The organism is Methanomassiliicoccus luminyensis B10, assembly GCF_000308215.1.
In the GTDB taxonomy this organism is placed as follows: domain Archaea; phylum Thermoplasmatota; class Thermoplasmata; order Methanomassiliicoccales; family Methanomassiliicoccaceae; genus Methanomassiliicoccus; species Methanomassiliicoccus luminyensis.
The window spans coordinates 1-57515 of record NZ_CAJE01000011.1 but is presented as its reverse complement, the minus strand read 5'-3'; the positions used below and the strand labels follow the sequence as shown (position 1 = coordinate 57515).

Here is a 57515-nt window from a genome sequence, read left to right as displayed (position 1 = left end):
AGCCATTGAGTCCTTGATAAAGAGAGAACGTATTAATTTTGATTTGATTCACGCCCACTTTACCTGGCCATCTGGAGCTGTTGCTGTCGAATTAAAAAGGATCATGGGAATACCAACCATAATAACAGAACATACTCATCAGACATTGTATAAAGCCATTCGTCAGAAGAACCGGCATTTCATAAATACTTGGAGAGATTGTGATGCACTAATAAGGGTAAATAAAAAGGATATTTCACAAATCTGTAGTTGTGGGATTAATCCATCTAAGGTACATTATATTGCCAATGGCTACGATCCAAAAAAATATCATCCAATCAGCATGGATAGGGCTCGCCAGCTGTTGGGACTACCAACAGATTCGAAGATTATATTGAACATTGGTAGACTATATGAGGAGAAGGGGCAGAAATTCCTGATTTCTGCAATTGGTGAGATTATTGGAGAAAGAGATGATTTTATCTGCTACATCGGGGGGTCAGGACCACTGCGTCACAATCTCGAACAGCAGATTGTGTCATTGGGCCTCGAGAAATATATCAAATTGGTGGGATTCATTCCCGACGAACAAATGTACCTATGGATGAATGCCTGTGATATCTTTGTTATGCCTAGCCTTGCAGAGAGTTTTGGGATAGTTCAACTCGAGGCTCTGGCCTGCGGCAAACCTATTCTGGCCACACGAAATGGTGGAAGTGAAGAGATCATTATATCTGACAGATACGGTATACTGGCGGAGCCAGGCGATTCCGACGACTTAGCGGAGAAGATTCATATGGCACTGGATCGAGAATGGGATCGGGAGGCGATTAAACAGTATGCAGAACGGTATACATGGGAGAATATATCTAAAGAGATATTATGCATCTATGATGAATTCATTTGATAAATTACGAGTAGGATGTGTGTGTCGCCTTATCTGAATGAGTGATGTTGTTATAGAATTTTCGACTATCCGGGTGCAACTAATGGCCGTGAAGAATAACCGAGTGTTAAAAATCATCGGAATATTATTTTTTACACTATTCTCAATATTATTAATTTTGGACGTCTTAAATGAGGTTGATTTTCAAAGATTCCCCAACATATTTGCGGCATATCTCAATACGGTACAAAATGGATATACTTCCCCTCAATACAAAACATTTCCATTATTTGATTCAAGTTTCACTGCGGATTCAACGTTATCACCGATAGCACAGCGCATATCGGAAACGGAGTCATTTTTCCCCAATATCGTCATCATCCACCTAATAATGGTGCATATTACCGGAATCACTCCTGAGATGTCCATAATCTTTCCCTTTGGGCTTGTTCTCGTTCCGATAGCATATCTTGGCTTACTCAATTCATTACTTGATCGAAAAAAATATCCGCTGGCATTCCTGCTTCTATCCATATACGGAATCATGTTCCTGTTTACAACCAAATCCACTTCATCTTTTTATGCAGCCACCCCTGGCTACACATTATTGTTTATTGGCATAATGTGCATATGGAGATATGTCACATCTCATGACATCAGATACTATTTTATTATAATCATATTATTGGTCAGCCTTGCGCACTACTGGCATACATTGTTAATGACAGTAATGATCTTGCTACTATGCGTCTGGCTAGTTCTTTACATGATTAAGGCAGTAAGCAGGGTAAACCCCAATCTATTTCAAACCACTTCTCCACATGAATTGGATGAAAATCATCTGGGTAAAAAATACTTGCAAAATATTGGCACATTGGCGGCCATTTCCATGGTTATTGCAATCACATTTACCCATCTTTGGCAGTCCAGCTATATAGATGAATTTTCTCAGAATGCAAATATTATCAATTTTATTCAGGAAGCGTTTAAGAAACTAACAGGAAATTTGACATTTGAAGTACCATACCAGTATAATTATAAGGATTCCACGATTGGTATGATATACTTCTTATCCTACTTATCCATACTTGCATTATCAATCATAATGGCAGTATATACTCTTTGCTTATCGGCCGTAAAAGATAAACGCCACATGACTCAGCATATAAAGATTAATACTCACGAGTCAGTTGTGTTGCTATCGGCCTTAATGCTTGCTCAACTAATTTTGGTATTCCTGTACTATTTAAGTGGCTCATTTAATCTTTTTTATGTGCCTCTTTTGTTTCCAATGGTGGCCATATATGTATATGTGAATATGGATAAAAATAAAAAAAGAATTGTTGGACATTCAATTACTGCCTCCCTGGCCATTTTAATCATATTGAGCGCTATCTGCCTATTCTCAATCTATAGCACCGACCAGGCAGGAGAGACGTCAGTAACAAAATACACCGATGGGGAGAACAGCTTCTATTGGACGTATTCTCATATTGATGGGAAATCTCAAAAGATATATGCCGACTTTAATATCTTAGGCAAACATCTGCAATACGAGTCAAAAATAAACAAACCTAGTTTTAATTATGAGTACATAACCTCGCATGAGTATGCAGCTTTAGTGGGAGATGAACCAGTGTCGAATGCAATGAAGGGACAGTTCATAATAATAGATCACGCAACTATGAACTCAGGCCTCCCAATTCAGATCCTAGATTCAAGGGCGGCCCTCATACCGATGTTGATGGAAATCAATTACTCAAGTAGTGCTGGAAAAATATATCAAGATTCGCATATCTCAATCTACAGATATGGTGATACTGGACTGGACTAATTTTTAACTACTTTTGGCGCGTTAAGACTACAACTGGCGTTAGAGCATAACTAGAAAGACGGAAGACCATACATCCTAACTTTGACACCTGACCCTCAAGTTTTCACTGGGTTCTAGAATTTGACACATCGTTTTGAGATGCTCGAAACCGCCCCGGGGCACCGTTCCCAGGGCGGCAACGGTCAGTTTCCGCCAGGAAACCTGCCAATATTGCTCGATTGAGAGCGTCGAAGTTGGAATAGTGCCGTTGTTTCCGACCGCCCTCGCTCCGAACGACCGTTAGTGTCAAATTTTGTAACGAGTTCGAGATGAATTTCGTTGACACGCTCTTGACTGGAGCGACGAAGAAGCGTGTCAAACTTATCATCAGTTGAGCGATGAATCCTAGAAGAAGAACACCGTACACGGCGTCATCCGACCACACTCTCAGCGGCCTCACCTCGATCTCGCTCTTCAGCGAATGGAACAGCTTCTCCACGGCGTCCTTGGAGCGGTAGATGCGAAGCGCTTCCTCGGCATCCATATCCCTCGACGAGGTCAGGCAGAAGCAGCCTTCCCGTCCGTCGATCACTTGGTCCAGCAGGAGGCGGAGCGCCTCCTGTTCGTCCATCGATGCCAGCTTGGTCTGGTAGTCGTAGCGGACATCGACCAGGGGATCGTTGATGCGGAACCGCTTCGGCAGCCGCTTCCCGTCGTCCAGACTGTCCTGTATCATCCGCGCCTCCGCCAGGAGGCGCTCCGCCTTGCGCCGCCTCGAAGCAAGATGCTCGTCCTTGAGCTTCTCGGAGAAGAAGTAGTAGTTGACGCGGGACGGGAACATGCGCTTGAGAGCATAGACGCCCTCGTCTATGCTCTCCCAGTCGTTCCGGTCGAACGACCGGAACACCTTGTCGTCGGCGATGTTGAGCTTCTTCGAGGTGAGGTAGTCGTTGCGGTCGAGGACGCTGCTCTCCAGGTTCCTCTTGTCGTTCGCTCCCTTGTCGAAGACGATCAATGAGCTGTCGTCCAGAACGTTCCTCACCTGATTGTAAGTGCTACGGAAGTGCTCCTCGTCGTTCATGTTGCCAGCCTCGACGGTCATGGCCATGGGAACGTTCACCGGCGGAGCGAGCTGCGCCACCCCCAGCGTCACCTGCTTCTTGTCCGGCCGATGGTCTCGTGAATAGCCGTACTTCGCCAGGGAGGCCATATCGCCGTAGTAAACGATGGACGTCCAGTCCATGAGGATGTCCGTTGTCTCGAGGTCCAACAGCTTCAGGACGCGGTCCTGAAGCTCGCGGACGATGCGTTCGCGGTTGCGACCGAGCGTCTCCACCGCCCGATACAGCGTCTTCACGTTGAATGGAGGCAGTTCGTAATGCTCTCCCACTTCCGTTCTGTTCATCCATTCGCCCGCTTGAAGAACGCTGAAGTTATCGCCCAGCTTGTAGGCGAACATTCCTCATACGGGAGGATTGATAGGAATGCCCTTGTCCTTGAGGGAGCCGATGATAGCATCCAAATCAAGTTGCTCGTACCGATCGTCGACCAGCAGCACGGTGCCGACGGAAAACGATTTATTCTCGTTCAGCGTGATATGACGTTCGTCCTTAGTTTTATTTGTTTTTGCAGAACTCAGACGAAGCTGAGGAACTCTGAATTCCTATCAGGACCAGCAATTATACGAGTCCGAAACAAGCTGCCCCCGTGTTAACTGTCAAGGTCCAGCAGAATCACTTTTACATTCATTTTTTGAACCCCTGCTAAGGTAGTTTTTAACAATAGATACAGTTATGATAAAATTGGCAATCATAGTACCTGCGGTTGATAAAGCGGCACCGACTATACCAAGGATGGGAATGAGCATGATGTTTAAGAGTATGTTGAATAGCGCGCACATGGCATGGATACGAAAGGAAACCTTTACCATGCCAATGCTTGCCAGTGTGGCACCTACTGCCCCATAAGATGCACTAATGGCATAACCCACCAAAAGAATCAGTAAGGGTACGTATGATGTGGAATATACATCGGTGAATACTAATGTAATGATGTATGGGCTAGCCACTGCCAATATGCTGGCGCTGACCGCGGACATAATTAAGCTCTTTTTCAATGTTGAAAAAAAGAGTCGCCTAACTCCTTTGACATCCCCCTTCCCATACAATGTTGCGGTCATCGGCGCCGTGACATACTGAATCGCGGTCGGAATCAGTGTCATTGTCTGAGCCAGCAAAACGGCAACGGCATATATCCCAACCTCCGATGGATCCAAGTAATAGCCTATAAAGAGATTGTCCATCTGAGTATTGAGAAATCCAATAGAATTTCCCAGAACGATGTAGAACCCGAATACAGTCGTTGCACGTAGAGCAGGGCCGTTCCACAGGGAAGCGAATGCGATGTGATTACGAATCAGGATGGGGCTCAGAAGACCAACAATCATCGTTGGCACCACGAGCCCTATGATTGCACCCATCACGCTCATGTCGAAGGATAGTACAAGAACCGCCGAGATAAGAACGACGGAAACATTCTGTACGATATTTAGGAACGCAAGGCGGCGCATTTTTCGGAAGCCATTTAATGTCCCGAGAACTGCTTTCTGGATTGCGATGAATGGGAAACAGATGGAGATGAGCTTAATCATGCCCTCCATTTCAGGGGTGTGAAAAATAGAGTTCGCAAGATGTGGCGCAAGCAGGAAAAGAACGAGCCCCATGGCTGTTCCAGTGATTATCGAACTGGTTAACCCAGAAGAGATATATTTATCGATTGTCAGTCGATCTTCTAAAAACTCTGCAACATACTTTGTAAGCGCCGAACCAATCCCGAAAGCGGCAAATTGCATCCCCAATAAATATATGGTGAATGCAAGAGTGTAAACTCCAAGTCCATCGGAACCCAGCTCTCTACCGATAATAGTCCTGAGAATAAAATGAACGAGCGATGCCATTGCGGTGCTGATGAAAGCCCATTTAATATCGCTCATGGTCTTGCCCTTAAGGCGCCTCAAGATGCCCCACATCCATGTTTTGACAGGAAATGCCAGAATGTGGCGTCGTGTTGGTAGTGATGCATCATTCTCAACCAGTGGCTCACCGACCTAATTCATCTCGGCTGTGGACAAACGTTATCCAGTTAATATAATTGGCCCTATTGAAATTCAATAGGTGGATATTGCCAGACCATATGGAGTTACTCAAAAAATTTTTGATGTCGACGTTTTAACTCCATCGACAGGTGTCGGTTTCATTCACCTCGCGGACTTTTTCTGGCGAGAATGTTAGGAATCGCCTTCGTATCTCTGGATATTTGTCAACACTAAGTAAAAGATGATTCATAGATGGCTTGTCCATGAAATAGGAGAAAGATATTCACTGGAGGTTCTAGAAGTGATAGCATGCCCAAGATTGGGCAACTAGAAGTCAATACAAGCGATATAATCTCTGTCGGAACACAGATACTCAAGTGTGGCATATTGAATGGCCGATGGTGAATCATAAATCAGTCATAATTAGCGGCATAGAAGATCAATGAATTCAACCGAATGCACCTGATAAAAACTGTCGACCACATCCTCACTTCGTTGAGATGCCATCTGATTGTAGAGAAGATATGAGAAATGAAGGAATGAAAAATGGAGAGCGAGATACATGTCTCCACATAATTAAGATACGCGTGCCACAGACGTGTACAATATCAGAGCCCGGGGGGAGACAATATGTCATGACCTCACTGAATGGCACAGTGCAACCTAGTAGCAAAAGGTTATCTAAAGATAAATAATGAAAAAAAATCCCGTTTTCGCCCGGCTTAGAACGCCACTACATATGCCACATTGAGAGTGAACACTGCCAGCAGTGGGACGATAGCCAGATTCATTGCTTTCCTCACCTTGGGCGAGTTTAGCTTGGATGAGGATATGAGTTCCTTCGAGGAGAGCAGAGTGATCAGCAGAATAGCTACTAGCACACCCCCTACGCCCAGCCCGATACCGGCTTCGATAGATATTGCACTAGATGCAAGGGTCGCAGTTATAGACATCGATAAGGTATAGAATGATCCCGATATATAATATTTATTCTAGAGATTTATGATTCAGAATAAGATCAAGTAGCCGAACGGGAGCAGCGAGAACAGGAAGAAGTTCAAGCAACCATGGATGAGCGTAACCAATGCCAGGCTCTTGGTGTGATGATATAAAACCCCCAAGATCAGCGAAATGCAGAACACATATACTATGTAAATATAAGACTCATAACCTGCGTGCATCACAGCAAAGGCTAAGGATGTTATCAGTATCGCACCGATTACACCAACGGACCCTTCCAGTCTCGTCTGAAGAATATAACGGAAGACCAGTTCTTCCCCGAGACCCACGAAGAACACCATCACGATGAAGAGAAGCGCCAAGCTGCCTGCGCTCAGGTCCGGCACCAGCCGAAGGTCGGACATATTCATGCTCAGGATCTCGAACTCGATGTTTGCGAGGACCAGGGCGAGAATTATCCCTGCCGGAAAATAGAGAGCTTTCCAACCAGAGAGCTTTGAGAGGGTGAACGACTGCTTGAAATTGCGCAAGCGGTCCCGAAACTTCATTGTATCGTCACGGACGAGCAGATAGCCGACAATGATTAGAGGAACATATGTCATCAGCATCCAATACAACGTCATCTCCGTGAACCGAGGCATTGCCAGGCTGAGGACCCTGAGCATCGACAACAGCATGAAAGCCTGCCAGACGAGGGAGTTCCTCTTAAGCAAAATCGGCACCATGATGCATATCAATATATTCAGGACATGCACGACGAGGCAATCTTCCCGATTCCCAACAAAAAGAAGCGCTTCTCCGACGATTATCAAGGCCATGGGCAGGACTATCGGAGCTACCACAGGAACTGTGGCGTTGAACTTGGAGAAGCCTATGGCCATAGCGGGCCACATCTGGATTAAAATATTAAGAATTTGCCCCGTGGTTCCTTTGGTTGCTTTCCAGGTTGCTTCGGGGGGCGACCAAAAAAGACACAATGGCTCACGAGTAAGGAATTAAATACTAATTAGCATGTCCTGAAGCATCTTGAAGGACGAGCTTAAGACCGAACTGAGGCGCTCCTGGGACCTAGCCGCAATAATCGGCATGTCCCTTCTGTTAGCCCTGTTCATCTACCTTATCCCAGACAATCCCGGTAGAATAGTTCTCGGTCTGCCGTTCATCTTGTTCTTCCCTGGCTATGCCCTGATCGCGACGCTGTTCCCGGAGAAGAAGTCGCTGGACCTCATCGAGCGCATCGCGCTATCTTTCGGGCTGAGCATCGCGGTGGCCCCGCTCATCGGCTTCGGCCTCAACTACACGCCCTTCGGCATAAGGCTCGAGCCTATACTGTGGTCCCTCATTGCGTTCAACATCGCCCTCTCTGCCCTGGGCATGTGGAGGAGATCGACCTCCAGCGAACCATTCCTGCCGTTCGTGCCAAAGGACCTTTGGGCCAAGGTCGGCAAGGAGTTCCACGGGGAGTCCAAGCTGGACAAGGCGCTGACCGTAATCCTCGTCATTGCCATCCTATCTTCGGTGATCTCCCTGGCATATGTCGTGGCGATGCCGAAGCAGGGGGAACAGTTCACCGAGTTCTATATACTAAACCGTGAGGGCAAGACGGTGAACTACCCCAACAACCTGACCGTGGGCGAGCCGGGCGAAGTGATCATCGGGATCGCCAATCACGAGGAAAGGTCCGTCAACTACACTATAGAAGTGTGGCTGGTCAATGCGACCTATGCGAACAACATCACCACAATCAACGAGCTTTACTTTGTGGAGAACATCTCCGTCGGTGTCCTGGAGCACATGCCGGCGAACACCGAAGGCAACTGGACGAAACAATGGGAACAGGACTACAACTTCACGGTCCCCTCCCCCGGCCAGTACAAAATCTGGTTTGTCCTGTTGAAAGATGGGCAACCATATGGCGGGAACAGCATGACGGATCTCGCCGGAGATGCAGCCGCGGTAGAGGCCTTCCTGAGCAGGATTTCGTCAAAGGACTACTTGACCCTGAACCTCAACCTGCGCGTGACCTGAGCCGCGACAGGCATTATTCTAATGGCGCAGAGCATGCCTCGACCTTTTAATATGGCCATGAACAATATCATCAGTCCATAGAGGAGTGGATTTCTTGCAGGGAGACATCAACGTCGTTACCGCCAAACCAGAGGACGTCAAGCTCATCAGGAAGCTATCCAAGATCAAGCACACAATAGTGGTGATGTCCGGAAAGGGCGGGGTGGGCAAGAGCACCGTCACCGTGAACCTGGCGGTCGGACTGGCCATGAGGGGCTTCGAGGTAGGCATACTGGACGCCGATATCCATGGCCCCAACATCCCCAAGATGCTGAAGATCGAGGACGCCCAGCTCGTCGCCGACGATGAGGGCATCTATCCGGCCATCGTCCCGCCGCACCTCAAGGTCATGTCCATGGCCTTCCTCTCGCCGAACCGGGACCAGCCCATCATCTGGCGCGGACCCATGAAGATGGGCGCCATCAGGAAGTTTATCGAGGATGTTTATTGGGGCGAGCTCGACTATCTCATCGTCGACCTGCCCCCCGGCACCGGGGACGAACCGCTCACCATCGCCCAGCTGATCCCCAGCGCCGACGGGTCCATCATCGTCACCACGCCTCAGGACGTGGCCCTCCTGGATTCCAGGAAGTCCGTGGTGTTCTCCGCGGACCTGAAGCTCCCGGTCATCGGGATCGTGGAGAACATGGCCGGGCTGGTGTGCCCTCACTGCAACAAGGAGATCGACCTCTTCAAGATAGGGGGCGGGGAAAAGGCCGCCAAGGAGCTGGACGTCCCATTCCTAGGCAGAGTGCCAATTGACCCCGATGTCGTCAACACCGGCGATGAGGGGCTGCCCATCGTTGCGGCGAACCCCGACTCCCCGGCCGCCAAGGCGTTCAACGGCATCATCGACAAGGTGGTTGAGTCCATCGAAGGCAACGGTGGAAAGAAGAAGGACTAAAGAAAACAGAGGGAGGGGTCGATGCCCCTCTTCCCATTTTTATTTCTTCCCCCAATCAGGTGAACAGCGCAAAGGGGAAGAGCAGCAAGAGGAACACGACCGCGTACATTGCCACGTCCCCCGTCTTTTTATTGGACCTTATTCTGGAGAACATCGTTGCAGGGACCGCCAGCCCCAGGAACGCCAGTGCCAGCCCGAACAGCAGCATGGTCCTCTCCGGCAGAGCGCCGATCCCTTGGATGGCCATCTCCGCGCCGTAGCTGACTATCGCCAGGCCCCCTATCGATACGACCGCTCCTATCGCCAGGATGCCCAGGGTCGATAATGAGAAGCCAAAGACCTCTTTCAGAAGGAATCTCCGGTCCCCTAGGTACAAGAGGAGCAGCATGGCCACAGATGCCGCCAGCAGCATCGCGCCGCCGATGGACATCGTGCTCTCCGTAAGGCCACCGAAGTCCGCGATAGAGGTACGGGCGGCTATCCCGATGACGAAGACGCCTATCGCACCAATGGCAAGAGCAACGACAGTGATGATGGTGAGGCCGAGGTTCTCCTTACCCACGAGGACCCTCGTGGAGAGGAGCCCCGCACCGATGAAGAACAGCTGCGCTGCAACACCGGCCATCCCAAAGCTTCTGACATGGCCGACATCAACGATGGTTATAGAAGTCGAGTAGTACGCGACGACCAGCGCCTCGAGGATGATCGCAAGCGCGACCAACATGGGAACCAGGTTTATGAATGTGGATACCAGTTTCTTGCCCTCGTAAAGCCGGGCCGGCAGGACCAGGAAGATGAGCGCGATCGAGCCGAGAACGAGGAGCTGGACGCCCGCCAGCATGATGTAGAACTCTCTTATGCCCCCTATCCCCTCCAGCTTCACGCTGTGCGCGTTGACGGCCAGGAAGGCGCCTTCTATTACTATGACCAAGGACAGGATCTTGGCAAGCAGGCCATAATCAAACTTCATCTTGATGCTAGGAAGCTGGGTCACGGCAGCGGCAATTATCCTTAGTGATATATATATCCTTAGACCCAAGAATTAAAGTCCCGCACTAAGGAATGCTGGCCGCTACGCGCCCCATAGATGGTCAGCCGGTTATGGAGCATTTGATCCATTGCTCACATCGCGGATGGCCGCGAAGCCTCGCCCGAAGCCACCCCCATAGCGTCTACGGCGGGAGCCTCGAACGATGCTTCCAGCACGTCGAGCATGCGTTCCGACGCATTCCCGTCCCCGAAGGGGTTCTTCCATCCCCGGGACGCCTTCAGCATCACGGTCGCCCCTCCCCGGATCCGTGACGGAGATGTACCCACCAGCACGTTGGAGCCGACCTCCAGCGTCTCCGGCCGCTCGGTGTTCTCCCGGAGCGTGACGCACGGCACACCAAGTATGCAGGTCTCCTCCTGCACCCCGCCGGAATCGGTCAGCACCAGCCGGGCGTTCGACTCCAGCTGCAGGAAGTCCAGGAACCCCCGCGGCTCGATGACCCTGATGGCGTCGGACCGCAGGCCGAACTCCTTCATCCGTCCCTGCGTTCGGGGGTGCATGGGGAACACCACCGGCAGGCCGGTGTCCCCGGACACCATTTCCATGCCCCGCAGCATACCCGATAGCCGGTCCTTGGAGTCCACGTTCTCGGCACGGTGCGCCGTCGCCAGAAGATACCCGTCCTTCTTGAGCCCCAGCTCCTCTAAGGCCTTCGCCTTCCGCCGGGCGATCTCTCTTGATTGGAACACCGAGTCGACGATGGTGTTCCCGGTGACATGGACACCTTTGACGATCCCCTCCTCCCGGAGGTAGTCCAGGGCCTGCACGGTCGGGGCGAACAGATAGTCGGAGATGTGGTCCGCGATCACCCTGTTGACCTCCTCGGGCATGGTGCGGTCGAAGGAGCGCAGGCCCGCCTCGACATGGCCGATCCTGATGCCCATCTTCGAGGCGGCCAGGGCGGACGCCATCACCGTGTTGGTATCGCCCTGCACCAGCACCACGTCCGGCCTCTCCTGCTGGAACACCTTCTCGGCACCGGCGAGAATCTTTCCGGTCTGAACGGCGTGAGAGCCGGAGCCGACCTCCAGGTTGTGCTTCGCCCCCGGGAGCTCAAGCTCCTCGAAGAACACTTTGTCCATCGAGTAGGAGTAGTGCTGCCCGGTGTGCAGAACGAAGAACTCCAGGCCCCTCTTCTGGCATTCCCGGACCACCGGGGCCATCTTGATGATCTCTGGCCTGGTGCCGAGGACGATCGCGACCTTCATCGGGCGGGGATGCCGGTACCCCTTTTTCTATCTTTTGAAATAATGGCTTTTCCGATAGGACGGCCAAAGATGAGACTCAGAGAGCCTCATATCGCTTATGCCAGCGTATCTCTCAAATCTTCCCAAAAGTGATAATACTAATTGGTGCCAATCGAACCAGAGTGAAGGCCTGGCACATACTCATGATATGCGCGCTGGTGGCGGCGGCCGTATTGGTCCCCCAGCCCGCGTCCGGAGCGTACAGCTACGAAGGCACGGTGGTGACGATCGGGGACTCCAACACCCGACCGAACAACCTGCAGCCCGATGATATGTGGCCGGGCATACTGTCCGGGAAGTTCGGCACCGACGTGATCAACAAGGGCATCCCGGCCCAGCCGACCGGCGACATGCTGGAGCGTTTCGATGAGGACGTCATCGACAACAGCGCGGCCATGGTCGTCATCATGGGGGGAACGAACGACATCGGCCGCGAGTACAACGCCCAGAACGTCAATGTCACCGGCATCGAGCACAATCTCCGCGAGATGTACGACGAGGCCCTGGACAACGGCATGGTGGTAATAGCGTGCACCATCCTGCCGAACGACACCTTCATGCCCTGGCAGCAGGCGATGGTCCGGGAGGTCAACGAATGGATCAAGGCCCAGGCCTCCGGACGGATTATCATCGCCGACGTCAACGCGGCCGTCAGGGACCCCTCCTCGCCGGACAACTTCGACCCGGCCTATGTCATCGGAGACGGGGTGCACCTGAGCAAGACGGGGCACCAGGTCGTGGCCAACACCGTCTACGCCGTCGCCCCCACCCACCTGGAGGAGAACAACATTCAGAAGCTGCCGGACTGGGTCCCCGGCGCCGACGACGTGGTCTCGGTGCTCGCCCCGGGCGGCAACTTCCTGCCGCTGCTGTTCGGCGGCATCGGCTTCGCGCTGATCGGGTTCCTGGCGGTGGAGGTCGTAAGGAACAACAGGCGGAAGCAATAGGGCCGGCGAGCGGGGGGCCGAGCTCGATGGCCCCATTGAAAAACGACGGAAAAAGAAGAGCGCAGCGGCCGGGGGGCGCACAGCCTCCGCGGCCGCGTCTGTCGGGACCGGTCCGCCTCACATCTGAGGCTGCTGCGCCTGGGGTGCCTGAGAGGCCTGATTGACCTTGAGGTCCTCCTTCATGGCCAGGTACTGCTCCCGCGTGATCTCGCCCCGCGCGTACCGCAGGTCCAGGACGTCCGACGTGCCGGCCGGCTCCGCTGCCTTCTTGGACTTTCCGTGGGGGATTATGCCGGACAGGCCCCCTTTCTTAAGCGTGGGGGCCGTCGCTTTGGGCGGGATGCCCGCGGGATTCCCGGTGATGAACAGGTACATCGCCAGCATGATCAGCATCATCATGATCGGCAGCATGTACATGGCGATGGTGGTCCACCATACCGCCTGCCGGAGGGATTCCAGCGTGCTCTTTAGCTCGGGGTTCGTGATGGTGTCCGGAACCCCCGTATCCGGCTTTATCACCGCGGCGAGGAGCACGAACACGACGAACAGAGCAACTATCAACGTCGTTACGATCCAAAATGCAGTCTTGCGGTCGGAGAGCATGTGACCAATCCGCCCCCTGATACAGTTATGGTATATTTCTTTTTTATCAGGCCAGAAATAATATCCAGAACATCCTAGGGCTCTCTGGCCACACCGGGGACGGCGCGCCATCCCGCGGCCCCTCAGCATCTCGCGAGGACAACATAATTATCATATCCCCGCGCCTATTCAGAACCGAGGAAGACGACATGAAGCTCTTAGTGACCGCGGAGGAGCCGGACCTGTACGCCCTGGTGGACGAGGAGTTCGGCCACAGTTCGTTCTTCGTGATATTCGATACGAACACCGGCAATTGGGAGGCGTTCCCCAACCAGGCGCCGCAGGCCGGGGTCGGCGCCGGCATCTTCGCCGCCGAGCAGGCCATCAAGCTGGGGCCCGAGGTGGTCCTGACCGGATACATCGGACCACATGGCCAGAAGAAGCTGGAGTCCGCGGGCATCAAGATCATCCAGGACGAGGAGGGCACCGTGGCCTCGGCGATAGAGAAGTGGATGAAGAAGAACCCTTCTCAGTGCAAGGCCTCGGCCGCCCCGGCCAGGACGGCCCCGCCGGAGTGATCACTTCAGATTTATCTCCAGCGGGATCCTGTTGCGCAGGGTGTCCACCACCGGAGATACTTTCTGGGCGTAGCGGAGCAGCTCCTCCGCCTGGGCCCGGGAGGCGTCGCTCTTCAGGTCCACCTCTACCCGCACGTCCTGGAAGCCCGGACGGACCTCCTGGGACAGCCCGAGGAAGCCGTGGAGATCCACGTCCCCCTCCATGGAAATGGACAGCTTCTCGATGTTTATCCCCCTTGTAGCCGCGTGGTACACTATCGACACCGAGAGCGATGACGCCAGGGCGTGCATCAGCATGGTGACGGCGTTGGGGGCCTCGTCGCTGCCCATCAGCACGCTGGGCTGATCGGAGGGCACCACGAACGGCTCGTCCCGCACCATGACCTCGGACCCTCCCACGGTCCTCTCGATGACGGTCCGGTTACGGGCCCCGCCCACCCACTCGTTCACCGCGTGGAAGGTGAACTCCGCGAGGTCGGGGTTTTTGTTGATCGCCTCGACGGTCGCCTCGAGCTTCTGAACGTCCACGCCATTCACCAGCTTAGCTTTCTCTTCCTGGATAGTGTCCATGTCGCACCCCTTCTCCCAGACCCATTCGTATTAAATTCGACTTTATTGTTATCTCCATCGATATTTAACTTTAACTTAATCGAACGGGCTCCTCCGGAGCAGTGGCTCAACGTGCAGGACGTTCAGGCACGCCGGTGGCCTCGGCCACGAACCAATAATGTGGTAGCGGTGATTCCTGCCGTAATCAGAAGGGGGCGCCCGGATGGTACGGCAATCATCGTGAACGAAAAAGCTCGCATCGACAGTATTTTCCGCGTCTAGAACTGTCAGAACAGTACAGCCAGTACAATAAGGATTTCGAAGCCACCGAAGGCCCCTCCACGACAAATGCCGTAAACCGGGAACGACGAATGAACAGATATGTCCCTTAACACCCTGACAAATGACTATTGTGCAATTATTTCCGAGAATCGAACTTGAATCGCTGAAAATCGACAATAATCGTAGCGCAATTGCTATGTTTTAATATAACCTGTTTGCAATGCATCCGGCATGCGGGGTATGTCCGCTAGAGATGAATGGAAGAATGCCCGGGGGGAGTCCTGCAACGGCCCCGCGAATTTTCCGGGACGACATTCCGACACAGTGCATGATGAAAGGAACGAGGGGGTGAGCGGGTGAGCAACGGCAACGGGAAGAACGGCAAGAGCAGGACCATCCTGCTGTCCACCGACGGATCGGTGCCCGCGCTGGCCGCCACGGTCAGGGCTGTGCAGATCGCCAAGGAGCGCAGCGCCACCCTGGTGATCGTGAACGTCCAGGAGACCACCCCTCGGGTGAACATAGAGGAGATGTCGGAGGATACCGCCCTGGGACGGCCGTACCCCGGCAACGGGGTCGACTACGCCGTGGACCTGGCGGCCGCCAGCAGCGTGCCCACCAGGACCGTGGTCCGCGAGGGCCCTGTCACCGGCGTCATCCTCCGCGTGGCGGAGGAGGTCGGGGCGGAACTCATCGTCCTGGGCACCTCGTCGCTCAAGGGCATGAACCGGTTCTACCTCGGCAGCGTGGCCAAGTCGGTGGTCGCCCAGGCCCCGGTGTCGGTGGAAGTGGTCAAGCCGACCCCCCAGGAGGTGCAGTACGCCGTCAGCCTGGTGAAGCAGATCCAGGAGGAGGAGCCGACCCAGAAGGCCCTGAACGTCATCCTCAAGAAGAGGCAGTTCAGGGTCGGCGTGTACCTGTTCTCCATCTACATCGTGGGGTACGCTATCTTCACCATCCTGGGCTCGTACTTCCGGCCCTTCTTCGGCTCGCTCATAGGAGGGATAAATGTCGGAACGGCCATGGGGATCGTGCTGATCATCGTCACCATAGTCATGGCCGTCGCGTTCAACTGGTACGCTAACCGCGCCGAGAGCAGGGAGGCCTGAGCATGGCGGAGCTACATCCTCTCTCCCTGGCGATCTTCGTGATAATCACCGTGGTGACGATCGCGATATCGATATACGCGTCCCGCAGGGTCCGCACTGCCGGGCACTACTACGTGGCCGGGGGCGGGGTCAAGTACCTCGTCAACGGCGTCGCCATCGCCGGCGACTACCTGTCAGCGGCATCGTTCCTGGGCGTCGCGGGCATGATCGCGTTCTCCGGCTATGACGGCTTCGTCTACGCCATCGGCTTCCTGGCCGGCTGGGTGGTGGCGCTGTTCCTGGTCGCCGAACCGCTGAGGGCCATAGGCAAGTACACCTTAGCCGACGCGCTCACCAGCAAGTTCAAGAGCAAGAAGATCCGCCTGGTCGCGGCCATATCCACCCTGGTGGTCTCGATATTCTACCTGATCCCCCAGATGGTCGGCTCCGGCTCCATCGTCGGGCCCCTCATCGGTCTGGACTACGAGCTCGGCGTTGTCATCATCGGCGGGCTGGTGGTGTTCATCGTCGCCACCGCGGGCATGGTCAGCACGACCTGGGTGCAGTTCATCAAGGGAGCCCTGCTGATGATCGCCGTCATCGGCCTCACCATCGGCGTCCTGGTGGTCTCCGGCATGGGGCCCCTCGAGCTGATCAGCCACGTCACCCAGAGCGACGCGCTCACCCTGCCTGGCGGCAATGTCGTCACCGGAGATGTGTTCATGTCACCCGGGCTGAAGTACCTTGATCCGCTGGACTTCGTGTCGCTGTGCATGGCGCTCATCCTGGGGACGGCCGCTCTGCCGCACATCCTGATCAGGTACTTCACCGTCCCGAAGCCTTCGGACGCCAGGAAGTCGACGGTGGTCTCGATGGTGGTCATCGGCACGTTCTACATGCTGATCCTGTTCCTGGGCCTGGGAGCGATATACTTCTTCCAGACCGGGGCGCCCACCATCAACCCCGCGGACGCCAACCTGTCGGCGCCGCTGCTGGCCAGGCACATCGGGGGAGAGGCGTTCTACGCCATCATCTCCTCGATAGCGTTCGCCACCATCCTGGGCACCGTCGCCGGCCTCATCATGGCCTCGGCGGGCGCGATCGCGCACGATATCTACAGTGAAGTGCTGGGCCGGAACCCGGACGAGAAGAAGAAGCTGTACATCTCGAAGATCACTGCCATATCGGTCGGCATCATAGCCATCATCCTGGGCATCCTGAGCAAGGGCCAGAACGTGGCGTTCCTGGTCGGTCTGGCGTTCGCCATAGCGGCGTCCGCCAACCTTCCGGCGCTGCTGTGCGTCCTGTTCTGGAAGAAGACCTCCGAGAAGGGCATCGTGTACGGCATGCTGTCCGGGCTGATAGCGGCGGTCCTGCTGATCGTCCTGTCCCCTACCATAATGGGGGGCGACGCGATCTTCCCCCTGAACAACCCGGGCATCGTGTCGATCCCCCTGGGGTTCGCGGTGACGATAGGGGTGTCGCTCCTGGAGAACAGGGCCACCGCCAAGCACGTCGTCGCCGAGGAGCAGGCCGGCTGACCGGGCCTCCCACCCGACAAAACCTTTTCCACCTTTCTTTTTCTGTTCTTCGCAAGCGAGCGTTCTCGGGAATCGCGGGATCATCCAGGCGCTATCGGTAAATCATAGTTTACTGATACTTAAATACTATAGGTAAACTACAATTAACCTAAAATTTAAATATGCTCGGTAAACTACAGTTTACCTATATGGAGAACAAGGATGCTTTGGTTCAGGCATTCATCCGGAAGAGCATATTGCATGCCCCGGACCGCTTCAAAAGCTACATCTACAACGAAGCCGGGAAGCCATACCACCGGAGGTTCGCCTACGATCGCTACGATAAGTATGCCAACGACTTCCGGGAAGGGTCCTCCGCCAACAGGTTCATCATCGCCCCGGGGTTGCGCGGTACCGGAAAAACGACCATCGTGGGGCAGCTATACAACGATCTCCTGCGCAAGGGGGTTGATGAGGAGCGCATGCTGTATGTCTCCATGGACGAGGCGATGGGGACCCTTGGGTGCACCATTACGGACATCGTTCGGGGCTACGAGCAGTTCCTCTCCATGAACATTGAGATGCTGGTGGAGAGAAATGAGCGCATCTACCTGTTCATCGACGAGGCGCATCACGATCCGGACTGGTCCCTGAGATTGAAGGTCGTGTACGACCGGTCCAGGAACGTGTTCATCTTTGTGACCGGCTCCTCGGCGATAGCTCTGACATTCAATGCGGACGTGGCCAGAAGGGCGACGGTGGTGGATCTCCTCCCCATGAGCTACCCAGAATACAACCTGCTGAAAGATTATGTCCAGCCACCGTCCGGCATGAGCGAGAGACTGGCAAGCGCGCTCTATGCGTCCTCGAGCGCCAGGGAGGCATACGACAGGCTTGCTGAGGCTAAGCCTCCGGTAAATGAATATCTCATAAAGGTCGGGCTGATGCAACTGAATGAGTATCTGAAGCTCGGCTCCTTGCCCTTTGCCATCCCTATGAAGGAAGAACGGGAGGTCTACGACAGCGTATCATCGATGATAGAGAAAGTGATCTACAAAGACCTCGGGACCATAGGGAAGTTCGACCGTGGCACTCAGCTAAAGATCATGAACCTCCTGACCCTGCTGGCCATCAACGACAGGACCAACCTCAATAAGCTGACATCGGACCTGGGGCTGTCGAGGCCGACGCTCATAGAATGCATCGATGCATTGGAGAAGGCAGGCCTCATCCTCAGAGTATGGCCACACGGCTCGAGCTCGGCGCATATAAGGAAGACCCCGAAGTACAAGTTCGCCGCCCCGGTGATCAGAGCGACGATGCTATGGAGAGTTGGAGAGCTGAGCACCCACGAGATGTACGGAGCCCTCCTCGAGGATGTCGTGGCCATGTACCTTCACCGGGCCGTGGCGTCCGATCAGATACGCGGCTTCGAGTTCGATCCAGATGACAACAGCGCGGACTTCATCGTGACGGCCAGGGACGGCTCGCAAATTGTCATAGAGGCCGGGTACGGCCATAAGGACACCGAGCAGGTCCGCAACAGCATGGCCCACTGCAACGCCAAATACTGCATAGTGATCTCGAATGACCTGCTGGAGCTAAGGGACGAAAAGATACTGGTGGTGTCAAGGGAGCTGTTCCTGCTGTCCTGATCTCACCGCACGTCGGAGGTCTGCTCCCTCATGTCCCTCTTCCGCCTGTCGATCTCCTTCTTCAGGTCCTCGATGGCCCTCTCCACCTCGACCTTCTCATCCTCCAGACCCTCCAGCTCGTCCTCAAGGTCGGCGACCTCGTCCTCGGGCTTCCTTGCCATCGGCGGGTAAAAGGGGTCCCAGGGAGCGTACCCGGGGTAGAACACCTCGGGGCCGGGCCATCGCCGGGGGTCGTTCCACGGTCCCCACCATGGGGCGCCCATCGGTCCTCCGTACCTGCTGCGCCTTCTCCGCCTGTCATCAGGTGCCATCGTTCTCGCCTCGTACCGACTTGGGAACGGGGGGCAGAAATAAACATCGATTCGCGGGACTTCAAGAACGACGAGCTCGGCAGATACGGGCAAGCTCGGTACCGCTCGGTCCCCCCCCCCGGCACATCGCGGTGCATCGTTCGAAGGGAGCGCCGATGTTCGGCCTGGAAACCAAAGAGAGGACCGTCCAGTTCCGCGAGGGCCTAAGGTCAAGGCCGTGAAACACCACGGGAATACATGGCACGGATACGGCACGGGGTCGAGCGCCCGCAGCACTCGCCAGGCGAAAATGAATTAACCTCTACTTCATTTCGGTACCATGGACCGGAGCGATAAGTCCCTCGTTCTGCTGGCGGTGGCCATTGCCTTCGCCATCCCCTTGATAATCGTATTGTACCTGTGGACCGCCGGGGAGGATCCCACGGACGTCCTGCTGCAGGCCGTGTTCCTGTTCATCATGGTGCCGATCATCGTGATGGGGGGATACATGTGGGCCACCGGGAAGGGGGCGATGCTCCTGGCCGGCTACAACACCTCGCCCAAGGCGGTCCGCGACCTGTACGACTCCAAGGGTTTGTCCCGGTTCATCGGCATGGTGATGACGGTGTCCATGATCTTCATGCTGCTGGGCCTGGAGGCCATGCTCCTGCTGAACGAGATGCTGCCGTTCTGGGTGCTGTTCATCATCAGCCTGGTGGTCCTGTTCGCCGGCCTCGTCTACGCCAACACCGGCGGCCGGTTCCTGAAGGAGGGCGTGGCGCCCCAGGACGTGCGGGCAACGGCGGCGGAGGAGGCCAAGAGGACCAAGGGCAGGTCGATGAAGCTCACCGTCCTGGGCATTGCGGTCACCGCGGTCATCCTCATCGGGGTGTTCCTGCTGGCGGGCGCCGGGAGCGTGACCGCGGCGCTGACGGACGACAGTCTCAGGGTGGAAGCGCCCATGGTGGACGAAACGATCCAGCTGGACGGCGTCAGCGTGGAGTGGCGGAGCAGCTTCGACGCGGGGCGCCGGGTCGGGGGCTTCGGCGGGAATGAGGTGTCCAGCGGCAACTTCCAGAACGATGAGTTCGGGCGGTACACCCTGGCGGCCTACAACTCCGTCTCCGGGCACATCGTGGTGCACTACTCCGGCGGGGTGCTGGTGTTCAACCTGGACAGCCAGAAAAAGACCGAGCAGATGTACGACGATCTCCGGGAGATGCTGGCGAACCTGAACGATTGAGCGGCGCTCCAAGGGGCGGTCAGATAAGTTCGTACTTCATGTCGGCCAGCTCAGGGAACCGGGGCTCCTTGCGATAGTCCATGGCAAAGGCGAACATCTGCTTTACGTTGTTCGGGACGTTGATCTCGGAAAAGATCTTGGCAGACCTGCCCCTTCTCACCTGGTATTCATGAGCGAAACCGCGGGATATCGTTGTTACGCCGCTGAAGTCCACGATGATCCGGGGCTCCTCGCGAAGTTCAAGGGCATCGATGAAGTCTGAAGCGAACTCGCGGAATGCCAGATTGACGGAAATAACATCGGCGATCTTTACCTCATAAGCATCCTTGGACATCTTGCTCACAGCCTGGCAGGGAGCCTGATGCTTATCAGGGTCCCGTGCAGTTTCATTGATTCTCTCATAATAAAACCTTTGGGCCCATGTTGGTCAAAATGCATGATGGCCTGCCCAGACACCAGCAGAACGTTCGCGTTGAAATCTCCAATCAGCGTTGAAATGCTTCCGCTTAGACCGAAACCTCTTCCAGCTTCTTTTCTTGAAGATAGTCCGTTGACCGCTGCGTTCAGAGCGCTCCCGTCCTCCAGCATCATGCCGGCATTTCTTAAACTGCCCCCTATCGTAATGCCATCGTCAATTATGCCAAGCTCTATATTTCTCGAGGGGGAGAGATGCTGAGCCATTACCATGGCGTTATCGAACCGTGAGTGCAAATAGATGTTATTGGTAAGCTCGTCGACCATAACACGGAATTTTTCCATATTGCCGTATGTGCCGCACATATCGCAGATCCGCTGAAAGAAGGGATTGAAGTGCGAGCTACTTCTTGGCAGGACCACAAAGGGAGCCTGCGGTTCATAGTTCACACATCCTGCGGAAGAGCCCAATGTCAACTGCACGATCTTCGATAGTTGGGCCTCCAGTGGCCCTATCAATTTCATTGGGGGAACATTACTCTTCACGAAGACGAGCAATGGCAATAAGCAAGTCGGTCGGAGATGCGCTGCATTTTCCAGGTCGATCTTTTGTGCAGACTGGCACTTCTCGACAATAGCGTTGTACATCATATACTGGCCGAGCAGGTCCGGCAGGTTGTCTTGTTGCATGCGCTCGGATTGATGCCCTCATCATTCTGAGCACCCGTTACATTTAGCATACGAAAGAGAGATCCCACAAAGAGATAGGGTGGCTCAGGACCATCATAAAATGAATTTTACCGGAACGGCGGGCCCAGGACGGCCACCACGTCGGCCACGCGGTCCACCGTCTCCACGAAGCTGAGCGGCTCGTCGTCCTCGGCCCAGTCGATGGACACCCTGGACGGGTCGAAGCCCAGCCTCTGCACCTGCTCCTTGAGCCGGGCCTCCCCGAAGCTCACTTCCTTGGAGTAGGGGCAGGAGCCGCAGTGCCCGCCGAGAACGAGCACGCTGTCGGCGCCTCGGTCCAGGGCCATGGCCACCCAATCGGGATTGACCAGCCCGGAGCAGGGCACCGGGATAACCCTGTAGTCGTCGACCCGATCGGCCAGCTTCTTCAGCCCTTCAAGGTCGCGGCCGTAGTAGTTCCGCCAGGAGCAGGCCATCACCAGGACCCTCTGCTCCCCGGTCAGCTCGTCGACCGCGCTCTGTATCCGGCCCTTGATCTCGGTGACCTCTTTGCCGTCGAACTCCTTGCCGCATCCGGTCTTGCATCCGGGCAACTTGATCATCGATTGGTGCACCATCTCGTCTTGCCTCCTGCCCGGTAGGCGCGGGCACAACCACCCGGGAGCCCATGATATAAAGTATTAGCGCAAGGACAGGAGGGAGAAGCAGGGGCGCCATTCCAGATGGCATGGCCAGCCGTCCTTTCGGCATATTTTGGACGAAGGGGAGCGGCTTTCGGAACGGTGAACCGTAAGCCTGTCTTTGTATGTTCTGCCCCAATTTTTATCCGGTTACTCTGGATCAAAATCCAGAGGACGATCCGTCCAGAGTCCCTTAAGTCTAGATGTAGCGGAAAGTCACATGTGCACGATGCGCTCACAGGAAGCTTGGGTGGAACGTTATCGACAATCATGAATATGGCGATCATCCGCATGATCCATTCCTGATTCTCTTGGATGAAAGCGGGGACCTTGGGAGTTCCCCCAACAGCTCGCGGCATTTTGTCGTCGCTGCTATGGCCGTCCCGGGATCGATCAACTTTGACCGTTTGACCAAGAACGCTCGCAAGAAGTTGGGTAAAAAAGAGGGCATGGGGGAGCTGAAGTTCAACAGATCGCTTGATCTGACCAAGAGATTCATACTGGAAGGCGTAGCACAGTCGGATTGTCAAATCGCTTGGGCATCATATGAAAAGAGCAGATTGCCTTCAGCATTGCTGACGGACAAACATAAAATGTACATGATGGCCTGCGAAAGCGTGTTTCCTGAATTATTCAGGCGAGTGCTGGCTCGAAGAGTGCATATCGTCATGGACAGATACTTCTCGAAGAGATGGGAGTGCGATATATTGAATGAGCACGTCGGCTCCTTGCTCAATGAATACCATACGGGGAACTTCATCCCGAAATTTCAGGTGAGCCAGCTCAATTCCGAATCCAGGAAGGAACTGCAGGTGCATGATTTCGTTGTCGGAGCGATATTTCAACATGTCGAGAGAGGCGTGGACAAGTATATCGACATCATAAAGAACAACATCGTTTACAGTCGATCATTATAATAAAAATAGCAGCCCCCAGGGGGAGTCTTGCAGCGACCACCATACGGTAATCTGTACCCCCCGGGACTTACCTGCTAGAAACCACTACACATTTGGAAATATTAAATGTTTCCACTAATGTGATGATATCCTCACTCCGACCACTTGGAGGCCAGCTCGTCCCTGCCGTGGTACAGCGCGGAGGTCATGCGCTCCTCTTCCTCCGGCGCCCGCAGGGGGTTGGGCCCGAGGTCCTCCACCTTGCGAGCGAAGTCATCCACCACGGCGCGGAAGCGGTATGGCTCGTCGGGGTCGACCCACTCCACCTGGAACCTCTCGGTGTCGAAGCCCAGCTGCTCCAGCACGCGGGTGAGCAGGGCCATCCGGTTCCTGGTGCGGACGTTCCCTCCCTGATAGTGGCAGGAGCGCTCCTTCCCGCCCAGCACCATGACCCCGTCGACACCGCGGGACAGCGCCCTGAGCACCCATTCCGGGTCCACCCTGGCGGAGCAGGGGGTCCTGATAAGCCGGAAGGAAGCACCGACCTGCAGGCGTTTCAGCCCGGCCAGGTCGGCGGCGGGGTAGGAGCACCAGTGGCAGGCGAACACGATGATGGCGGGGAACCTCTCTTTAGTCTCCAGGAGCCCCTTGGCATACTCGTCGATCTGGGCGATGATCTCCTCGTTGGAGAACCCCTCCATGTTCATGGCGCCGGAGGGGCAGGCGGCCACGCACGCGCCGCAGGCCTTGCATTCGGCCCGGTCCACCACCGCCACCCGGTGGTTCGGGGAGGGGGTGTCTTCCTTGAACGATATGGCCCCCTGGCGGCAGGTGGAGGCGCAGATGCCGCACCCGGAGCACAGCTCCTCCCTGACCGCGGCGGTGGAGCCCTGGGCGGACGGCCGCATCATCCTGGAGCGGGCGACCGACATGGCCAGCATGTCCTTGGCCTTGGCGGTGGCATCCCTCTTGTCAGCGGAGTGGATCCACGCCACCTGCTCCCGGAGATTGGCCATCTCCACCATGTACGGGTTGATGCCGGCCTCCTCGGCCACCAGCCTGAACTCGTCAAGGTACAGCCGGGGAGAGCAGGCCGCCACCACGATGCGGTCCAAGTGCTTCTCGCTGATGGCCTTGGCGATCCTCTTGGAGGCGCCGGGGGAGCAGGCCAGCTTGTCCAGCTCCACATGCGCCACGCCCTCCAGTCCCTTGGCGTACTCTCTGACGCTCTCGAAACTGATGAGGCCGCTGATGGTCTCGCCGCAGTCGCACAGGAACACACCGATCCGGGGGGCTTTCTCGTCCGCCATGTTGGTACCGCCTTGTCGCTCTGAATGTCCAGATAACGCCGGTCAATTAAAACATATTCCCGAAAGGGACTGGGAGGACGAAAGAAAATGGAGACGGGCTGCGAATTCCGGGGAAGGGGCGACGATGTCGACATGCTGAGCCGACGGGGCGCGCCTCACTTGAGCCTGAAGGTCCTCGGGGCGTACCGATGCACCAGGAACAGCGCTATGGCCATGTACGCCACCGTCAGGGCGATGACCACCAGGGTGAAGTACGACGGGGGGCTGTCGATCTGGAGGCTGAGGAAGCAGGCCATGTACACCACGACGTTGATGGCCTGGAAGAAGGGGTTCCTCATCCCCAGGTCGGCGGTGTACGGCTGGAACACGTAGTACAGGAAGAGGTAGTGGACCGAGAAGAACATCGCGAGCGACAGTATGGCCAGCGCGAACGAGGCTATGCCCAGCAGGGGCCACTCCCACCCGAACAGGAACTGCGTGGCCACCACCGCGGCGACGATGGCAGCGGCAATGACCAGGTTCAGCCTGGTGATCATCCTCAGCCGCACCGTGAAGTTCGACAGGACGGCGTCCTTCTGGCGATAGAAGGGGTAGCGGAGCAGCGCCAGGTCGCAATTGTAGAACATCGCCCGGGTGGCCCGCTCCCCGATGGAGGCCATGTACATGACGAACACGAACGCCGGCAGGATCTGGCGGGGCTCCACCACGATGCGGGCCTCGTCCGCCGGCATCAGCAAGTACACGACCACGGCAACGGCGAAGAACGCCCCCACCACGGCCAGGCGGAGGAGCACCGGGTTGGTGAGCTGGCGCTTGTGGCGGTCATAGAAGATGGCGTTGAGGAAGGCGTAGCCGTGCAGCTTGTCGTACCGGTGGGACTTCAGCGATTCGCTGGAGAAATCGGTCTCCTTCAGCTTTACGTTGGCAAAGCGGGCCTCGCCCATCACCTTGTCCGGGTCGACGGTGAAGTCCATCCCCTTGATGGTGTCGATGGCGATCTCCGGGTATTTCTGATACCTCAGTATGTACCGTCCAGCCAGCACCCCGCCGATGGCGAAGGGGATGATGGCCAGAGGGTTGGTGAGCACCTCGCCGAGCGGGAGGGGCGACCCCAGGAACAGCGGCAGGTAGGCAGCGGCCAGGGCAAGCACCCCGAGCGCGCTGACCAGCTTCAGGTTCTTGCTCAGGATGAAGCCGGTCCGGGAGTACACGTACATGTTGAACGCCTCGCCCATCAGGCGGGCGCCGGCGATGAGGACGGCCAGCACGGCGCCCCCTGACAGGGTCCCGCCCAGCAGGGCCGCGGAGACCGGCAGCAGGACGATGAAGCACAGGAAGTCGGAGAGGCACTTGAACAGCGCCACCGACGAAAGGTATTGCTTGGGGTCCATGTGCATGAGCTGGACCAGCATGAACTTCTCCCGCTTCGGCTCGAACACCGCCGGGGAGATCAGGGGGCTAGCCACGATGCTGAGGACCAGAACGATGTGGACGAACGCGTCCATCACCGGCATGCCGGCGGCCTCGGGGTCGACGAAGGTGATGGGGAGAGCGACGGCGAAGAGGATGTAGCCGCCGGCGACCATGAACTTGACGAGGCCTTTGTATATGCCCATGAGGGCGGCCACGAACTTCTTCAGCCCGTCCCGGGCGTAGACGCTGTCGGGCACCAGCGACCTGATGCCAGGTATCTTCTGCAAGTAATATAGGAAGTGGTTGGCGGAGACGTACGCCATGATGGTGAACGCCGTTATGGGAGCGCGGAGGTTCATGGCGAACTCTCTTCCTTGAGCATCTCGATGATGCCTTCCTCGAAGCCGGGGCGGCCGATCATGGAATGGTCGGTCTGCTCCAGCCAGCCGTGGTTCAGCAGCACGATCTCGTCGCACAGGTCCACGGCGAGCTGGAGGATGTGCGTGGAGAAGATCAAGATATGGTCCTGGCGCATGCCCCTCAGCATCTTCTTCATCTCCAGCTGGACCACCACGTCCAGGGAGGTGAGCGGCTCGTCCAGCAGGATGACGGGCGGCTTGGAGATCATGAAGCACAGCATCTGCAGCTTGTTCTTCATGCCGTGGGAGTACCCTTTGATGAGGCGGTCGCGGTCGTCGGGGGCCAGCTGTATCTGGTCGAAGTAGTCGTCCAGGGAGCGGTTGGTGTGGATGCGCTCCTTGTTGATGTCCATGTAGAACTTCAGGAACTCGCGGCCGGTGAGGAACTCCGGGAGAATCGGCTGGGTGAACACGTACCCGATGTCCTCGGGCTTGACCTTGTCGCACCTTCCCTCCGTGACGAGGAAGGCTTCCCCGCCGTCCGGGCGGACCTCCCCGCTCAGGCAGTTGAACAGGGTGGTCTTGCCGGCGCCGTTGCGGCCCAGCAGGCCGTAGATCTTGCCCTGCTCGAAGGTGAAGTCGATGCCCCCAAGGACGTGCTTATCGCCGAACGATTTGGTGAGGCCGCGGAGCTGCAATTGCATGGTTTTCGGGCAACAAAGCGTTCTTTGCTATTTATATCAATCCAACGGGGCCCACGCGGCGACCTCGGCCGGGGCGCTTGACGCGGGTTGTCGCAAAAAGAAAATGAGAGCGGAGCTCTCGTTCAGGCCTTCCACAGCTCGTGGATGTTGCACAGCTCTCTGACCGTCCTCACGTCCCCGGCCTTCACCGGGAACTCCGCCTGCGGCGCCATGCCCGGCTTGAGCTGAGCCTTGTAGATCTTGTCATCAGTGAAGACCTCGATCCACTCGATGTAGTGCTTCTCCTCCATGGGGTGGGGCACGCTCCCGATCTTCACCAGGATGCCGTTGGCGGTGCTCTCCACGACAGGCACGTGCTTCTCCTTGGAAGCGTCCACGGTGTTCTCCGCCAGCTTCCGCATGGGCTGCCCGTGGCATACCAGCTCCGCGTCCTTGGAGTCCACTACCTCCACGCTGCTCCCGCACACCTTGCACTTGTACACTTCATACAGTTCGGACATGTACTTTCCTTCCTCCCTCAATGCTCTTCTGCCTTTTCATGGAAATAAGACTTCGGACGATGGAGCGATCATTCCTCGCCCAGCTCTTCGACCTCTTCTCGGCCGTGCTCGAACTCCTCCTTCTGCTCGGGGTCCAGGCGCTTCAGCAGCTCGGTGAGCTCGCCCACGTGGGTCTTCTCCTCGCCGGCAATGTCGAGCAAGACCTTCTTCACGAGAGGGTCCTTGGACTGGGCGGCCAGCTGTTCATAGAGATCTATCGCGTCGAACTCTCCGATGATGGCCGCGCGGATGGCCTCACGTTCGAGGACCGCCTGTTCCAGGCTCTCGATGTCCCCCGGGATCTTTGACAGCATTTTCTTTCCTCGCCTGCACATAGTTGAGGAGAGATAAAAGAAATGTCCCTAACAGGATCGCGTCAACGAGGCATCAGAGGACCTCCACCTGCACCCCGGGCCCGACAGGCTGGTGAAGCCTGATGCGGACGGTCAGGACGGAATCCCTGAGCTCGGCGAAGGCAGTGCTCGGGTCCACGGGGTACGGCAGGGCGTAGCAGCGTGACATGGGGCCGGAGCCCTCGGCCTTGAAGTTGAGGAACAACGAAGTGTCCAGCGCTTCCACCCGGAGATCCTCCTTCCTCACCATCGGCAGGTGCTGCTCGAAGATAAGCTCGGTCCGATCCTCGGACAGCCGGGTGCGGTGTTCCGGAACAAGGTAATATGTCGAGGGTGTGGCCATCGGTCAGCTCCCATAAGGTGGATGGATTAAATAGGGCATCACTCGATATTTATATGTTCGGCGAGGTCCTCATTAAATGAATGCCGAATACATCCTCGTTACTGACTCGGATGCGGCAAGGTGCATGAAATCGCCTTACGTTCAGAGAAAATATCTTTTTCGAAGTGGAGCCATGGGGCAGTTCGACAGTTGATCTGGGGACCATGCCGGTCCGTTCCATGGCCCTGGTCAGCATTCAGGGGGCGACAGGGGCCCGATCAGATCTCAATAGCTGAGGTCATGTTCGTTTACATTCCTTAATCACCTAATCTGCAAGTATATCATCACGGTCGCAACATTTGATCAAAGCTTCTGAGCTTAGTTCAGATCCATAGCTCACAATTTCTGAAGATTGTTTGAACTCAGACCTGATGTGCTGGAGATATGATCTCCAGAAAGCCCAAACAGTGCTCACCCTTTAATCAGATTTTGACGTTAGTTACTCACCGCAGGTGCTTTTCGAATATACTCGGTACTGTCGATCTGTTCCAACATGAACCAAGCCAAATCAGCACGTGACAGTTTTGAACCGAGAGCGTCTTTGCCAAGATATCCAGCGCGAACATGCTTTGACAGCGGCTTATTTGTCAAGAGTGACGCTATCCTCACGAGAGTCCAGTCGCTGTTTGAATCACGAACCAACTGACTATACTTGACTATTTGTTCGTAAGTCGTTGGCCTGCCCCGTTTAATCATGTCCCTCCTCATCTTAAAACGGAAGCCATCTCGGTCAAGCAGATCTTGAGCACTTGTCGTGGATAGAACAATGAATCGTTTAACTCCACACTCCTCCATCGCAGACAAGATATTGGCAATACCATCGCTCAATTCCTCATCACTGGGACTACCTGTAGGCCCCAGTGCACTGAGTACACAATCACTTTCCTGTATGGCAGTTTTAATTGTTTCTCGATCGCTTAGCTCACCTTGAACTACCGATAAGCGAGAGTTCTCAATATCAACCTTCTGGGGATCGCGGACAAACGCAACAACATTGTATTCACGGTCGAGCGCAAGTTTAACAATCTCTCGTCCTGTCCTTCCAGTTGCGCCAAAAACAGTTATTTTCATATGATATCTTCCCTCAATTCTGTAAATTTAGAAACATTCTGTGTATGCATAATTCAATTTATATCTCTTAGTACAAACCGGTCATATTTTGGTCTTAAATGACAATAGTTGCCTCAATTTAGATTTCTTTGGCATTGCTACATGGGGGAAATTGGGGCCAGCTGGAGTTGTTTTCAAGTCTTTCATCGTACGATCCAACTCATCAATCCGTTCCATTTGTTTCTTGCACCTCTGTCTGAATACATCTTGCAACATTCGTTCCATTTGCTTTCGCTGTTAGATTTTTCCTTTGTCACAAATTCGTATTCTAGCATCAGGCGTTTTCTATCTTCTCCAGTTAAGCTTCAGATTAACTGACAGGTTTTATCCGAAGAAATTAGAGGTCATGTGGCAGGCCAGAGAAACATGTTCTTCGTCATCCCGGTGTCGCCAGGTCCACCGCGCCCTTGCCGGGCTCGTGCTCCTTCATATCTTTGAGCCCCTCCGCGAACGGAAGCATGTCCACGCCGATCTCCGCCTCAGCCTTCTGATTGTCCAGGCAGGTGTACTTACCCCGCCGCACCATCTGCTCGATGTCGGCGGAAGTGATGCTCGTTATCAGCCGAGGGTCCAGCCCGAACACCTCGCATATCCTGAGCCCCATCTCGTAGCGGCTCAGGCAGTCGGGCCCGGAAGTGTGGTAGATGCCCGCGGAACCCCTCTCCGCCATGGTCAGGAGCACCTTGGCGCAGTGCGGCGCGTACGTCGGCGAGACATAGTTGTCGCCCAGCAGGTTGATCTTCCTGCCCTTCCGCAGCTCGTCCAAGGCCCACGTCACGAAGTTGAATTTGGGGGCGGCCCGGTTCCAGCCGTACATTACCGCCACGCGGCACACGCAGTTCAGGCTGCTGGCGTCCATGGTTAAGCGCTCACCCTCCAGCTTGGTCTGGGCATATTGGCTGATCGGGTCCGGCGTATCGAAGTCATGGTACTTGCTGCCCTTCTCCCCGTTGAACACCGCGTCGGTGGACACGTAGAACAGAGGGGCCTTGATCTTCTTGGCCGCCGCGGCGACGTTCATCGTTCCTTCGGCGTTCACCGCCCAGGCGTCCTGGGGGTGCCGCTCGCAGAACTCCACGTTGGTGGTCGCCGACGCAAGGAACACATGGTCCGGGCCGTAGCTCTCCAGGACCTCCCCGACCTCCTTCTCGTCGGTGATGTCCAGGTGCGTCAGCGGCGCGAACCTCGCCCACGGGTTCGATCTGTGATAGGTGCCCAGGACCTCCAGTCCTCGGGCCGACGCTTCCCTGCACAGATACTGGCCGAGCAGCCCGCCCGCTCCGATGACCACCACGCGCTTCATCGGACCAAGTTATTGCGGGCGCCTATGAAATACTTTCATCTGCGGAGGACCAAACGATGCGGGCAAAGAGGAACGTTCATGCGGAAGCCTTTGGTATCGGAGGCCTGCATATTATCAGCTGGCCCTGGCCAGTGGGCCTCAGACCACTGGCAATGCGGCATGGCCTCGGTCCCCACGCCAGCTAAATAGACAAGGTTTATAACCGCTCCCGGCGGTGAGGAGGCCGATGTCGGAAAAGGTTACCTTGAGGGCCTGCCCCCACTGCGGGAGCATGGACACGCATCCTGCCCTGCTGTTCGGCGGCCCCCTGCCCTGGGTGGACCACAATGATGGGGGCTACATCTGCCGCAACTGCGGGAGGACCGCGGTCCCCCTGGACTTCAACGACCTGGAGGAGCTGAAGGCCTTCCAGCGCAGTCTTGCCGAAAAGCTCGCCGATGTCCTGAGCGGTTTCATCCATATCCCCATAATGCCCATCGACACCAAGTCCCTGCTGAGGATCCCTGTGATCGACCTGCCGGTGGCGCAGATCACCGATGTGGTGGAGGTGGAGTGGGACGGCAGCTACGTCATCAAGGGCCAGCGGACCAGGTTCAGCCGCTATTGGAAGGCGGTGCAGGGCCCCCGGTACTCGGCCAAGGAAGTGGTGGTGCTGGACCTCGCCGGCATCAACGACGGCAGGCCGAACTTCGATGTCCTCAAGGCGCTCATCAGGTCCAAGCACCAGGTGTGGCTGGACCTCGGCATGAGGGACGTGCAGGACCTCTTCGACTCGTTCACCATGGACGTCTCCAGGGCGCTGGTCGGCACCATGACCGCGCCGGACATGGGCATCTTCGAGGAGGTGTTCGAGCTGTCCGACCGGGCCGTTCCCTGCGTGCACCTCGCCGGGGACGTGGTATGGCGCTCCCGGAAGGGAGGGCCGAGGGCGCTGGAGGACGCCATTGCCGAGCTCGCGGACATAGGCTACGAGGAGATCGGGGTCATCGACCTGCCCCGCCTGGGGCGCCGGACCGGGGCGGACCAGAGGCTGGTGGACCGTCTGTCCCGCCTGGACGCCGGCATCATCTTGGGCGGAGGGGTGGTGGAGAAGGACCTCGAGGGGCTGCGCGCCGCCGGACTTAAGGGCGCTTTCATGGACCCCTTCACTTCCATGATCAGCGAGCTCATCGCCGAGGAGGGCAGGGCGCTGCCGTCAGAGAGCGAGGCCTCTGCCACGACGTACGCGAGCAAGAATGCCTTACGCTCTCCCGACGGCTCGCCCCTCTCGTATTAATCGGTTCTTTTTTTAAAGAAAGGGAAAGATTCATGAAGTAGTAAAGTGATAGTAAATCTGCGGGTCGCCCCATGGCGACCCATGGAGGGACTGTGGCCCCTAGGCCACTCAACTCCATATTTTATGGAAAGAATTTTAGGCCATGTCCAAGGAACTGCCCATGCTTATCTTTCAAGAATTTATCCTCTATCAATCTATTAAACCGATCGTATATCTCCTGTTCATCAGGTCTAGGAGGGGTCCGATATTTCCTCCTAATACAATATGCAGCACAATCCACTAGTTGTGACAAATGCCTGTATTTTGATTCGACAAATAACGGGTCTTCGATCAGGTATTTGTTGCTCTTATAATAGGTGCCATTTCTAAATAGGCACAAAATCTTGTCTCTAATCTTAGCATCATATTTCTTAGTAATCGAATCGATAAGCAATATGCCATACTCGACGGGTTTCCCGCTACTTACAGTGGGCTTGTTCTTATCCTCCAGGGCCAGCACAGCCTTTCAAAGAGTAGCCGCAAAGCCCAAGTGTCGACATCCAAATCCGGCTTCCATATTTTTTGTTTATAGATTACGACAGCTGTCAGAGTGCAATCGATATCTGAGATTATCGTGAGCATATACTCGACAAGCCTCAGCCTGGCTTCCAGTGGTATCTTTTTATACATACCCTCATGGTTCATAATGTCCGAGGTGTGGAGTTCAAATGAATCTGGATTCAGCGTTGGAAAGTGTTTAATCTTTAATAATTTCACCTTGTTATCGACGGCTTGCCAATCCTTTTCATTAATCGTGAGCGCTGCCAGGACAAACTCATTCTCAGAATGATTTCTATCTGGCTTGCCTGGCTCATCGATGTATGAGGGGTACATTCAAAAGGAAATCATATTACCCAAGATAAAAGCAGACCCATCGACTCACATGTTGCACGATCCCTCAGCACATTATACCGCAGCGGAGACGATCGAAGTTTTCCAGAAGTTCCGCGCTGCGAACATATTATGAACTTCTAAGTTCATTAATTAAAACCCGTAAATCATGGTCAGCGTAGCGGAGATCCTGTTCATCACGATCGTGGCCTTCGTCCCGGCGATACTCTATGCATTGTGGATAAGGTCGACGGAGATCTACCAGAGGGAGCCGGTCCTGGCCATGCTGGGCGTATTCATCTACGGCGCCATCGTGTCGGTCGGCCTGGCCGTCTTCTTGGAGAGCATCGTCATCGACCTCTTCTCCGTGGTGCTGTCGGCGGGGGCCCTCTCGCTGTTCGCGGCGATCGTCGTGGCCCCCATCGTCGAGGAGCTTACCAAAGCGACCGGCGTGTTCGCCGCCCGGGGCCGCCTGGACGAGATCGAGAACGGCCTGGTGTACGGCGCCGCGGTCGGCCTCGGCTTCGCCGCCTCCGAGAACGTGCTGTACTTCATGGACGCCCTGAACGCGGGAGGGGACATCTTCGTGTTCACCGTCATCGCCAGGACGCTCACCTCCACCATGCTGCATGCTTCCGCGTCGGCCATCGTGGGCTTCGGGATCGCCCAGGCCGGGGCGCGGACCCGCTGGTTCGGCAACCCTACCTCATGGCTTCCGTACTACATCATCGCGGTGATCATTCATGCGCTGTTCAACCTGCTGGCGTCGGTCGGCGACATATATGCTGACGAGACCGGCCTGCTGAGCCTCGTCGGCCTGGTGGCCGGCTTCGCCCTGGTGTGGGGAGTGGTGCGGTTCGTGCGCCGCAAGATCAGGGAGCTGGACACCGGGGGGCAGGCCGGGCCGCCCCGGTTCATCTGAAGCGGTTGAGCCGGAGGGCGTTGGAGATCACCGCCAGCGATACGCCCAGATCACCTATGAGGATGGCCATCCACAGGGTGACGAAACCGGGCAGCGCCAGGACGGTCAGCGCCAGCTTGATGATCAGGGCGGCGGCGATGTTCTCCTTGATGACCGAACGGGCCTTGCGGCTCATCCTGACGCCGTAGAGCAGCGTTCGCAGGTCGTCCCCCATCAGGGCCACGTCCGCCGCCTCCAGCGCCACGTCGGTGCCGGCCACGCCCATGGCCACGCCGACCTCCGCTTTCGCCAGCGCCGGCGCGTCGTTGACCCCGTCACCGACCATGAGGGTCGGACCATACTTCGAGCGGTACTCCTCGATGGCGGCCACCTTGTCCTGCGGCAGCAGCCGCGCCCGGTACTCCTCGATCCCAACCTCGCGGGCGATGCCCTCGGCCACCTTGGGGTCGTCGCCGGTCAGCATGACCACCTTCAGCCCCATGGCCTTGAGGCCGCTCACGACCTCCTTCGCCTCCGGGCGGGGCTGGTCCCGAATGGTCATCAGTCCGATGATCTCCTCCTCCGCGCCGACCAGGATGACGGTCCGCCCGAGGGCGGACCGCTCTTCCAGGTCTTTACGGCAGGATGACAGGTCCACTCCCATCTCCTCGAAGAATTGCGGGGACCCGGCGAACACCCTGCGCTCCTGGAAGACCACCGCCACGCCCTTGCCGGAAAAGGCCATGAACGACTGGGCCTTCTCGATGGGGACGTTCTCCTCCCGGGCCTTGTCGATTATCGCTCTGGCGAGATGGTGCTCGGAGCGGTTCTCCGCGGAGGCGGCGATCTTCAGGACCTCGTGGGCGGAATAGTTGTTGTACGGGATGACCTCCTCCACCCTGGGCCGGCCTTGCGTCAGCGTCCCGGTCTTGTCGAAGGCCACCGCGGACACGCTGCCCATGCGCTCCAGGAACAGCCCGCCCTTGTACAGCACGCCCCTGCGCGCCCCGCCCGAGATGGCGGAGACGACCGACACGGGGGTAGAGATGACCAGGGCGCAGGGGCACGATATCACTAGTAGGACGAGGCCCCGGTAGAACCACTCCTCGAACGGCTGGCCGAAGAAGAGGGCCGGCACTACCATGACCAATGCGGCGAGGCCCACCACCGCGGGAGTGTACCACCTGGCGAAGCGGTCGACGAACCTCTCCGACGGGGACTTGGCGGCCTCGGCCTCCTCCACCAGCTGGATGATCTTGGAGATCATGTTGTCCTCGTAGCGCTTGGTCACCCTGACCTCCAGAGCGCCGGAGCCGTTGAGGGTGCCGCCGAACACGCCGTCCCCGACCGCCTTTGCCGCGGGCACGCTCTCCCCGGTGATGGCCGACTCGTCCACGTGCGACTCGCCGCTTACGACCTCGCCGTCCACCGGGACCCTCTGGCCGGGCTTGACGATGGCGACATCGCCGATGCTGACGTCGGTGACGTCCACCAGGACATCCTTCCCGTCCCGGTGGATGAGGGCCTGGCGCGGGGTGAAGTCGATGAGCTCGGTGATGGAGCGCCTGGTCCTGGCGACGGAGAACGATTCCAGCACCTCGGCCAGGGAGAAGAGGAACACGATGGACGCCGCCTCTTCCCAGGCCTGGATGAGCACCGCCCCGATGACCGCGACGATCATCAGGACGTTCATGTCCAGGTAGCGCTCGCGGACCGACGCGATGCCCCTGCGGACGATGTAGTACCCGCCCACCAATATGGCGATGATGTACGCCGGATAGTATAGGTACGGTTCGTGGAGGAGGAACTCCGAGATTACGCCCACCGCGAAGAACGCGCCGGAGACGGCCGCCGCCACCAGGCGCCGGTTCTTGAAACTGAAGAAGGCGTTGGCGTCGAGGTCATCGTCCTCGCGGACCTTGTACCCCAGTCGGTCGAGGACCTTGTTGATGTCCTCCTGCGACACTTTGTTCCGGTCGGCCTCCACGTTCAGCTTGCCCATGGCATAGGAGACCCTCACGCTCCTGACACCGTCGATGGACTTCACCGCCTTCTCGATCTTCTTGGCGCATTCGATGCAGTCCATGCCCTCGACGCGGCTGCTCAGGCGTACAAAATCTTCCACGGACATATCAATAGATGGGCAGTATATGAGGGGTGTGCTAATTTAGTCGCCGATTTTTAATAAACCTATTCTCACCGCGCATCTAGCTGCTGGATTGACCGAATGTGTATGCTAAAACCTCAGAGAGGCGACGCATTTTTGATATTAGTTAATAATGACTCGCGCCATTTCCATCCGCAAGTGCGGCACGATCGGATAGGGAGCGGCCAGGACATGGGCCCGGCAGAGGCACGGGGAGGCCGATGAGAACGATGGCCCCTTAAGAGCGGCGACCGGCGGCCTGGCGGGCACACCGAAGGGCGGGAGCCTGCATCGGACGACTGGAACGGCAAGCGCGAGGGCAGGTCCAAGTCTGGAACATGACCCCGGGGGTACCGGCAGGCGCCATGGACCCGATGGATACGCCGCGGTCGTCAGAATATGTTCAGAGTTATCCTGACGTTCTTCTCCGCCGACAGCTTGGCGAGGAGCTTCTTGATGTCGGCCGAATCCCCCGCCAGCACGATCTGCTCCACGCAACGATGGTCTATGTGAGTGTGCATCGACGAGTGCACGATGTCCGAGTACTCATGGATGATCTCGTGGACATTGAGCTTCTTCCTTTCCGCGTAGATGATGGACACGACGCAGCTTATGTCGCCCTCGGCCCCGTTTATGGGGTTGGCCCCGGTCACGAAGCGGTGAAGGGCGTCCCGGACCGCGTCGGAGCGGGACGAGAACCCCGCTTCTCGGGCGACCTCTTCGAACGCTTTCAGTTCCTTGGCCGACAATGAAACGCTTATGACTACCATGTGTTAAACTTCCCCCCTTTCCAGATAGGCAACTATCTAAAAAGATTTTCGCCCCGAAGGTCCGATTTGGTAGATTGGAGCGGCCGTTCCGGCCATATTCCGCTCTAGGAGCGGCATTTCAGGACCAGAGCGCCGCTGGCTTGCAGCATGGTCGCCACGTTCCGCCGAAGGAGCGCGATCATCGAGAATGGGGCCTTACTCGATGGCCTTGGCCATCTTCCCGCCCAGGGCGCGGGCCTCGTTCAGAGCGCTGGGGTGGTCGGCGATGGACCCCGCCTCCTCGAAGCCAGGGTAGGTCAGGGAGCCGAACGGCTTCGCGTCGATGGTGAGATACCAGGTCCTCACGGTGCGCTCGGCGCAGTCGAACTCGGTGTTCAGCCTGGCGGCGGTGCTGAGGAACGCTCCGAGCTTCTCCTTTCCGCAACGGTTTAAGAGATATTTACGGGCCCAGAAGGCCTGCCCCCGGTCGATGAACGCCTTGGCCTGCGAGCTCGGCCCGTCGAAGTATATCGGGGATGCCAGGATGATCGCGTCGGCCCGCTCCAGGACAGGGTATAGCAGCCTCATGTCATCCTCCAGCGGACAGCTGCCGTCCGCCTCGCACTTCCCGCAGGACAGGCACCCGCTGTAGCGAAGCTCGGACAGCACCACCTTGCGGACCTCCGCTCCGGCCTCCCGGGCGCCGTCCAGAGCGGCGTCCAGGAGCATCTCGGTGTTCCCGCCCCTGCGGGGGCTGCCTGATATGCCTAGTACGAACGCCATCTTCCTGCCGCCTCAGCTAGGTGCTATCGCTCCGCTCCCTAAAAGAGCATGCCCCCGGGAGCGCGTTCTCCAGGATGGCGACCTTCGGGCCGGCTCGGCGCGGCCTCATCCCCGCTTCAGCTTCGGCAGCAGGACGTTGAACACCGCGCCCTTGGAGTGATCGCGGGGGATGCGGTCCTCCACCCATACCTTTCCGCCGTAGCGGTCGCACAGGGTTCCGACGACCGACAGCCCGAGGCCGTGCCCGTCGGCGGCCTGCACGGTATCCATCTGATCGATCCGATTGAACAAGGAAGCTTTTCTCTCGTTCGGTATCCCCTTCCCCCCGTCGGCGATCCTGACCCTCCAGTACTCCTGGCCTCCGGAAGAGTCCTCGGTGACCACGATCTCCACGGGGCGGCTCCCGCCGTACTTGCAGGCGTTCGACAGAAGATTGTAGAACAGGTCCTTGAGGAAGACGTCGGCCATCACCTCGGCCTTCGGCACCAGGCAGTGGAAGGTGACGTTGATGTGCTCGTACACCGCGTTGGAGAATATGTCCTCTTTGGCCTGGATGATGGCGGGGACCATGTCCACCGGCCCCAGGGGCATCTCCTCCCCCTTGGAGCGCAGCGTGGACAGCTCCCGGACGTTGGATATCAGCTCGGAGATGTTGCCGGACTGGACCAGCGCGGAGTGCACGTACCTCCGCTGCCGGTCCTCCAGCTGGGGGTCCTTCAGGAGCATTTCCAGGAAGCCGTGGATGGGGACGTTGAAGTTCGCCACGTCGTGCGTGAGCAGGACGTTGTACATCTGCAGGTTGGAGGCATAGCTCTTGACCTTCTCGAATAGCGAGGCGTTGTGGATGGCCATGGCGGCCTGCAGAGAGACCGTTTCGATGAGCTCGTACTGCTTCCGGGTGAACGGGGTCCCCGGGTCCTTTTCCAGGGTCATCACGCCGAGCAGCTTGTCGGAGAACGTCAGGGGCACGCTGATCACGGAGACCGCCGCGCCGGGCGCCCCGGAAGGCCTTCGGTACGAGGGGTCCAGGTCGGTCCGCTCCACCAGCCGGCCCTTCCCGGTCACGGCCACCTGCCCGCTGAGACCGGCGCCCAGGTCCATCTCCAGGGACGTATCCACCGACGCGCTGTTGATGGTGGATATGAGCCTCAGCTTGGAGCGCACCGGGTCAAGCTCGAAGATGAAGCAGTCCTCCGCGTCCACCAGGGCCATAGCGTGGTGCATGATGGTGTGGAGCACCTGGTGCAGGTCCAGCGACGACAGCAACGCCCTGGACGTCTCGTTAAGGCTGCGCAGCTCGTTGTTGCGGAGGCGAAGCTCGCGGCACAGCATGGCGTTGCGGAGGGATACGGCCACCTGATTGCAGAACACCTGCAGCAGGGGGTATTGGAGGTTGAGATCGACCATCTCGTTCCTGGAGCCGAAGAACGCGCACCCGAAGGGCTTGCCGGACCATCTGACGGCAAGGCAGGCCACCGATCGGACGCCGGCGACTTGCGCAATGCCCTGGTCCCGCGAGGCGTCCAGGACCATGCTCTTCCCCCGCGCCACCTCCAGATATAGCGGGGAGCCGTCGGCGATCTCGGACTCCATGAGCTCCTTGGCGTCCTTCTCATCGATGCCGTGGCACATCGTGATGGGCTTTTCGTCCGGCGACGTCAGAAGGAAGACGACAAAGTCTAGGCCCAGCGAGTTGACCAGCCTGACGGCCTCGGTCTCGATCGTCTCCTCCAGGTCGTCCCCGACAATGTCCGCCGACGCCCGGGCCAGGATCCTTATGGGCGTCTCCATGAGATCGTCGGGCGAGAGGTCCGCGACGCGCGCCTTCTTGAACAGCACTACCACGCTCTCGGTAACCCCCTGCGGGTCGAAGGCGGGGATCAGGGAGCAGACGGCATCCATTGGCCCCCTGGGCGTGGAGAAGACGAGGGGGACCTGCAGCGGCTTGCCGGAGAGGCAGTCGCTGAGCGCCTGGAAAACGGCGGGGTCGGCGCCCCGGTCATTGGGCACGGTCAGGCTGGCCAGGGTCATGCCGACGCAGTCCTGGGCCGCCCGGCCAAGGAGCGCTTCCGCCTGCGGGTTGATGCGAATGGCCCTGCCCGAGGTATCTAATATGATAAGAGGGACCGACAGGGCCCCGAGAAGGTGAGTAAGAATGAGCGATGGGGCGGCCTTGTCTGGTTCATTCGCTGTGGAGCCGCCACTGTGAGGCTGGCCTAGCATCGGGCCGTGCCACGAGCTGGAAGCTATTTAATCATAGAGATACGGTTATCACTATCCTGTTCACTTAATAACATGAGGTTCTAAGAACCGAACGCTCGGCGGCGGTCAGGCAACGAACAGTTCATATTTGCGCGCGGCCGTTCAAGCATCGCATGGTTCCCGAACGCAACTACGGCGTGATGGTTACCCTCGACGATCACCATCTCCTGCGCGGCCTGGACGTCAACTTCTTCGAGGTGCTGGTCAGAGAGGGCGATCCCCCGGACCGCCTGGACGAGTTCCTGTCAAGAGTGGAGAAGGCCACCATCGTGCATGCGCCGGAGATGATGCGCCTCGGCGGGAAACCCGAGCTCATCGACCTGACCGATCCCGACCCGCAGAGAAGAGGAGAGTTCGCCGCCCGGATCGGGGAGGTGGCGTCGGTGGCGGCAAGGCACGGCGTGGCGACGGTGGTCCATCCGGGGGGTGTTCGGGAGCGTCCCGAACGCACCGAGGACATGCCGAGACACCTCGTCGACGCGCTGATCTCGATCGATGGCAGGCTGTGGATCGAGAACATGCCCCGGAGGTACCATGCCGGGAGCGATCTGCTATATTGCAACCTCCTGCTCCGCCCGGAGGAGTTCAAGAGCATCCTCCCTCACGTCGACGGCGTCACCCTGGACATCTGCCACGCCTATCTGTCGGTGGACAAGGGAGGCAACTCCGCCATCGGCGCGTTCTTCGAGCAGCTGAGGGACAGCATTCGCCACATCCACATGTCAGATGCTTCCTACCCGCACAATGAGGGATTGCAGCTGGGCAAAGGGAACATCGACTTCACCATGCTTCCGCGGCCGAGGGACCTCCCAATACTCCTGGAAGTGTGGGGCGGCCACCTTAACGGCGGCGAAGGCTACCGCATCGCATTGGATAAGGTCAGGCAAGGGGGCATCTTCAAAGGATGCGTTCCCTGAGACCACTGATTTCCATTCCAGGAATGAACGCCACATAGACTTTCAAGATAAACGAATCTACATATATCCGGCCACGAATAGGGAGGGGCAATGGACGAGGGCGACTTCACCAAAGCCCGCTCGATACTTTTTCCAAGGAACGTATTGGCCGGGCATGGAGTACTGGAACAAATTCCGGAGGTTTGCAGGGACTTCGGTCTGTCAGGCACCGCCCTCATCGTCACCGGGTCCAAGACCAAGGATGTAGCGGCCGACATCGTCACCAGCAGGCTCACCGAGTCGGGGTTCGAGGTCCAGACCATCATGGCCGGGGACGCTACCGAAGAGAACCTCAAAAAGGTCGAGTGCACCGCTCGGGAGATCGGCGCCACCTTCCTGCTCGGCGTGGGCGGGGGCTCCAAGATCGACCTCGCCAAGATGGCCGCCAAGGACCTCGGCCTGGAGTTCATTTCCGTCCCCACTTCAGCGTCGCACGACGGCATCGCCTCCGGGCGCGCCTCCATTAAGGGAGAGGGAGGGCCCCTTTCGCTTGACGCCAGAGTACCGGTGGGCGTCGTCGCTGACACCAGCATCATCGTCCAGGCCCCCTACCGCCTGCTGGCGGCCGGCTGCGCGGACGTCATATCCAACATCACCGCGGTGAAGGACTGGGAGTACGCCAAGCGCCTGCGGGGGGAGGAGTTCTCCCGCTCCGCGTATTCTCTGGCGCTGTACACCGCCGAAACGATCATCGACAACGCCGACCTCATCAAGCCGAACCTCGAGGAGAGCGTGTGGGTGGCCATCCGCCCCATCATCATCTCGGGGGTCTCGATGTCCGTGGCAGGCTCGTCCCGCCCCACCAGCGGCTCGGAGCATATGTTCTCCCACGCCCTGGACATGATAGCTCCGGGCAAGGCGCTCCATGGCGAGCAGTGCGGGGTCGGCGCCATAATGATGATGTATCTGCATGGCGGGGACTGGACCCGATTAAGGGAAGCGCTTGCCAAGATCGGGGCGCCCACCTCGGCCAAGGAGCTGGGCGTCACCAAGGAGCAGGTCATCGAAGCCCTTGTGACGGCGCACAAGGTCCGCAGCAGGTTCACGATACTCGGCCACGTCGGCCTTACCCATGAGGCCGCCGAAAGACTGGCCACCATCACCAAGGTCATCTGAGCAAGGGAGGGAAGTAAATGGTAGTCATCACGCTCATAGGAGAGCACCTAGCCAAAGCGGGGGAGGAGTTCGTGTACCGCGGCCCCCTGACCGAATGCAGGGACTGCAAGCTCAAGGGGGTATGCTTCAATCTTGACGCGGGCGGAATGTACCGCATCAAGAACGTGCGCGAGGTGAAGCACGAATGCCGCATCCATGAGGAGGGGGTCCGCGTGGTCGAGGTGGAGAAGGTCCCGGTCAAGTGCGCGCTGCTGCAGAAGTACGCCATGGAGGGGTCCACCATCACCTTCGAGACGGTGAAGTGCCATACCCTCGGCTGCCCCAACTACCGCACCTGCCACCCGGTGGGGCTGGAGAGGAACATGAAGTTCAGGGTCGCTCGCATCGACGAGGAGATCAAGTGCCCGGAAGGCATCCGGCTGGTCGAGGTCGCTCTGGAATAATGAACGGCCCAATGGTCTTCGGTCAGCAGAGGGACCAGTGGTTCCACGCGGAAACGGTGGGGTTCGTAGCCATAGCGGCCATCTTTATCGGCCTTGGCCTGTCCTCCGGCTGGCCCGCCAACCTGGTCATGTACATCATCGGGATCGGTGTCGCTGTTGTCACCGTCATCGTCCTGCTGCCCAACTACATCTACGGCCGCTACGAGCTGGGAGAAGAGGCGGTCCATGTCCGGTCCTACATGAACGATGCCAGCATCCCGTACGAGAACATCATATCCGCCGGCCCGGTCAGATGGACAGAGACCTTTGTCAAGACCGCCGCCACATCGCTCAAGTTCGTGGAGATCCACTATCGGGAGGGGCGACATAAAAGACGCATCTCCTTCACGCCGGCCGAACGTGACAGGTTCGTGGAGGAGCTGAACTCGCGAATCGCCCAACGGAGCGTGTCTCCTCGATTGCCAATGGCAATCTAAGTAACGTCCTCGCCACATCATGAGGCTGGCACATTGGTTTTCGAAATACGGCTTTGGACTACGCGTATGTATTCTAGATTGAGAATGTCCGTCTGATTAAAATATCACCTACAAAATGAGATATATCCGTCATTGTTAAATATCATAAACTAAATGAGATATACAGATGATAAGAGAGCCTGCCCACCATGATCCCAAGACCATGTACGGCGATAAGGTAGAAAGGATTTACAGAGTCCTGTTAAGCAAAAAGACACCAAATCCTACTTGGTACCGTGTGGCAAAGGAAGCTGGGACCAGCTATGGCTGGGCATACAAGAATCTAGCAGAGCTCGAAGAAGCGGGTTTGATCGAGAGATACCGCGTAATTGATCCAAAAGGCATGTTCTCTAGATGGGCCGATCGAAATGACCTCAGGGTCTTTAGAGAATACCATATCCAGAACCCGGACGATGTGCTGGAGCAAACATCGTTATATTTCGCATACACGGGATACTATGCTGAGAACCTGGTCGGGCACTATCTATTCCCCCGATACAGGGAGATCTATATCCGGCAGGAGGATGCGGCCGCTTGGCATTCGCACCTATCGGCCAATGGCTATGTTGGGAGGGGGAATGTACAGATCATCCTGGCCGATCCGCATGTGTTCTTTGAGCAGAGCATGGTCGAGAACAAGCCAGTGGTCTCGATACAGCAGCTCATCGTTGACCTGTACAGGAATGGGGCAGAATGTGCGGAGGCGGCGGACCTACTCGTGGAAAGAGAATATAAGGAAGTATGATCATGACAAAACAGATTTACGACCGTCAAGAGACAGATACCGCTCTTATGGCCTTAAGGCATCTAGCTATAGGTTTGCCTGAACCGTTTGCTCTGATCGGTGGATGGGCAACATACCTTACTGTAAATGAGTCGTACTCCCACGAGCATGGTTCGCCATACCTAGGTTCTAGAGACATCGACTTGGGATTCCATATCGACCCCAGCTGGGGCGAGGCGGCATTGATGGACAGCAACTTTTCCAGAGCTTTGATCGTGCTGAGGGAAAATGGATATGCTCCTCATGGGTCCTTCCGATATTGCAAGATGATGAAGAGAGAAACGGGTAATGTCCTGACGGAAGAGCAAGCAAAAAGAGAACCCAGTCATGAGATCATCAATCTGTTCGTCGACATGATGGTAGACAATATCCATTCAATGCACAAACAGATTTTCAAGGTCGACCCGCTCGATGAGCCGTTGATATCCAGAATCTTTGATGAGAATTGTGGGGTCATGCTCGACATGAATGATTTTCAGGTGATGATCCCACCTCCACACATCCTTCTCGAGATGAAGCTGAAATCGATCGTCGGCCGTCAAGCAGGAGATAAACTGCTGAAGGACGCTTGTGTTATTTACGCGATCATGTGGCACTCGCCAGCAAAGATAGGTAATCTCGCTCAAAGGGTCCGCATGGAGTATCCAGATAGGTGCATGAGTGTGTGGGATACCATCACGGGTGAGGTCGCAGTAGAGGCTTCGGTCATTTAGGAGCGGACTTCGAGCAATATATTGGAGTGGTCAAGCAGTTGACCCAAGGCAAACCGTGAGCCGCGAGCTGACGAGGACTCAAGAGGGCTATTGGCGGCGCCACAACGTGTATAAACCAGGGGCCAACGTAGAATGCAAATGAATGCCGGTTTCTGAATCCCTTAAGCATGCTCTGAATAGGATAAGGAGAGCGAGGCCGTCGAGGACATTGATCATCGTTCTCGTGGCCGTGGTAGTGGCCGCCTCCGGCGGCGTGATGACCATGCACGCGTGGTTCAACGAGCGGGAGAGCACCCCCGCCGCGGACCAGGGCCCGGAGCCGTACATAGAGCCGGACCCCGAGGCCGACGGGCTCGGCTATGTCCTCCTGACCTTCGATGACGGGGCCAAGAGCGTTTACCAGTACGGCTATCCGATCATGTCCCCTGCCGGCATCAACGGCACCGTGTTCGCCGTGACCGATTCCATCGGCGGCTACTTCGAGGGCCGCCAGATGATGAACGCCGCCGAGCTTCGGGACCTCCAGGCCAACGGGTGGGAGATCGGCAGCCATTCCAAGAGCCACGCCGACTTCCTGTCACTGTCCCCGGAACAGGCCATGTCCGAGCTCGCCGCGTCCAAGGCCGCGCTGCAGGCCAACGGGATCGACGCGACCTCGTTCGCCTATCCCTGGGGAAGGTACGACCAGGCCGATGTGGCGGCGGCCGCGGAGGTCTATGACCAGCAGCGGGGCGGATACGGCCCCCTGGACCGGAGGGGGCTCAACCTCCAGGACTACTCCCCCGGCATACCCATTGTGGGCTCGGTGACCCCGCAGTCCCTGGAGCACGCCAAGCAGCTGATAGACCATGCCGTCGCCACCGACTCGGTGGTCATCTTCCTGCTCCATGATGTTTCTCCGGCCGGGTACCTGGGCACCTCGGTAGTGGATACCAGGCTCCAGGACCTTGTCGAATACATAGTCGCCAGGCAGAGATCGGACGGCCTCCAGGCCATAACGCTGGACCATCTCCCCACCGTGACGAAAGAGCGCTACGTGTGGGACGGGGGAGGGGGCGACGAGCTCGCCTCGACCAAGGAGAACTGGTACAAGGTGAACGGGACGGGGGACATCGTCAACGACGCTCCCCTGGCAACAGGGGCCCATTACATCTGGGACGCCACCAGCTCCAAGAACTGCACCTGGGACCTGGACGCAGGGAACCTGACGGCGCGATCGTTCACCATAGCCCCCGGGTACGCCGGCAAGGTCTCCCAGGGCCCCGTGGACATCGCGCTGGGACGCGGAGGGTTCTACCAGGGAGGGGGGACGTTCACGGGGCACCAGAACAGGACGGTCCACAGCTCCGGGAGCGTGACCGTGGTCGGCGGGACCTATGCGGAAGGGACCATTACCTGGGACATGACCGGGAAGGGCTGCTTCCAGTACATCTCCGAAGAGGCCCGGAGGCAGCTGCCGTCCGGCACGTCGTGATCGCCCCTCCCCGGCGGAGGCCAGGGGCGGAACGGACCCCGGTTACCGGAAGCTTTCCCCGGTGATCCTCTCGAACATCTCGATGTACAGGTCGCTGACCTTCTTGATCTGGTCGGCGGGGAGGGCGGGAATGTCCGGCTCGGCCCCCTTGGCCTTCCGGGCCGCGGTGAGGGCATTGTAATACCCAGAGCCGCGGTAGTACTGCCTGACCGCCTCCTTGGAAAGCTCCACGCACTCCCCGTTGGCATAGGGGTCCTCGTCCCACCAGCGGTCCTCATCGGCGGTGCCGAAGGTGTCCACGACCATAAGGCGGCGGTGGTCGTCGAAGGCGAACTCCTTCTTGCCGTCCACGTGGATGAGCATGCGCTCCTCGACCTCCGAGGCGATGAGGTCGTCGATCTTGGCCACCATCTCGATCAGGCGGTTCATCTCCTCCTCGGTGAGGCCGGAGATCTTCAGCGCCTCCTCGCGCGTCAGCAGGCGGTCCACCTTCTCCAGCTTGGTGGTGGTCTCGTAGAACGGCTGGGGAAGCTTCTCGCCGTACTTCACGTCGTGGTTGGGGGAGAACCCCAGTTCCTCCGGCTTGATCTCGCGCGACCGGATGCGGTCGAACAGCGAGCCGGCCACATAGTGCCGGGAGATTATCTCCAGGGGGATGAGGTAGTTGGTGGTGGAACAGTTGATCTTGTCGTAGTCCTCGATGACCTCGACCCTCTTCACCCTCATGCGGTTCGGAGGGACCAGCTCGGTGAAGTGGGTGCGGATGCCGGCCTTGCGGCACACTTGGAACCAGAACGCCGCGCTCCGGCAGAGGGTCTCTCCCTTGAACGGGACCTGGGACGGGATCTTCTTGTCGAACACCGAGATGTTGTCCGTGAACAGGAACTCCAGTGTCCCCTCGTCGACCTCGTACACCTGCTTGACCTTGCCGGTTCTGAGCAATTTCATCTGGGTCTCACTCTCTGCTCCAAAGTAACAAGTAGGGTGGGTATATCACTTTTGGTCGCCATTGGCCGCCCCGAGATTCCCATATCTGGAAAATAATAGATTTTACGGACCGATAGAAATGTTCATAAGCCCAACCCATCAATAGTTTCATTTCAATGAACCTCGAGGTCGAGGAGATACGCTCCATGTCCAGATTGGCAGGACAGGAGGAACAGTGGAGCGATGTTTTGGCCACCAGCCAGGAGGACCGGCTCTTCCTGAAGCTGCCGTGGCTCAAAGCCTGGTGGGACGTGTATGGGGAGGACCGCGGAATGCTCGTGCTCAAGGTGCTGGAGGACGGCCGGGCAGTGGGCTACGCCCCCCTGATGGTGACCTCCCGCGGCAAGGTGGTCCGCTGGAAGAAATTGCAGTTCATCGGCTCCGGGCCGTCGGACCGCTGCGGCATCATCGCCAAGGATGGGCGGGAGGACGTGCACCGGGCGATCTGGGACTACATCCAGACCAAGGCGGACTGGGACGTCATCGAGCTCCGGGACATGATGACGGGAGGACCGACCGACGGAGCGGTGCGGTCGGCGTTCCCGTACGCGGAGATCGCGCACCAGCCGTCCCCCTACATCCCCCTGCAGTGCGACTACGGCACCTACGTCGGGAATCTCTCCAAGAACATGCGGGGCAATCTCTCGCGGTACTGGAGGAAGCTGCAGGAGGAGGGCGCCACCTTCCAGGCCTGGCGCACTAAGGACGATGTGCAGCGCGGGGTCAAGGTGCTCAAGGAGCTGAGCGACCAGCGGTGGGACTTCTCCAACGTGCTCAAGGGCCCGGGGATGATGTCCTTCGTGGACCGCGCCTCCCGTGAGCTGGCCAAGGAGGGCTCGGTGGTCTTCCACGCCCTGACCATCAAGGAGGAGCCGGTCGCCATAACCATGGGGTTCGAGGACGACGGGCGGTACATGTACTACCTCTCCGGCTTCGGCCCCCAGCAGGCCAAGAACTCCCCCGGGTCGATACTGCTGTCCAAGATCATCGAGGACTGCTGCACCAGGGGCAAGAGGGAGGTGGACCTCCTCAGGGGCGACGAGGCGTACAAGTACCGCTTCAACGCCCGGGACCGGGAGCAGGCCCACATGCGCACGGTGAACCGCGGACTGCTGCGCAGTGCCGGCTACGCGCTGAGAGAGGCGCCCCTCAGCTAATGGAACATCTTGATCAGGTCGCCAGAAGGGATGAACATGAACGCCTCGGCGTACCCTTCCAGACCACTGGTGGCCGCCCGGTACCCGTTCAGACCCTGGACCACCCTGACGTAGTCGATGTCCTTGACCTGGGTGTGGTGCTGGCGCACCGCCGCCACCTTTCGCTCCATGACCCCGTTCACCGGGACCAGGAGGTTCGGTATCAGGGTCCCCCATACCTCGAACATGATGACATCGCCGTGCCAGCCGTTGGAGGCGGAGCCGAACGACTCGAACACCCGCAAGTGCTGGTTGTGGTTCTCGAAGGGCGACGGCATGAACACAGCGTCCGGCTTGAAGGTGCTCAGCTCCTCGTTGATCACCTCTGCGGTCCGCTTGGGCGAAGGAAAGCTCATGTCCAGGAGCCGGTGGTTGGTGACGGTGAGGTGGGAAAGGGCCGCCTCGATCTCCTCCATGCGGCGCTCCCGGGTGAAATCGCCGTCCTGGATGGACAGGTAGAGCACCCTGACCTCGGCGCCGGAGTCGATGAGCTTGATGATGGTGCCGCCGCACCCGATGGCGTCATCGTCCGGGTGCGGGCTGACCACCAGGAACCTCCTTCCCGGCGGCAGGTCCATCACCTTGGGGCTCCAGGCGGTGCCCTCCAGACGGGACGGTACCATGAACCGGTTCCGCATTTTTTCCATTATAAGTCTGAGCTCCAGCGACGCGTTCTGAACTCCCACTGCTCCCACAAGGAACTAATAGGCAAGGCGTACCCTTATTAACTTTACACAAGCGCCTAGAGGCGGGTACGTCCAATGAAAGTAGCATTGCTTTCACTATACAAGTTCGAGGAGGTGCGGGGGGGCACCGAGATGTTCGACGAGCACCTGAAGACGGTGTTCCCGGACCTGACCCTGATCACATACTCCGACGCCCGGAGGACCGGTCTGGACCTCGGCCTGGACCACCTGAACCTGGAGGAGCCGCGCAAGGGGCTGGCCATCGGCAGGAGGTTCCGGGAGATCATGAAGAGGGAGGACTTCGACCTGGTGATATCCAACTCCATCGCGGGATGGTGGCTGTCGGTGCTGACGCCGGGCATCCCCATGGTCAACATATTCCACTTCACCCTCATAGGGCTGGCGGAGCAGACCCTGAGGTCCACGCCCGGCTACATCCCGTCCCGGTACTTCTCGCCCTTCTTCGAGATGGTGGCCGCGCACGGGAAGAGGTGCGTGGCGGTGAGCCACAAGACCAGAAGAGAGCTGATGGACCACTACGGGGTCCGGTCCTCGGTCATCGAGCACGGCGTTCCCATGGACCGCTTCCGGCCGATGAGGCAGGATGAGGCACGAGAGGCCTTGGGCATAAAGTGGGACGGGCCCCTGGGCATATTCGTGGGCCGGCCGGACAATACCAAAGGGTTCGATGTGGTCAAGAAGGTCGCGGCGATGCGCCCCGACGTCCGCTTCCTGTGCGTGACCTCGGCGGATATGAACGGCAACTGCATCGCCCGTAAGAACGTGCCCAACGAGAACATGCCGGTGCACTACGCCGCAGCGGACTTCCTGCTGTTCCCCTCCCGGTACGAATCGGTGGGGTACACCGCCCTGGAGGCCATGGCCTGCGACAAGCCTGTGATCGTCTCCCGCACCGGGGTGTTCGAGGACCTCGACGAGGAGGCGGTGGGCAGGATCGTGCCCACCTTCGACGCCAAGGACTACAGCGACGCCATCGACGAGGTGCTGGACGGCCCCGCCGTCCACCCCCGGGAGGTCATAGCCAAGAGGTTCTCCATGGACCGCTTCGCCAATGACTACCGGAGGATGGCCGCGGACATCGTGGCGGAGGGGGAGGGCCCCCGCCCCCGGCAGGAGGATTGGGCCCCCTACGAGACCTGATGCGCAATATTGGCTGCTCTCCGCCCCCGGTAAAGGCCTGCCGGAGTAGGGCCAGCATGCCCCCGTAGCGACGTCCGTGAAGATAATCAGCGGTGATACCACAACGGCAACGGTTTTAAACGTGCAATTGGAAGGGGGCCGCGAAGGCGAGGATAACTCTCTTGGAGGAAACCTCGCCTTTGGAACGGGGCAAAGCGCCCCGTTGCCCGCTCGACGGCGAAAGCCGAAGAGCGGGGTTCCGACCCGGGATGGGCGCCCCCGAAGGGGCGGAGCCGGGTCGGCTATCTAAAGCGCGAAGGGATGGGATGCGCTCTTGAAAGGAAGAACAGCGAAGCAGCCGAACGCAGGACGGGGGGAGGACAGCTCCTCGCCGTCCGAGGCCCGCCATAAAGCACGCAGGGCCCTGAGGAAGACGCTGGCCCGTCTATCGAGGCCGGCCTCGCTCCTTCTGGTCCCCCTGCTGCTGATAGGTACCTTGGTACCGCTGGCACTGCTCACAGACCAGCCGGTCCCCCAGCAGGGGACCATAATCGGGGGGGTGGACAACTCCACGTTCCCTGTTTCCAACAACTCCCCCACCGGCCCCACGGCCCCCGACCAGAATGGGGACGGCGATCCCTCGGACCCCTCCGGCGGCACCGATACCGGCGATAACGGCGATACGGAAGAGGAGGTGGACCCGGCCACCGATTTCGAGCTGGGCGTTCTCTCGGACACCATCGCGCTCGAGACATCGGGCGGCTCGTACATCATCACGACGGACGAATACTCCATCACCGCCACCAATGACAACGGCTATGTCGACTATGTGATAAAGCCGTACTTCAGCGACGACGTGATCCGCTACCGGAGGGTGAACCCCCAGACGGCCAGCGAGGGAACGGTCGACCAGAACGGCAACGACATGAACTGGGTGTCCATGAGCATCACCGACCACGGCCAGGACGGCAACACCATATGGTTCCTGGAATGGTGCCCCCAGTTCAGCATCAAGCAGAGCTTCACGATCTACCGCGACTACTTCGAACTCGACGCCACCTACACCCCGGGGACGTCCAACGTGATCGCCACCTACTTCGTGGGCCTGTACTCCTCGAGCGGCAGCATGTACAACATGTTCGCCGACGGCCAGCCCCACCGGTACATACCGGGGGTCCCGGAGAGCACGCCGGCCTCCAACGGCATCGGAGGGTGGTTCCCCGCCTACCAGATGTTCGCCCCGGCCTTCGACATGAGGGTGCCGGGCGGTACCATGGGAGTGGAGTGGGGCTTCGACGAGACCGAGGCGTACCTGTACTCGCCAATATGGATGAAGGACTATGGCGGCGGAGGCGCCTCCGTGTTCGCCCTCAAGTTCACCTCCACCGGGTCGGTGGTCCCGGACCCCGGCCTGGGGACGGAGCAGACCTGGTCGATGTTCGTGCGGCCGTACAAGTACGTTGACGGCGAGCCGCGCGGCCACGATGCCGGCTACGCCCAGTGGGTCTCGGAAAGCATCGCCGAGCAGTACGGCAACTCCCACTCCGGGCAGTTCCCCCTGATGTTCAACGACTTCGGGACCTGGACCAGCGAGCTGAGGAACTGGATCGAGAGCTCGGAGATCCTGGTGGCGACCCAGTCCACCAACCCGGACCAGGTGAACTGGCACTACAAGTCCGCCCAGCGGATGTCGACGTCCAGCGAGACCATGCCCACGGCGTGGCGCCTGTACGACTCCGCCGGCCACGCCTATTCCCTCTCCGACGGGACCGCGGTGGCCAGCGCCGCCAGCTCCGCGTACCGGAACTACCTCATCAACCAGGACGCCTACAATGACTGGTGGTGGTCCTCCCGCGGGGTGTTCTGGGACGAGATGAACTCATGGTACGGGGAGAACAACAGGCTGCGGAGCGACTACAGCGACAAGGGCGATTTCATCTACGACGGGTACATCGACCTGGTGCTGGAGTCCCTGGCCTCGGGCCACTGGGACTTCGTGATCACCAATTCCTTCACCCCGCAGATACAGCTGGCCATGGTCAGCGACGCGGCCGTGATCGAGGGCTGGGAGGCGGTGGACACTTACAACATGAGCCTCAGGGACACCGCGATATCCACGATGCTGTTCGTGAACAACATCCCCGAGGAGTACCGCCCCCACATCGTGGTGTACCAGAACTACGACGCCGACCGGGACCAGGGCGCGGTGTACTCCGTGCTGTTCGGGGCGGCCCGCTACGGGTTCTCGGTGGACCTGCTGTCGTACTCCAGCTACTCCAAGCAGATGCACAACCTGATCATGGCCCACGACATGTTCGTGGCCATGGGGGCGTCGATGAACCGGGACCCCACCATACCGGTGGCCACCCTGGACATGGGCTCGGAGGGAACGACCGTCACCACCGACCGCCAGATGGTGGTGCTGACCGGCTCCGGATCGCCGACCATATCCTTCACCGAGGAGTTCGGCGAGTACAAGCTGACCAACCTGCACGGGAGCGCCATCAGCTTCGAGCTGGTGCTCCCCGGGCCGGGGTACTACGAGGCGGGGCCGGGGATCACCCAGACCGGCGACCTGATCTACCGGGCCGACGGCACCGTGGTCTTCCGCGGCACCATCGGCGCGGAGGCTACGGGCACCATCGTGAAGCGGGGGGACCTCGCCGCCTATCAGTATGACGGCGGCGAAGCCTCGGCGGAACTGGTGTCCCGCTCCGCCGACAGCGTGCTGATGCGGGCCACCTCCACCGGCGGAGAGACCCGCATCTGGGTCGGCGGCCTCGACGCGGACCGCGACTACGACGTCATCGTCGACGGCGAGGTCGTGGCCACGCTGCGCTCCGACGACCTGGGGTGGGTAACCTTCCAGCGGAGCTACGGGACCTCATGGGCGGAAGTACAAGTGAGGGCGGCTACTTCCTGAGCCCTCTCCGCCGGTACCTGAAATGCTGGTCCGGCCCCACCAAGCGGTGGCTGGCGGCCCCGCCGGGCGCTCGCGGGCTGACGTGCCCGCTGTCGGTCCACCCCTTGATCAGGCCGAAGACCTCCGAGACCCCGCCCACCAGCACGAAGAACTTGGGCATGGCGACGCTCCCGCCGGACGCTTCATGCCCCCCGGTGGTCTCCTTCTCCAGGATACCGCGCGGGACCCTCTTTTGGAGGAAGCCGGTCATGCGGTTCCCGGCGTACTTGGTGAAAGGGACCTTGTCCCCGAAATGCTTCCTCACGAGGTACGAATTGTTCCTTCCCCACAGGTACCGGAGCTTGATGTACCAGCGGATGCGGTCCTGGCGGTAGGAACCTTCGCACCATTCGTGCCACACCACCGCGCCCTCGGAGTAACCGATGCGGTAGCCGCGGAACAGCATTCCCAGGCAGGCGTCGGTCTCATCCTGATGGAACCGGAAGTATGGGTCGAAGCCTCCCATCTCCTGCAGCGGGACCCTCCGGAACGACATGTTGCAGCCCACCATAACGGGGTACAGGCCGTCAATGCTCTCCCGCCTGGACTCGTCGAACCACAGGCCTTCGGGCGACACGGCGTTCCGACCCATGGCCGGGGAGCCGTCCGAGAAGCATACCGGACCGCCCACCCCGCCGACCAATGGATCGGTGTAGCCGGAGATGACGTTGGCGAGCCATCCCGGCTGGGCTATGGCGTCGTCGTCGATGAAGCAGACGATATCGCCGGTAGCTTCCGCCAGCCCCATGTTGCGCGCGGAGGAGATGCCGTCCAGCTTCTTCTGGTGGACCAGCTTGAGGTCGCCCTTGGAAGCAAGGAGCTCCAGCATGTCCCTGGTGCCGTCAGTGGACGGCCCGTCCACCACGATGATCTCATCGGGGCGGGGGTCCTGGGCCTCCAGGGAGCGCAGGCATTTGGTCAGCCACTGGATCCGGTTATAGGTGCACACCACCACGCTCGTGGAGGGTGCGCTCACGAGGGTGCCCCCTTGCGCAGGTCCAGCATGATGTGCCAGCTCCGGGGGCCGTAGTCCTTGACGAAGTCCTTCTCTTCCAGCGAGCGTATGAACCCAGATATCCTGCCGCCTCCCATGTTGTCCGTGAACATCAGGACATAGCCGCACAGAGGGTACACCAGCAAGCCGCCGTTGTGCCGCCTCAGTACGGTGTACCCGGGCAGCAGGTCCATTACCTCCTGGAACCGGTAGTGCTTGTGGTCCAGCACCTCGTCGTCCTTGCCCAGCAGCACCTTCCGGCCCGCCGCGAATAGCCTGGACCTCTGAGCGTCCACGAAGCCGAAGGCCCCCCGGTGCGGGACCGACAATATCAGGCGGCCGCCCGGCTTGAGGACCCTGTCCACTTCCTTCAGGGAGCCGATGGGATCGGGAACGTGCTCCAGAACATCCAGCATGCTGACGGTGTCGAAGGTGGAGCCGGCGAAGGGCAGCCGATCGGCGCTTCCCAGGGAGAACTCGCTGCCCTGGCACTTCTTCCGCGCCTCGGTCATGGTCCTGCGGTCCACGTCCAGACCGACCGCGAGCTCGCAGCGTTCGCCCACCCAGTGGAGGACCTCCCCGTCGGAGCATCCGATGTCAAGGTATCTTTTCCCGCTTGGCAGCCAATCGGATACCAGCTTGGCCCTGCCTAGCGGGCCGACCCCAGGCTCGTTCACGAGCGTGTTTTATAGATTCTGCCATTATTTATAGCCCCCCTGCACTAACGATGGCTGAGGGGGCGCTTGCGGTCACCTCCCCCCGAGCAATATTTATATCCTCACCTTGCCCGGGGGCGGCTCACGCCCCTATGCCCAGCACCATGAACGCTATGATGAGCCAGGTGTCCTGCAGGGCGTGGACCGTTCCCACGTACACCACGCTCCGGGTGCGCCGGTACAGGTACCCCATGACCAGGCCCATCAGCAGCGTGTATATGGCGAACATGAGGGAGCCCCAGAACAGCATGAACGCGGCGTTCAGGACGGCCGCGGCCGCGATGGCGTAGCCGGGGCCGAGCGCGGGGACCATGGAACGCTGGACGAGGCCTCGGAAAAGCGCCTCCTCCAGAAAGCCCCACAGCGCCAGGAAGGGAATGAAGAAGAGGGACTGCTCCCCGCCGAGGTGGAAGCTCTCCCAGAACCGCAGCCCCAGGAACAGCGCCTCGGCGAAGGCCAGGCCGATGGGCAGGAGGAACACCACCGCCACCGAGGCGTCCCGGAGGCGGGGGGAGCCGAGGTCGGGCAGGGCGACGGCTTTCGGGAAGATCGTCACCGCCCCGGCGGTCACGGCGAACACCACCACCGCGTCCGCGTACACGTTGCCGGAGGAGGGCAGCAGGGCGGCCAGCAAGGCGAGGGAGCAGACCAAGGCCACTGACGCCGACGGTGCCGCCACCGCCTCGCTGCGGTACGCGGAGGACACCGCCACCGCGGCGAACATGGTGATGAGCAGGAGCGCCAATCCCGGGACCACCGCCCCGCTCTCCCCGGTGGACACGAACACGTAGATGAACGAGAAGCCGGCGAGGGACAGGATCATCACCGGGACCAGGGGGAAAATGGATGGCCTCCCTGAGGCCATGGGGGTCCGGACCGTGGTGGCCAAGCGATCACCAGCTTACTGCCGACAACATCTCCCGGGCCGCCAGTATCAGCGCCAGGGCCAGGAAGCAGAACACCATGGGGGCGGCGTACCCTCGCCCCCTCCCCCGCGCGGCGGCCGTGCCGACGAGCAGCAGGCCGACCACGCAGGCGATGGACAGCATCAGCGCGGGGAACGGCAGTTCCAGCCCCAGGGGCGGGACTATCATCAATCCCCTCCTCCGCTGGGGCCGCTCACGGCCAGGGGCATCCATAGGGTCTTGACCTCGTTCCCGTCGTCAAGAACGAAGTAGATCGGCCCGGTCCCGGCCGAGAACGTGATGGGGTAGGACCACTGGTTCCCCGCGCCCAGGGTGAAGGTTATGGTGCGGGGGCCGAGCGCCCCCGCCATGGTGGGGGGGGCCTGGAAGTTGTTCCCGTCCCCGTTCACCGGCGAGCCCGCGCTGATGGTCACGCTCATCTCCCGGGCATCGGAGTAATGGGATGTCACGGTGATCCGCACGGTGATGAACTGGCCCGGCGAGGCCTGCTGGGGCAGCTGCTGCAGGTTGCCGTCGGCCCCGCTGATGGAGAACTCCGAGAAGTTCTCGGAATCGCCCGGGTCGTTGGCATATCCGTTGACGGCCACGGCGCCGGCCAGGACCAGCCCCGCCACCACCACGGCGCTGATCCCCATCTCCCCCCGGGAGGCGCCGCGCCTGACGGAGGCGCCGGTCCTCGGCCTAGTGAACACGGCGAACTGGTCGCCGGGAGGCAGGCCGCTGCGGCGGTACACCGCGTACGCGGAAATGATGCCGGTCAGCGCCACCACCGACAGCGCGACCATTATGAGAGTGAGGCTCGACACCACCCTTGCCAGGAAGGTACCCACGATGGCCATGACCACCGCGCTCATCCCGAAGGACAGGGCTATCCGCTCCAGAAGGGTGATGTTGAAGGTCCTCTCCTCCCTCCGGGTCACGAAGCTCTGGGCCAGGATCTCGCGGTTCCCCGGGAACAGCGCCGAGATTATGGCATAGCCGGGGGCGAAGAACACGGCAAGGAACCCGAGGGTCCAGGTGAGGGGATTGTCAGGGCTGGAGAGCGAGAACATGACCGCCCCGGCCGCCAGGAGGCAGACCGCGACCAGGTCGTAAGGCCTGCCGGGACCGACCAGCATCTTCCCCCCTCTTTCTCCCACACGCTTCCCCCCGAGGTTCGAGTTCTCACTTTGGAGCAGGGCGTTCATGTACTTGTCGGTAGTTCTGCGCACGTCCAGTCTCCATGAGCGCGCCCAGGTGCGCCATCAGGCGGGGGGCCTCCACTTCCCACGAGTACGATGACATTATCAGCTCCCGGCCGTTCCGCCCGATCTCCTCGCCCCGCCCGGGGTCCCGGAGCACCGCGGTCACCTCCTCGGCGAACTGGCCGCGATCGCGGCCCACCAGGCAGTTGATCCCGTGCTTCAGCTCCGGTATGCCTTCCAGGGCCAGGGGGCTCACCACGGTGGGCCTTCCGGCCGACATCATGTCGATCACCTTGGTGAGTATGCCCACCCCCCGCCACATCGGGGCGACGCACACGTCGGCGGCCGATATCCATACATAAAGGTCGGGCACGAAACCCAGCATCTTGACCCCCTCAGGGGGCTCCTTAGCCAGCTCCCCGGTGCCGGCGATGTACAGCGTGGACCCGGGCACCTTCCTCCGCACCTCCGGCAGCATCTCGTCCACCAGGTACTCGGCGGCGTCCAGGTTCGGCAGGTATTTCAGCGTCCCGAAGAACAGGACCACCTTCTCGCCCTCCGGTATGCCGAGCCTCTCCCTGGCTTGCTCCCGGGACACGCACCTCTCCCTCACGGCCCCCATGTCCGCGCAGGTGGGGAGGGCCATCAGCTTGCGCGGATCGAACCCCAGCGAGGCGTACGACCGCACCTCCTTGTCCGATACCACCAGGACCGTGGCGGCCATCCTGGCCACCATGCGCTCCATCATCAGGTTCCCCAGCACCCAGTAGCGGGACTTGCCCATGACGCGGGAGAAGTCGACGATGTTGCCGTGGTTGTCCCACACCATGGGGACGTCCAGGAGCCGG

At 58.6% G+C, this 57515-nt stretch carries 56 protein-coding genes (1 of these 56 running past the window's edge); 23 read left to right on the top strand and 33 right to left on the bottom strand.

Translation table 11 applies throughout. The annotated features are described in order from the left end of the window. Both WYS_RS02785 and WYS_RS02780 read left to right on the top strand, forming a co-directional pair. A protein-coding gene (locus tag WYS_RS02785; RefSeq protein WP_026068736.1) for a glycosyltransferase family 4 protein crosses the window boundary here: on the top strand, positions 1 to 886 show its 3' portion. Its footprint begins 278 nt before the window's first position; only the last 886 of its 1164 coding nucleotides appear in the window; its start codon lies off the left edge, out of view; the stop codon is at positions 884 to 886. A gap of 82 nt (positions 887 to 968) precedes the next feature. After that, positions 969 to 2699, top strand: a complete 1731-nt coding sequence (locus WYS_RS02780; protein WP_155897727.1) for a hypothetical protein — start codon at positions 969 to 971, stop codon at positions 2697 to 2699. Between the two features lie 103 nt (positions 2700 to 2802). On the opposite strand, the gene WYS_RS02775 is transcribed toward WYS_RS02780, so the two are convergent. The 4 genes from WYS_RS02775 to WYS_RS02760 all read right to left on the bottom strand — a co-directional run bounded on the left by WYS_RS02775 (position 2803) and on the right by WYS_RS02760 (position 7613). Next, positions 2803 to 4137, bottom strand: coding sequence for an IS1634 family transposase (locus WYS_RS02775; RefSeq protein ID WP_019176632.1), 1335 nt, complete (start codon positions 4135 to 4137; stop codon positions 2803 to 2805). A gap of 258 nt (positions 4138 to 4395) precedes the next feature. Next, positions 4396 to 5694: a flippase gene (locus WYS_RS02770; RefSeq protein WP_201798865.1), complete on the bottom strand. Its 1299-nt coding sequence runs from the start codon at positions 5692 to 5694 to the stop codon at positions 4396 to 4398. Between the two features lie 800 nt (positions 5695 to 6494). After that, on the bottom strand, positions 6495 to 6725 hold the full coding sequence (locus tag WYS_RS02765; protein ID WP_019176630.1) for a hypothetical protein: 231 nt from the start codon (positions 6723 to 6725) through the stop codon (positions 6495 to 6497). A 54-nt stretch (positions 6726 to 6779) separates the two neighbouring features. Further along, complete coding sequence (locus WYS_RS02760; RefSeq protein ID WP_019176629.1) at positions 6780 to 7613, bottom strand: CPBP family intramembrane glutamic endopeptidase; 834 nt, start codon at positions 7611 to 7613, stop codon at positions 6780 to 6782. Positions 7614 to 7758: 145 nt separating this feature from the next. On the opposite strand from WYS_RS02760, the gene WYS_RS02755 reads away from it, so the two are divergent. Together WYS_RS02755 and WYS_RS02750 are read left to right on the top strand one after the other, a co-directional pair. Beyond that, positions 7759 to 8760: a DUF1616 domain-containing protein gene (locus tag WYS_RS02755; RefSeq protein WP_019176628.1), complete on the top strand. Its 1002-nt coding sequence runs from the start codon at positions 7759 to 7761 to the stop codon at positions 8758 to 8760. A gap of 94 nt (positions 8761 to 8854) precedes the next feature. Further along, complete coding sequence (locus WYS_RS02750) at positions 8855 to 9703, top strand: Mrp/NBP35 family ATP-binding protein (RefSeq protein ID WP_019176627.1); 849 nt, start codon at positions 8855 to 8857, stop codon at positions 9701 to 9703. 55 nt (positions 9704 to 9758) lie between these two features. Here WYS_RS02750 and WYS_RS02745 read toward each other — a convergent pair whose 3' ends face one another. Both WYS_RS02745 and wecB read right to left on the bottom strand, forming a co-directional pair. Beyond that, entirely contained in the window at positions 9759 to 10697 is a 939-nt protein-coding gene (locus tag WYS_RS02745) for a hypothetical protein (protein WP_019176626.1), read from the bottom strand. A gap of 128 nt (positions 10698 to 10825) precedes the next feature. Further along, complete coding sequence (gene wecB / locus WYS_RS02740; protein WP_019176625.1) at positions 10826 to 11962, bottom strand: non-hydrolyzing UDP-N-acetylglucosamine 2-epimerase; 1137 nt, start codon at positions 11960 to 11962, stop codon at positions 10826 to 10828. Positions 11963 to 12123: 161 nt separating this feature from the next. Here wecB and WYS_RS14105 point away from each other — a divergent pair, with 161 nt between their 5' ends. Beyond that, the gene (locus tag WYS_RS14105) at positions 12124 to 12948 is read left to right on the top strand and encodes a GDSL-type esterase/lipase family protein (RefSeq protein ID WP_019176624.1); all 825 of its coding nucleotides are present in this window, start codon (positions 12124 to 12126) and stop codon (positions 12946 to 12948) included. Positions 12949 to 13065: 117 nt separating this feature from the next. Here the strand turns inward: WYS_RS14105 and WYS_RS14100 are convergent, their stop codons facing one another. Continuing rightward, complete coding sequence (locus tag WYS_RS14100; RefSeq protein ID WP_019176623.1) at positions 13066 to 13551, bottom strand: SHOCT domain-containing protein; 486 nt, start codon at positions 13549 to 13551, stop codon at positions 13066 to 13068. 188 nt (positions 13552 to 13739) lie between these two features. On the opposite strand from WYS_RS14100, the gene WYS_RS14095 reads away from it, so the two are divergent. Beyond that, on the top strand, positions 13740 to 14108 hold the full coding sequence (locus WYS_RS14095) for a NifB/NifX family molybdenum-iron cluster-binding protein (RefSeq protein WP_019176622.1): 369 nt from the start codon (positions 13740 to 13742) through the stop codon (positions 14106 to 14108). Here WYS_RS14095 and WYS_RS02720 read toward each other — a convergent pair whose 3' ends face one another. Next, positions 14109 to 14678, bottom strand: coding sequence for an OsmC family protein (locus tag WYS_RS02720; RefSeq protein ID WP_019176621.1), 570 nt, complete (start codon positions 14676 to 14678; stop codon positions 14109 to 14111). Positions 14679 to 15295: 617 nt separating this feature from the next. Between WYS_RS02720 and WYS_RS02715 the strand changes: the two genes are divergently transcribed. The 3 genes from WYS_RS02715 (at position 15296) to WYS_RS02705 (ending at position 19202) form a co-directional block, all read left to right on the top strand. Continuing rightward, entirely contained in the window at positions 15296 to 16048 is a 753-nt protein-coding gene (locus WYS_RS02715) for a universal stress protein (RefSeq protein ID WP_019176620.1), read from the top strand. Between the two features lie 2 nt (positions 16049 to 16050). Then, positions 16051 to 17568 (top strand): solute symporter family protein, encoded by a 1518-nt coding sequence (locus tag WYS_RS02710; protein WP_049796228.1) that lies wholly within the window; start codon positions 16051 to 16053, stop codon positions 17566 to 17568. 188 nt (positions 17569 to 17756) lie between these two features. Beyond that, the gene (locus tag WYS_RS02705) at positions 17757 to 19202 is read left to right on the top strand and encodes an ATP-binding protein (RefSeq protein ID WP_019176618.1); all 1446 of its coding nucleotides are present in this window, start codon (positions 17757 to 17759) and stop codon (positions 19200 to 19202) included. A 2-nt stretch (positions 19203 to 19204) separates the two neighbouring features. Here WYS_RS02705 and WYS_RS15890 read toward each other — a convergent pair whose 3' ends face one another. Next, entirely contained in the window at positions 19205 to 19513 is a 309-nt protein-coding gene (locus tag WYS_RS15890) for a hypothetical protein (RefSeq protein WP_147654494.1), read from the bottom strand. A gap of 319 nt (positions 19514 to 19832) precedes the next feature. On the opposite strand from WYS_RS15890, the gene WYS_RS02695 reads away from it, so the two are divergent. Beyond that, complete coding sequence (locus WYS_RS02695; RefSeq protein WP_019176616.1) at positions 19833 to 20735, top strand: DUF3784 domain-containing protein; 903 nt, start codon at positions 19833 to 19835, stop codon at positions 20733 to 20735. A gap of 19 nt (positions 20736 to 20754) precedes the next feature. On the opposite strand, the gene WYS_RS02690 is transcribed toward WYS_RS02695, so the two are convergent. The 3 genes from WYS_RS02690 to WYS_RS14090 all read right to left on the bottom strand — a co-directional run bounded on the left by WYS_RS02690 (position 20755) and on the right by WYS_RS14090 (position 22441). Continuing rightward, positions 20755 to 21078, bottom strand: a complete 324-nt coding sequence (locus WYS_RS02690) for a hypothetical protein (RefSeq protein WP_019176615.1) — start codon at positions 21076 to 21078, stop codon at positions 20755 to 20757. Next, positions 21075 to 21839 carry a hypothetical protein gene (locus tag WYS_RS02685; protein ID WP_019176614.1) on the bottom strand — a complete coding sequence of 255 codons (765 nt, stop codon included), beginning with the start codon at positions 21837 to 21839 and terminating at the stop codon, positions 21075 to 21077. The genes WYS_RS02690 and WYS_RS02685 overlap by 4 nt, the downstream gene beginning before the upstream one ends. A gap of 107 nt (positions 21840 to 21946) precedes the next feature. Beyond that, on the bottom strand, positions 21947 to 22441 hold the full coding sequence (locus WYS_RS14090; protein WP_019176613.1) for a hydrogenase iron-sulfur subunit: 495 nt from the start codon (positions 22439 to 22441) through the stop codon (positions 21947 to 21949). Between the two features lie 389 nt (positions 22442 to 22830). Here WYS_RS14090 and WYS_RS02675 point away from each other — a divergent pair, with 389 nt between their 5' ends. After that, entirely contained in the window at positions 22831 to 23436 is a 606-nt protein-coding gene (locus WYS_RS02675; RefSeq protein WP_019176612.1) for a DUF3800 domain-containing protein, read from the top strand. A 131-nt stretch (positions 23437 to 23567) separates the two neighbouring features. On the opposite strand, the gene WYS_RS15545 is transcribed toward WYS_RS02675, so the two are convergent. From WYS_RS15545 to WYS_RS14080, 8 genes are all read right to left on the bottom strand, one after another. Beyond that, on the bottom strand, positions 23568 to 24725 hold the full coding sequence (locus WYS_RS15545) for a hydrogenase iron-sulfur subunit (RefSeq protein ID WP_019176611.1): 1158 nt from the start codon (positions 24723 to 24725) through the stop codon (positions 23568 to 23570). A gap of 155 nt (positions 24726 to 24880) precedes the next feature. Next, positions 24881 to 26497, bottom strand: a complete 1617-nt coding sequence (locus tag WYS_RS02665) for a hypothetical protein (RefSeq protein ID WP_019176610.1) — start codon at positions 26495 to 26497, stop codon at positions 24881 to 24883. Beyond that, on the bottom strand, positions 26494 to 27201 hold the full coding sequence (locus tag WYS_RS02660) for an ABC transporter ATP-binding protein (RefSeq protein WP_026068732.1): 708 nt from the start codon (positions 27199 to 27201) through the stop codon (positions 26494 to 26496). The genes WYS_RS02665 and WYS_RS02660 overlap by 4 nt, the downstream gene beginning before the upstream one ends. 122 nt (positions 27202 to 27323) lie before the next feature. Further along, positions 27324 to 27701: a desulfoferrodoxin gene (locus WYS_RS02655; protein WP_026068731.1), complete on the bottom strand. Its 378-nt coding sequence runs from the start codon at positions 27699 to 27701 to the stop codon at positions 27324 to 27326. A gap of 68 nt (positions 27702 to 27769) precedes the next feature. Further along, positions 27770 to 28054, bottom strand: coding sequence for a ferritin family protein (locus WYS_RS02650; protein ID WP_019176607.1), 285 nt, complete (start codon positions 28052 to 28054; stop codon positions 27770 to 27772). A 73-nt stretch (positions 28055 to 28127) separates the two neighbouring features. After that, positions 28128 to 28436, bottom strand: a complete 309-nt coding sequence (locus WYS_RS02645; RefSeq protein ID WP_019176606.1) for an Hsp20/alpha crystallin family protein — start codon at positions 28434 to 28436, stop codon at positions 28128 to 28130. Between the two features lie 474 nt (positions 28437 to 28910). Continuing rightward, positions 28911 to 29546 (bottom strand): NAD(P)-dependent oxidoreductase, encoded by a 636-nt coding sequence (locus tag WYS_RS02640; protein WP_019176605.1) that lies wholly within the window; start codon positions 29544 to 29546, stop codon positions 28911 to 28913. A 415-nt stretch (positions 29547 to 29961) separates the two neighbouring features. Continuing rightward, on the bottom strand, positions 29962 to 30888 hold the full coding sequence (locus WYS_RS14080) for an SDR family oxidoreductase (protein ID WP_019176604.1): 927 nt from the start codon (positions 30886 to 30888) through the stop codon (positions 29962 to 29964). 226 nt (positions 30889 to 31114) lie between these two features. Between WYS_RS14080 and WYS_RS02630 the strand changes: the two genes are divergently transcribed. After that, positions 31115 to 32164, top strand: a complete 1050-nt coding sequence (locus WYS_RS02630; RefSeq protein WP_019176603.1) for a HisA/HisF-related TIM barrel protein — start codon at positions 31115 to 31117, stop codon at positions 32162 to 32164. A gap of 462 nt (positions 32165 to 32626) precedes the next feature. Here WYS_RS02630 and WYS_RS02625 read toward each other — a convergent pair whose 3' ends face one another. After that, positions 32627 to 33037: a DUF3800 domain-containing protein gene (locus WYS_RS02625; RefSeq protein WP_019176602.1), complete on the bottom strand. Its 411-nt coding sequence runs from the start codon at positions 33035 to 33037 to the stop codon at positions 32627 to 32629. A 166-nt stretch (positions 33038 to 33203) separates the two neighbouring features. Between WYS_RS02625 and WYS_RS02615 the strand changes: the two genes are divergently transcribed. Next, on the top strand, positions 33204 to 33956 hold the full coding sequence (locus WYS_RS02615) for a PrsW family intramembrane metalloprotease (protein WP_019176600.1): 753 nt from the start codon (positions 33204 to 33206) through the stop codon (positions 33954 to 33956). On the opposite strand, the gene WYS_RS02610 is transcribed toward WYS_RS02615, so the two are convergent. The 4 genes from WYS_RS02610 to WYS_RS02595 all read right to left on the bottom strand — a co-directional run bounded on the left by WYS_RS02610 (position 33949) and on the right by WYS_RS02595 (position 39836). Next, positions 33949 to 36060, bottom strand: a complete 2112-nt coding sequence (locus WYS_RS02610; RefSeq protein WP_162137685.1) for a heavy metal translocating P-type ATPase — start codon at positions 36058 to 36060, stop codon at positions 33949 to 33951. The genes WYS_RS02615 and WYS_RS02610 overlap by 8 nt on opposite strands. A 413-nt stretch (positions 36061 to 36473) precedes the next feature. Further along, positions 36474 to 36851, bottom strand: coding sequence for a CopG family ribbon-helix-helix protein (locus WYS_RS02605; RefSeq protein ID WP_019176598.1), 378 nt, complete (start codon positions 36849 to 36851; stop codon positions 36474 to 36476). A gap of 195 nt (positions 36852 to 37046) precedes the next feature. Beyond that, complete coding sequence (locus tag WYS_RS14075) at positions 37047 to 37613, bottom strand: flavodoxin family protein (RefSeq protein WP_019176597.1); 567 nt, start codon at positions 37611 to 37613, stop codon at positions 37047 to 37049. A gap of 105 nt (positions 37614 to 37718) precedes the next feature. After that, entirely contained in the window at positions 37719 to 39836 is a 2118-nt protein-coding gene (locus tag WYS_RS02595; RefSeq protein ID WP_019176596.1) for a GAF domain-containing protein, read from the bottom strand. A gap of 152 nt (positions 39837 to 39988) precedes the next feature. On the opposite strand from WYS_RS02595, the gene WYS_RS02590 reads away from it, so the two are divergent. The 7 genes from WYS_RS02590 (at position 39989) to WYS_RS02560 (ending at position 45876) form a co-directional block, all read left to right on the top strand. Further along, positions 39989 to 40792, top strand: a complete 804-nt coding sequence (locus WYS_RS02590) for a TIM barrel protein (protein ID WP_019176595.1) — start codon at positions 39989 to 39991, stop codon at positions 40790 to 40792. A gap of 90 nt (positions 40793 to 40882) precedes the next feature. Next, the gene (locus tag WYS_RS02585; protein ID WP_019176594.1) at positions 40883 to 41947 is read left to right on the top strand and encodes an NAD(P)-dependent glycerol-1-phosphate dehydrogenase; all 1065 of its coding nucleotides are present in this window, start codon (positions 40883 to 40885) and stop codon (positions 41945 to 41947) included. Positions 41948 to 41964: 17 nt separating this feature from the next. Further along, the gene (locus WYS_RS02580) at positions 41965 to 42390 is read left to right on the top strand and encodes a UPF0179 family protein (RefSeq protein WP_019176593.1); all 426 of its coding nucleotides are present in this window, start codon (positions 41965 to 41967) and stop codon (positions 42388 to 42390) included. An 11-nt stretch (positions 42391 to 42401) separates the two neighbouring features. After that, positions 42402 to 42866, top strand: a complete 465-nt coding sequence (locus WYS_RS02575) for a PH domain-containing protein (protein WP_019176592.1) — start codon at positions 42402 to 42404, stop codon at positions 42864 to 42866. A gap of 166 nt (positions 42867 to 43032) precedes the next feature. Next, the gene (locus WYS_RS02570; RefSeq protein WP_019176591.1) at positions 43033 to 43650 is read left to right on the top strand and encodes a hypothetical protein; all 618 of its coding nucleotides are present in this window, start codon (positions 43033 to 43035) and stop codon (positions 43648 to 43650) included. 2 nt (positions 43651 to 43652) lie between these two features. Next, positions 43653 to 44402: a hypothetical protein gene (locus WYS_RS02565; protein WP_147654490.1), complete on the top strand. Its 750-nt coding sequence runs from the start codon at positions 43653 to 43655 to the stop codon at positions 44400 to 44402. A gap of 208 nt (positions 44403 to 44610) precedes the next feature. Beyond that, a complete protein-coding gene (locus WYS_RS02560; protein WP_019176589.1) occupies positions 44611 to 45876 on the top strand; it encodes a polysaccharide deacetylase family protein in 1266 nt (421 codons plus the stop codon). 42 nt (positions 45877 to 45918) lie between these two features. On the opposite strand, the gene WYS_RS02555 is transcribed toward WYS_RS02560, so the two are convergent. Then, positions 45919 to 46824, bottom strand: a complete 906-nt coding sequence (locus WYS_RS02555; protein WP_019176588.1) for a phosphoribosylaminoimidazolesuccinocarboxamide synthase — start codon at positions 46822 to 46824, stop codon at positions 45919 to 45921. A 155-nt stretch (positions 46825 to 46979) separates the two neighbouring features. Here WYS_RS02555 and WYS_RS02550 point away from each other — a divergent pair, with 155 nt between their 5' ends. After that, the gene (locus WYS_RS02550) at positions 46980 to 48020 is read left to right on the top strand and encodes a GNAT family N-acetyltransferase (RefSeq protein WP_019176587.1); all 1041 of its coding nucleotides are present in this window, start codon (positions 46980 to 46982) and stop codon (positions 48018 to 48020) included. On the opposite strand, the gene WYS_RS02545 is transcribed toward WYS_RS02550, so the two are convergent. After that, positions 48017 to 48682: a PIG-L deacetylase family protein gene (locus tag WYS_RS02545; RefSeq protein ID WP_162137684.1), complete on the bottom strand. Its 666-nt coding sequence runs from the start codon at positions 48680 to 48682 to the stop codon at positions 48017 to 48019. The genes WYS_RS02550 and WYS_RS02545 overlap by 4 nt on opposite strands. A gap of 138 nt (positions 48683 to 48820) precedes the next feature. Between WYS_RS02545 and WYS_RS02540 the strand changes: the two genes are divergently transcribed. Together WYS_RS02540 and WYS_RS02535 are read left to right on the top strand one after the other, a co-directional pair. Then, a complete protein-coding gene (locus WYS_RS02540) occupies positions 48821 to 49906 on the top strand; it encodes a glycosyltransferase family 4 protein (RefSeq protein WP_019176585.1) in 1086 nt (361 codons plus the stop codon). A 313-nt stretch (positions 49907 to 50219) separates the two neighbouring features. After that, on the top strand, positions 50220 to 52808 hold the full coding sequence (locus tag WYS_RS02535) for a hypothetical protein (RefSeq protein WP_019176584.1): 2589 nt from the start codon (positions 50220 to 50222) through the stop codon (positions 52806 to 52808). Here WYS_RS02535 and WYS_RS02530 read toward each other — a convergent pair. The 6 genes from WYS_RS02530 to WYS_RS02505 form a co-directional block, all read right to left on the bottom strand. Then, on the bottom strand, positions 52798 to 53823 hold the full coding sequence (locus WYS_RS02530; RefSeq protein WP_019176583.1) for a glycosyltransferase family 2 protein: 1026 nt from the start codon (positions 53821 to 53823) through the stop codon (positions 52798 to 52800). The two genes, WYS_RS02535 and WYS_RS02530, sit on opposite strands and share 11 nt — an antisense overlap. Beyond that, positions 53820 to 54518: a class I SAM-dependent methyltransferase gene (locus WYS_RS14070; protein WP_019176582.1), complete on the bottom strand. Its 699-nt coding sequence runs from the start codon at positions 54516 to 54518 to the stop codon at positions 53820 to 53822. Before WYS_RS14070 ends, WYS_RS02530 begins: the two co-directional genes overlap by 4 nt. Positions 54519 to 54639: 121 nt before the next feature. Continuing rightward, a complete protein-coding gene (locus WYS_RS02520; RefSeq protein WP_019176581.1) occupies positions 54640 to 55446 on the bottom strand; it encodes a CPBP family intramembrane glutamic endopeptidase in 807 nt (268 codons plus the stop codon). Positions 55447 to 55450: 4 nt separating this feature from the next. Further along, positions 55451 to 55651: a hypothetical protein gene (locus tag WYS_RS02515; RefSeq protein WP_019176580.1), complete on the bottom strand. Its 201-nt coding sequence runs from the start codon at positions 55649 to 55651 to the stop codon at positions 55451 to 55453. After that, positions 55651 to 56694, bottom strand: coding sequence for a DUF1616 domain-containing protein (locus WYS_RS02510; RefSeq protein WP_147654487.1), 1044 nt, complete (start codon positions 56692 to 56694; stop codon positions 55651 to 55653). The genes WYS_RS02515 and WYS_RS02510 overlap by 1 nt, the downstream gene beginning before the upstream one ends. Then, positions 56648 to 57515, bottom strand: an 868-nt coding sequence (locus tag WYS_RS02505) for a glycosyltransferase family 4 protein (RefSeq protein ID WP_019176578.1), incomplete at its 5' end; no start/stop codon positions are given. The genes WYS_RS02510 and WYS_RS02505, both read right to left, overlap by 47 nt.

What these genes read in the sequence shown, in the direction of transcription:
- WYS_RS02780 (WP_155897727.1), top strand. Translation starts at nt 969, where the DNA reads ATGGCCGTGAAGAATAACCGAGTGTTAAAAATCATCGGAATATTATTT.
- WYS_RS02775 (WP_019176632.1), bottom strand. Translation starts at nt 4,137, where the DNA reads ATGTTCGCCTACAAGCTGGGCGATAACTTCAGCGTTCTTCAAGCGGGC.
- WYS_RS02765 (WP_019176630.1), bottom strand. Translation starts at nt 6,725, where the DNA reads ATGTCTATAACTGCGACCCTTGCATCTAGTGCAATATCTATCGAAGCC.
- WYS_RS02760 (WP_019176629.1), bottom strand. Translation starts at nt 7,613, where the DNA reads ATGGCCATAGGCTTCTCCAAGTTCAACGCCACAGTTCCTGTGGTAGCT.
- wecB (WP_019176625.1), bottom strand. Translation starts at nt 11,962, where the DNA reads ATGAAGGTCGCGATCGTCCTCGGCACCAGGCCAGAGATCATCAAGATG.
- WYS_RS14100 (WP_019176623.1), bottom strand. Translation starts at nt 13,551, where the DNA reads ATGCTCTCCGACCGCAAGACTGCATTTTGGATCGTAACGACGTTGATA.
- WYS_RS14095 (WP_019176622.1), top strand. Translation starts at nt 13,740, where the DNA reads ATGAAGCTCTTAGTGACCGCGGAGGAGCCGGACCTGTACGCCCTGGTG.
- WYS_RS02720 (WP_019176621.1), bottom strand. Translation starts at nt 14,678, where the DNA reads ATGGACACTATCCAGGAAGAGAAAGCTAAGCTGGTGAATGGCGTGGAC.
- WYS_RS02710 (WP_049796228.1), top strand. Translation starts at nt 16,051, where the DNA reads ATGGCGGAGCTACATCCTCTCTCCCTGGCGATCTTCGTGATAATCACC.
- WYS_RS02705 (WP_019176618.1), top strand. Translation starts at nt 17,757, where the DNA reads ATGGAGAACAAGGATGCTTTGGTTCAGGCATTCATCCGGAAGAGCATA.
- WYS_RS15890 (WP_147654494.1), bottom strand. Translation starts at nt 19,513, where the DNA reads ATGGCACCTGATGACAGGCGGAGAAGGCGCAGCAGGTACGGAGGACCG.
- WYS_RS02695 (WP_019176616.1), top strand. Translation starts at nt 19,833, where the DNA reads ATGGACCGGAGCGATAAGTCCCTCGTTCTGCTGGCGGTGGCCATTGCC.
- WYS_RS02685 (WP_019176614.1), bottom strand. Translation starts at nt 21,839, where the DNA reads ATGCAACAAGACAACCTGCCGGACCTGCTCGGCCAGTATATGATGTAC.
- WYS_RS14090 (WP_019176613.1), bottom strand. Translation starts at nt 22,441, where the DNA reads ATGATCAAGTTGCCCGGATGCAAGACCGGATGCGGCAAGGAGTTCGAC.
- WYS_RS15545 (WP_019176611.1), bottom strand. Translation starts at nt 24,725, where the DNA reads ATGGCGGACGAGAAAGCCCCCCGGATCGGTGTGTTCCTGTGCGACTGC.
- WYS_RS02665 (WP_019176610.1), bottom strand. Translation starts at nt 26,497, where the DNA reads ATGAACCTCCGCGCTCCCATAACGGCGTTCACCATCATGGCGTACGTC.
- WYS_RS02660 (WP_026068732.1), bottom strand. Translation starts at nt 27,201, where the DNA reads ATGCAATTGCAGCTCCGCGGCCTCACCAAATCGTTCGGCGATAAGCAC.
- WYS_RS02655 (WP_026068731.1), bottom strand. Translation starts at nt 27,701, where the DNA reads ATGTCCGAACTGTATGAAGTGTACAAGTGCAAGGTGTGCGGGAGCAGC.
- WYS_RS02650 (WP_019176607.1), bottom strand. Translation starts at nt 28,054, where the DNA reads ATGCTGTCAAAGATCCCGGGGGACATCGAGAGCCTGGAACAGGCGGTC.
- WYS_RS02645 (WP_019176606.1), bottom strand. Translation starts at nt 28,436, where the DNA reads ATGGCCACACCCTCGACATATTACCTTGTTCCGGAACACCGCACCCGG.
- WYS_RS02640 (WP_019176605.1), bottom strand. Translation starts at nt 29,546, where the DNA reads ATGAAAATAACTGTTTTTGGCGCAACTGGAAGGACAGGACGAGAGATT.
- WYS_RS14080 (WP_019176604.1), bottom strand. Translation starts at nt 30,888, where the DNA reads ATGAAGCGCGTGGTGGTCATCGGAGCGGGCGGGCTGCTCGGCCAGTAT.
- WYS_RS02630 (WP_019176603.1), top strand. Translation starts at nt 31,115, where the DNA reads ATGTCGGAAAAGGTTACCTTGAGGGCCTGCCCCCACTGCGGGAGCATG.
- WYS_RS02625 (WP_019176602.1), bottom strand. Translation starts at nt 33,037, where the DNA reads ATGTACCCCTCATACATCGATGAGCCAGGCAAGCCAGATAGAAATCAT.
- WYS_RS02615 (WP_019176600.1), top strand. Translation starts at nt 33,204, where the DNA reads ATGGTCAGCGTAGCGGAGATCCTGTTCATCACGATCGTGGCCTTCGTC.
- WYS_RS02605 (WP_019176598.1), bottom strand. Translation starts at nt 36,851, where the DNA reads ATGGTAGTCATAAGCGTTTCATTGTCGGCCAAGGAACTGAAAGCGTTC.
- WYS_RS14075 (WP_019176597.1), bottom strand. Translation starts at nt 37,613, where the DNA reads ATGGCGTTCGTACTAGGCATATCAGGCAGCCCCCGCAGGGGCGGGAAC.
- WYS_RS02595 (WP_019176596.1), bottom strand. Translation starts at nt 39,836, where the DNA reads ATGCTAGGCCAGCCTCACAGTGGCGGCTCCACAGCGAATGAACCAGAC.
- WYS_RS02590 (WP_019176595.1), top strand. Translation starts at nt 39,989, where the DNA reads ATGGTTCCCGAACGCAACTACGGCGTGATGGTTACCCTCGACGATCAC.
- WYS_RS02585 (WP_019176594.1), top strand. Translation starts at nt 40,883, where the DNA reads ATGGACGAGGGCGACTTCACCAAAGCCCGCTCGATACTTTTTCCAAGG.
- WYS_RS02580 (WP_019176593.1), top strand. Translation starts at nt 41,965, where the DNA reads ATGGTAGTCATCACGCTCATAGGAGAGCACCTAGCCAAAGCGGGGGAG.
- WYS_RS02575 (WP_019176592.1), top strand. Translation starts at nt 42,402, where the DNA reads ATGGTCTTCGGTCAGCAGAGGGACCAGTGGTTCCACGCGGAAACGGTG.
- WYS_RS02570 (WP_019176591.1), top strand. Translation starts at nt 43,033, where the DNA reads ATGATAAGAGAGCCTGCCCACCATGATCCCAAGACCATGTACGGCGAT.
- WYS_RS02565 (WP_147654490.1), top strand. Translation starts at nt 43,653, where the DNA reads ATGACAAAACAGATTTACGACCGTCAAGAGACAGATACCGCTCTTATG.
- WYS_RS02555 (WP_019176588.1), bottom strand. Translation starts at nt 46,824, where the DNA reads ATGAAATTGCTCAGAACCGGCAAGGTCAAGCAGGTGTACGAGGTCGAC.
- WYS_RS02550 (WP_019176587.1), top strand. Translation starts at nt 46,980, where the DNA reads ATGAACCTCGAGGTCGAGGAGATACGCTCCATGTCCAGATTGGCAGGA.
- WYS_RS02545 (WP_162137684.1), bottom strand. Translation starts at nt 48,682, where the DNA reads ATGGTACCGTCCCGTCTGGAGGGCACCGCCTGGAGCCCCAAGGTGATG.
- WYS_RS02540 (WP_019176585.1), top strand. Translation starts at nt 48,821, where the DNA reads ATGAAAGTAGCATTGCTTTCACTATACAAGTTCGAGGAGGTGCGGGGG.
- WYS_RS02515 (WP_019176580.1), bottom strand. Translation starts at nt 55,651, where the DNA reads ATGATAGTCCCGCCCCTGGGGCTGGAACTGCCGTTCCCCGCGCTGATG.